Source organism: Rossellomorea sp. GCM10028870, assembly GCF_042666755.1.
Classification (GTDB): Bacteria; Bacillota; Bacilli; order Bacillales; family Bacillaceae_B; genus Rossellomorea.
Genome location: NZ_JBHTGN010000003.1, coordinates 399034 through 456704, shown reverse-complemented (window position 1 = coordinate 456704; position 57671 = coordinate 399034). Strand labels below are relative to the sequence as shown.

At 42.3% G+C, this 57671-nt stretch carries 44 protein-coding genes (1 of these 44 running past the window's edge); 27 read left to right on the top strand and 17 right to left on the bottom strand.

Translation table 11 applies throughout. The features are described 5' to 3' along the window. Positions 1–401 carry the beginning of a cell wall-binding repeat-containing protein gene (locus ACFQWC_RS16015; RefSeq protein ID WP_377108440.1) on the bottom strand. 1000 nt of this gene lie to the left of the window's left edge, so only the first 401 of its 1401 coding nucleotides appear in the window; the start codon lies at positions 399–401; the stop codon falls past the left edge of the window. Positions 402–527: 126 nt separating this feature from the next. Beyond that, positions 528–1904 carry a cell wall-binding repeat-containing protein gene (locus tag ACFQWC_RS16010; protein WP_377108438.1) on the bottom strand — a complete coding sequence of 459 codons (1377 nt, stop codon included), beginning with the start codon at positions 1902–1904 and terminating at the stop codon, positions 528–530. Positions 1905–2208: 304 nt separating this feature from the next. Here ACFQWC_RS16010 and ACFQWC_RS16005 point away from each other — a divergent pair, with 304 nt between their 5' ends. Next, entirely contained in the window at positions 2209–3156 is a 948-nt protein-coding gene (locus ACFQWC_RS16005; RefSeq protein WP_341357007.1) for an NAD-dependent epimerase/dehydratase family protein, read from the top strand. 407 nt (positions 3157–3563) lie between these two features. Here the strand turns inward: ACFQWC_RS16005 and ACFQWC_RS16000 are convergent, their stop codons facing one another. After that, positions 3564–5408, bottom strand: coding sequence for a LamG-like jellyroll fold domain-containing protein (locus tag ACFQWC_RS16000; RefSeq protein WP_341357006.1), 1845 nt, complete (start codon positions 5406–5408; stop codon positions 3564–3566). Positions 5409–5833: 425 nt separating this feature from the next. Here ACFQWC_RS16000 and ACFQWC_RS15995 point away from each other — a divergent pair, with 425 nt between their 5' ends. The 6 genes from ACFQWC_RS15995 to ACFQWC_RS15970 all read left to right on the top strand — a co-directional run bounded on the left by ACFQWC_RS15995 (position 5834) and on the right by ACFQWC_RS15970 (position 17617). Further along, positions 5834–7147, top strand: coding sequence for a cell wall-binding repeat-containing protein (locus tag ACFQWC_RS15995; protein WP_299742889.1), 1314 nt, complete (start codon positions 5834–5836; stop codon positions 7145–7147). A gap of 499 nt (positions 7148–7646) precedes the next feature. Beyond that, positions 7647–11870, top strand: a complete 4224-nt coding sequence (locus tag ACFQWC_RS15990) for a cell wall-binding repeat-containing protein (RefSeq protein WP_377108434.1) — start codon at positions 7647–7649, stop codon at positions 11868–11870. A gap of 173 nt (positions 11871–12043) precedes the next feature. Next, entirely contained in the window at positions 12044–14095 is a 2052-nt protein-coding gene (locus tag ACFQWC_RS15985; RefSeq protein ID WP_377108431.1) for a S8 family serine peptidase, read from the top strand. A gap of 107 nt (positions 14096–14202) precedes the next feature. Next, complete coding sequence (locus tag ACFQWC_RS15980) at positions 14203–16038, top strand: cell wall-binding repeat-containing protein (RefSeq protein WP_299742898.1); 1836 nt, start codon at positions 14203–14205, stop codon at positions 16036–16038. 157 nt (positions 16039–16195) lie between these two features. After that, positions 16196–17305 carry an LCP family protein gene (locus ACFQWC_RS15975; protein WP_366141300.1) on the top strand — a complete coding sequence of 370 codons (1110 nt, stop codon included), beginning with the start codon at positions 16196–16198 and terminating at the stop codon, positions 17303–17305. Positions 17306–17335: 30 nt separating this feature from the next. Next, the gene (locus ACFQWC_RS15970; protein WP_299742900.1) at positions 17336–17617 is read left to right on the top strand and encodes a hypothetical protein; all 282 of its coding nucleotides are present in this window, start codon (positions 17336–17338) and stop codon (positions 17615–17617) included. Positions 17618–18291: 674 nt separating this feature from the next. On the opposite strand, the gene ACFQWC_RS15965 is transcribed toward ACFQWC_RS15970, so the two are convergent. Beyond that, positions 18292–19725, bottom strand: coding sequence for a lipopolysaccharide biosynthesis protein (locus ACFQWC_RS15965; protein WP_299742903.1), 1434 nt, complete (start codon positions 19723–19725; stop codon positions 18292–18294). A 229-nt stretch (positions 19726–19954) separates the two neighbouring features. Here ACFQWC_RS15965 and ACFQWC_RS15960 point away from each other — a divergent pair, with 229 nt between their 5' ends. From ACFQWC_RS15960 to ACFQWC_RS15925, 8 genes are all read left to right on the top strand, one after another. Continuing rightward, positions 19955–21052, top strand: a complete 1098-nt coding sequence (locus tag ACFQWC_RS15960) for a glycosyltransferase (RefSeq protein WP_299742906.1) — start codon at positions 19955–19957, stop codon at positions 21050–21052. Between the two features lie 202 nt (positions 21053–21254). Then, on the top strand, positions 21255–23315 hold the full coding sequence (locus ACFQWC_RS15955; protein ID WP_377108428.1) for a cell wall-binding repeat-containing protein: 2061 nt from the start codon (positions 21255–21257) through the stop codon (positions 23313–23315). Between the two features lie 12 nt (positions 23316–23327). After that, a complete protein-coding gene (locus ACFQWC_RS15950; protein ID WP_299742911.1) occupies positions 23328–24137 on the top strand; it encodes a hypothetical protein in 810 nt (269 codons plus the stop codon). Positions 24138–24199: 62 nt separating this feature from the next. Further along, entirely contained in the window at positions 24200–26323 is a 2124-nt protein-coding gene (locus tag ACFQWC_RS15945; protein ID WP_377108425.1) for a SpoIID/LytB domain-containing protein, read from the top strand. Beyond that, a complete protein-coding gene (locus ACFQWC_RS15940) occupies positions 26295–26456 on the top strand; it encodes a hypothetical protein (RefSeq protein WP_377108423.1) in 162 nt (53 codons plus the stop codon). Before ACFQWC_RS15945 ends, ACFQWC_RS15940 begins: the two co-directional genes overlap by 29 nt. Positions 26457–27059: 603 nt before the next feature. Then, positions 27060–27413 carry a hypothetical protein gene (locus ACFQWC_RS15935; RefSeq protein ID WP_299742917.1) on the top strand — a complete coding sequence of 118 codons (354 nt, stop codon included), beginning with the start codon at positions 27060–27062 and terminating at the stop codon, positions 27411–27413. Between the two features lie 57 nt (positions 27414–27470). Further along, positions 27471–28844, top strand: a complete 1374-nt coding sequence (locus ACFQWC_RS15930; RefSeq protein WP_299742920.1) for an O-antigen ligase family protein — start codon at positions 27471–27473, stop codon at positions 28842–28844. 5 nt (positions 28845–28849) lie between these two features. After that, entirely contained in the window at positions 28850–29818 is a 969-nt protein-coding gene (locus ACFQWC_RS15925) for a hypothetical protein (RefSeq protein ID WP_299742923.1), read from the top strand. A 486-nt stretch (positions 29819–30304) separates the two neighbouring features. Here ACFQWC_RS15925 and ACFQWC_RS15920 read toward each other — a convergent pair whose 3' ends face one another. Further along, entirely contained in the window at positions 30305–31105 is an 801-nt protein-coding gene (locus ACFQWC_RS15920; RefSeq protein ID WP_299742926.1) for a glycosyltransferase family 2 protein, read from the bottom strand. Positions 31106–31422: 317 nt separating this feature from the next. Between ACFQWC_RS15920 and galU the strand changes: the two genes are divergently transcribed. From galU to ACFQWC_RS15900, 4 genes are all read left to right on the top strand, one after another. After that, positions 31423–32295: a UTP--glucose-1-phosphate uridylyltransferase GalU gene (galU, locus tag ACFQWC_RS15915; RefSeq protein ID WP_299742929.1), complete on the top strand. Its 873-nt coding sequence runs from the start codon at positions 31423–31425 to the stop codon at positions 32293–32295. A 16-nt stretch (positions 32296–32311) separates the two neighbouring features. Then, positions 32312–33616, top strand: a complete 1305-nt coding sequence (locus ACFQWC_RS15910) for a UDP-glucose dehydrogenase family protein (protein ID WP_299742931.1) — start codon at positions 32312–32314, stop codon at positions 33614–33616. Positions 33617–33687: 71 nt separating this feature from the next. Further along, the gene (locus ACFQWC_RS15905) at positions 33688–34824 is read left to right on the top strand and encodes a glycosyltransferase family 2 protein (protein ID WP_299742934.1); all 1137 of its coding nucleotides are present in this window, start codon (positions 33688–33690) and stop codon (positions 34822–34824) included. 172 nt (positions 34825–34996) lie between these two features. After that, entirely contained in the window at positions 34997–36808 is a 1812-nt protein-coding gene (locus ACFQWC_RS15900) for an LTA synthase family protein (RefSeq protein WP_299742936.1), read from the top strand. 16 nt (positions 36809–36824) lie between these two features. On the opposite strand, the gene ACFQWC_RS15895 is transcribed toward ACFQWC_RS15900, so the two are convergent. The 3 genes from ACFQWC_RS15895 to ACFQWC_RS15885 all read right to left on the bottom strand — a co-directional run bounded on the left by ACFQWC_RS15895 (position 36825) and on the right by ACFQWC_RS15885 (position 39790). Beyond that, positions 36825–37292, bottom strand: a complete 468-nt coding sequence (locus ACFQWC_RS15895) for an SRPBCC family protein (RefSeq protein WP_299742939.1) — start codon at positions 37290–37292, stop codon at positions 36825–36827. 421 nt (positions 37293–37713) lie between these two features. Next, positions 37714–38775, bottom strand: coding sequence for a glycosyltransferase family 4 protein (locus tag ACFQWC_RS15890; RefSeq protein WP_044338402.1), 1062 nt, complete (start codon positions 38773–38775; stop codon positions 37714–37716). A 370-nt stretch (positions 38776–39145) separates the two neighbouring features. Continuing rightward, positions 39146–39790 carry a YigZ family protein gene (locus ACFQWC_RS15885; protein WP_377108418.1) on the bottom strand — a complete coding sequence of 215 codons (645 nt, stop codon included), beginning with the start codon at positions 39788–39790 and terminating at the stop codon, positions 39146–39148. 539 nt (positions 39791–40329) lie between these two features. Here ACFQWC_RS15885 and ACFQWC_RS15880 point away from each other — a divergent pair. The 3 genes from ACFQWC_RS15880 (at position 40330) to ACFQWC_RS15870 (ending at position 42491) form a co-directional block, all read left to right on the top strand. Beyond that, positions 40330–41472 (top strand): sensor histidine kinase, encoded by a 1143-nt coding sequence (locus tag ACFQWC_RS15880; protein ID WP_377108416.1) that lies wholly within the window; start codon positions 40330–40332, stop codon positions 41470–41472. Positions 41473–41502: 30 nt separating this feature from the next. After that, entirely contained in the window at positions 41503–42180 is a 678-nt protein-coding gene (locus tag ACFQWC_RS15875; RefSeq protein WP_299742952.1) for a response regulator, read from the top strand. Between the two features lie 146 nt (positions 42181–42326). Then, the gene (locus tag ACFQWC_RS15870; RefSeq protein WP_299742954.1) at positions 42327–42491 is read left to right on the top strand and encodes a hypothetical protein; all 165 of its coding nucleotides are present in this window, start codon (positions 42327–42329) and stop codon (positions 42489–42491) included. 125 nt (positions 42492–42616) lie between these two features. Here ACFQWC_RS15870 and treR read toward each other — a convergent pair whose 3' ends face one another. After that, entirely contained in the window at positions 42617–43339 is a 723-nt protein-coding gene (gene treR / locus ACFQWC_RS15865) for a trehalose operon repressor (RefSeq protein WP_377108414.1), read from the bottom strand. A gap of 118 nt (positions 43340–43457) precedes the next feature. On the opposite strand from treR, the gene ACFQWC_RS15860 reads away from it, so the two are divergent. Next, positions 43458–44069 carry a Cif family virulence factor gene (locus tag ACFQWC_RS15860; RefSeq protein ID WP_299742960.1) on the top strand — a complete coding sequence of 204 codons (612 nt, stop codon included), beginning with the start codon at positions 43458–43460 and terminating at the stop codon, positions 44067–44069. A gap of 51 nt (positions 44070–44120) precedes the next feature. Here ACFQWC_RS15860 and ACFQWC_RS15855 read toward each other — a convergent pair whose 3' ends face one another. From ACFQWC_RS15855 to treP, 3 genes are all read right to left on the bottom strand, one after another. Continuing rightward, complete coding sequence (locus ACFQWC_RS15855; protein ID WP_299742963.1) at positions 44121–44288, bottom strand: aspartyl-phosphate phosphatase Spo0E family protein; 168 nt, start codon at positions 44286–44288, stop codon at positions 44121–44123. 123 nt (positions 44289–44411) lie between these two features. Next, the gene (gene treC, locus ACFQWC_RS15850; RefSeq protein ID WP_377108411.1) at positions 44412–46100 is read right to left on the bottom strand and encodes an alpha,alpha-phosphotrehalase; all 1689 of its coding nucleotides are present in this window, start codon (positions 46098–46100) and stop codon (positions 44412–44414) included. Positions 46101–46446: 346 nt separating this feature from the next. Beyond that, positions 46447–47862, bottom strand: coding sequence for a PTS system trehalose-specific EIIBC component (gene treP, locus ACFQWC_RS15845; RefSeq protein WP_299742969.1), 1416 nt, complete (start codon positions 47860–47862; stop codon positions 46447–46449). A gap of 362 nt (positions 47863–48224) precedes the next feature. Between treP and ACFQWC_RS15840 the strand changes: the two genes are divergently transcribed. Then, a complete protein-coding gene (locus tag ACFQWC_RS15840; protein ID WP_377108410.1) occupies positions 48225–48641 on the top strand; it encodes a putative periplasmic lipoprotein in 417 nt (138 codons plus the stop codon). A gap of 138 nt (positions 48642–48779) precedes the next feature. On the opposite strand, the gene ACFQWC_RS15835 is transcribed toward ACFQWC_RS15840, so the two are convergent. From ACFQWC_RS15835 to ACFQWC_RS15825, 3 genes are all read right to left on the bottom strand, one after another. Further along, positions 48780–49022: a hypothetical protein gene (locus ACFQWC_RS15835; RefSeq protein WP_299742975.1), complete on the bottom strand. Its 243-nt coding sequence runs from the start codon at positions 49020–49022 to the stop codon at positions 48780–48782. A gap of 60 nt (positions 49023–49082) precedes the next feature. Next, positions 49083–49334 carry a hypothetical protein gene (locus ACFQWC_RS15830; RefSeq protein ID WP_377108409.1) on the bottom strand — a complete coding sequence of 84 codons (252 nt, stop codon included), beginning with the start codon at positions 49332–49334 and terminating at the stop codon, positions 49083–49085. A 148-nt stretch (positions 49335–49482) separates the two neighbouring features. Beyond that, positions 49483–50529: an acyltransferase gene (locus ACFQWC_RS15825; protein WP_299742981.1), complete on the bottom strand. Its 1047-nt coding sequence runs from the start codon at positions 50527–50529 to the stop codon at positions 49483–49485. A 489-nt stretch (positions 50530–51018) separates the two neighbouring features. On the opposite strand from ACFQWC_RS15825, the gene ACFQWC_RS15820 reads away from it, so the two are divergent. Further along, positions 51019–51951, top strand: coding sequence for a C40 family peptidase (locus ACFQWC_RS15820; protein ID WP_299742983.1), 933 nt, complete (start codon positions 51019–51021; stop codon positions 51949–51951). 315 nt (positions 51952–52266) lie between these two features. On the opposite strand, the gene ACFQWC_RS15815 is transcribed toward ACFQWC_RS15820, so the two are convergent. Next, positions 52267–53433, bottom strand: coding sequence for a 3-phenylpropionate MFS transporter (locus ACFQWC_RS15815; RefSeq protein WP_377108406.1), 1167 nt, complete (start codon positions 53431–53433; stop codon positions 52267–52269). Positions 53434–53651: 218 nt separating this feature from the next. On the opposite strand from ACFQWC_RS15815, the gene ACFQWC_RS15810 reads away from it, so the two are divergent. Continuing rightward, positions 53652–54185 (top strand): DUF6241 domain-containing protein, encoded by a 534-nt coding sequence (locus tag ACFQWC_RS15810; protein ID WP_377108404.1) that lies wholly within the window; start codon positions 53652–53654, stop codon positions 54183–54185. Between the two features lie 49 nt (positions 54186–54234). Here ACFQWC_RS15810 and trhO read toward each other — a convergent pair whose 3' ends face one another. Continuing rightward, a complete protein-coding gene (gene trhO / locus ACFQWC_RS15805) occupies positions 54235–55200 on the bottom strand; it encodes an oxygen-dependent tRNA uridine(34) hydroxylase TrhO (RefSeq protein WP_299742992.1) in 966 nt (321 codons plus the stop codon). Positions 55201–55667: 467 nt separating this feature from the next. On the opposite strand from trhO, the gene ACFQWC_RS15800 reads away from it, so the two are divergent. Continuing rightward, positions 55668–57668 carry a penicillin-binding transpeptidase domain-containing protein gene (locus ACFQWC_RS15800; RefSeq protein ID WP_377108402.1) on the top strand — a complete coding sequence of 667 codons (2001 nt, stop codon included), beginning with the start codon at positions 55668–55670 and terminating at the stop codon, positions 57666–57668. Positions 57669–57671: the final 3 nt, after the last annotated feature.

The window sequence follows — 57671 nt, the reverse complement described above, 5'->3', positions numbered from 1 at the left end:
CCATTTTCTTCATGAACAAAGAATTCGTTTGGTTCAACGGCATTTTTGTTCTCATCATATAAGGTGATTTCCAATGGGATACTGGTTGTTTCCTGCCAAAACCAGCCGTATAAATACAACGGGATGTCGGAATCTAACTCTACTTTATACAGGTCGACATCCTCTGCTGGAAGCGTTCCTTTTACATATGTCGGCTTGACAAGGTCACCTGCTGCGATATCATTTGCAGCTTCAAACGTATTATTTGGTTCTTTTTCTGTTAATAATTCTTCTTCTTCATCACCTAAAAGCTCCACTTTTTGTTGTAGTGTAGCTGCCGGATTTTCTGCGAATGCAGACGCACTAAATAAGCTGGATGCCAATAAGGCGGATCCAACCGAAGTAATAAACCACTTTTTCATCTTTTTCCCCCATTTTGATATTCTCTCTATTTTTGTGAAATCTTGTATAATACCATTTTATCACAATGATTTTCACTATGTGGGGTAACATGAAAAAACGCGCTCCTTTAAAGAGCGCGTTCAGTATTATTCGTTTCCTTCAATAATCGACCAGATGTCTTCCTCTACCTTCGGTTGGATCGCTTTCTCTCCACCAAGGATCGTCACACCGAATGTGTAATCCATCATCAGGTCTCTGATCTCAGGATGTAACTCATTTGGAGTGGTAAGCAACAAAGGCTCTCCCCAGTTGGCTGCAAGAACGGAACCTGTTAACGCATCGGCGAAATGAGTGCCGGTCGCAACGAAGACGAAGGTAGTAGGAACGTTAAAGTCACGGATGATATTTGCATTCGTTTCATAGCGATTTGCACCTGCAATCCTCATCGGATCGTTAAGCTTCTTGGTAACTGTATTACTGATGACGCCGGTCCCGCCGATAACATAGTTCATCTCGTATGTTTTCGCCTGTGTCAGCGTTGTTGCCGGGATGCTTTCTTTGTCAGATAGTAGAATAGGATATCCGTATTGTGCAGCGATGGATGCAATGGATAGGGCATCTGGATAATTCTTTCCGCTGACGACTACGGCTGCGTCATTGTTTGGCAGCTTTTTAGAGATGGCCACTGCAGTCTCATAACGATCTTTACCGCTTATGCGTGTAACAGATACATCCAGTGCCCTTAATTCCTGAACAACTTTATCAGAAATGACACCTGGCCCTCCAAGGATCGTCACCTTATTGACACCCAATTCATAAATGGCTTCCTCGACTGATGGGTGAAGGGAACCCTTCGTAGTTAATAGAATAGGAGCGTCTTTATGGTACGCAAGCGGTGCGCCGGCCAATGCGTCCGGGAAATTGCTTCCTGTAGCAAGGATGATTTCGTCTGTTCCGTATCCCCAGCCTTGTAAAGCGATTTCAAGAGCGGTTTCATAGCGGTCTGCACCGAATATTCTGTCTACATAAGGCTCAATTGTGAATTGAGACGGGAACACTACATACTCTTCACCAGTTGCGAGATTCTTTTTATCCTTTACAGACATATAATAGGTGCCTGGGGTAACAGTGTAATCGGCCATAAATCCATCTGTCACATCTGAGCTGATTTCATTTGCTTCTATAACATTCTTGTTTTCATCGTATAGAGTAATATCTAATAGAATCCCAGGGTTTTCCTCCCATGATCCTCCGTATATAACCAATGGATCTTCATTGTCCACTTGAATCTTATACATATCGACATCATCTTTCGTGAATGTCCCTTTTACGGCATCCTCAAGAAGAACTTCATTGGAATTCGTAAACGTATTATTCGGCTCTTCTTCAACGAAGAAGCCCTCGCGATCGTAGCCTAAAAGCTCCATCTTTTCTTGAGAAGGACTTTCCGCTAATACAGATGTGCTGAATACACTTGATGCAAGTAGTGCTGAACCAACTGAAGCAAGGAACCACTTTTTCATCTTTCTTTCCCCCGATAGTAATAATCTTGTTTTTTGCTGATGTCCTTGGCAATCCCGTACCAATCTTTCATAACATCTAGAATAGTATAATCGCGTTTTAAACGTTTGCATAGATAGTTTCAATTAAATATTTTTCGCCTTTTTTTGACAGGAATAGAAACGTTTTTAGAAAGAGTGAATAGGGTAAAATTAAGGGTGTTTTACATTTTAATGACCGAATAGAATCCGATTGTGATTTTTGCTATACTTACATCAGTGAAAAATTAAAAGTATAACTCTCCAAACTGAAAGGGGAACAACATAAATGAGCAAGATCCTTGTCACAGGCGGTGCCGGATTTATCGGCTCCCATATTGTAGAAGAATTATTAAATAAAAACGAACAAGTGGTAGTGATAGATAATTTCTCGATGGGTTCAATGGATAACCTGCCGAAGGACGATAAGTTAACCGTTGTAGAAGGGGATATCTCTTCTAAAGAAACCATTGAAAAGTTATTTCAGCAACATCGATTCAAGAAAATCTTTCATTTAGGTGCGATTGCCAGTGTAGCGGCTTCAGTAGAAGATCCCCTCCATACCCATCAAACCAATTTGGAAGCGACTTTATACTTATTGGAGGAAACACGTAAACAAGGCGGATTGGAGCGCTTTGTCTTTGCTTCTTCTGCAGCGGTGTACGGGGATGAGCCAACGCTTCCGAAGAAAGAAACGTCAACGATCAGACCATTGACGCCATATGCCATCGATAAATTTGCCTCTGAGCAATATGTGCTGGCATTCAGCCGGTTGTATGATATCCCGACGACGGCCGTTCGCTTCTTCAACGTCTTTGGGAACAGGCAAAATCCATCATCACCATACTCAGGTGTGGTATCGATCCTGACGGATAAATTCAAACAGCTGGTAAACAATGAAGATACATCCTTTACTCTTTATGGTGATGGAGAACAAACGAGAGATTTCATCTACGTGAAAGATGTCGTTCAAGCGAATCTTCTCGTGTCGGAAGACCCGGCAGCCATCGGTAAAGTATTTAATGTCGGTACAGGCGACTCGACAAGCTTGAACGAACTGATCGGAATGTATGAAGAGATAACAAATACGAAACTTCCTATCGAACAGCTGGAAGAACGGTCGGGAGATATTAAAGAATCCTACTCTGATATATCTGAGCTTAAATCCTTAGGGTTCGATCCAAAGTTCTCTATGAGAGAAGGACTTTTGGAGTATTGGAATAAAGAAAACGAATAGTGGAAAGTGCCTGTTTATTTAACAGTGAATCGTTCCGTTTTCGGGTACTATTTGCACAAATGACAAAGAAACTGACCAATGAAATGGCATTGGTCAGTTTCTTTTGGTATTAAAGTATATCAACTAACCAATATGTAAGTTCATTACAGGTAAATTAAAAGATAGATTGGAATACGATAAGGGGGAAATAATAGATATGGAGTTTTTCCATTAACGATATTTCTTGTTAATAAACGGGGAAATAGAAGGAGATTTATTATGGGTCTTCAACTTTTCCTTTATCAATTAAAAGGCAGCTTCAACAGAAGAAAGGCATAATAAAAAATGCCCAGAGGTCCTCTGAGCATTATTGGCGCGTCTATTCGCTTGCAATATAATAAATACTATTAATGTAAGCGTAAAAATGGTTAATTAGAAAAATCGAATCGTTTTTCAAAATGAAATGGGATTTCAAATTGATCAGCAGTTCCAGTTAAATGCGTTACATCGAAATATGTCATCTGTGACTTCGAGAGCTTTTCTACCCAAGGGGAGAAGGTTTTAAAAGATATTTTATCATCTGACTCGCTAAATTCTGCAAATCTCATCCAACCATTGCCTCCGTGATAGCTTGATTGATAATCAACCAGCATTTGAATAACTTCGTTGCCATGCGCATTTTCTTTGATTCTATGACCAGCCCCATGATGATGACCGTTAACTGTCATAAATACCTGATTATGATCGTTAACTAATTCATCCCAAATTAGAGAACCTCTCCAAGTATCAATCATAGTTTCACCATCTCCACCAATGTTGATAATTTGGTGAGAAAGAAGAATGGTAGGTGTACTGGGATGGTTTTTCAATACCTGTTTTGCCCAGGGGATATCTTCCACTATATGTTGCATATCGAGAGATAAGAATAAGTATTCGTAATTCCCGGCTTTAATAACAGAATAAGAACTATATCCCGTTGGTGAGGCACCTTTGTAATAAGGTTTGTCTGCAAAACGTTCCGGCCCGTAATAATCTAAATAAGGATCTCCTTCACCATAGTCATGGTTCCCTGCAATTGTAACATAAGGGGTCTTATGCTTATCTAGAATGTCTACGCTTGATGACGAGTTATTCCATTCTTCCAATGAATGACTCTGATCAACCATATCACCTAAGAAAGCTGTCATGGAAATGTTTAAGTTCTGCTCTTTTTTTGAAATCCATTTTACCTGTTCATAAAATAATTCAGGCATATAACGAACGGTTTTTTGAGGATCTGGAACAAATAAGAAGTTATAGTTCTCCTTGTTTGTTAATAATGCTTGTTTTTCATTTGAGCCGTTTTCCACGTGTCCTTCAACTTCAACAGCGTTTGAAATCAACCAATTTTCTTGAGGTAGAGGTTGATCGGCGATCCGTATTTCTTGAATATTCCCAGCAAATAAGGTATCGAGTTCATTCGCCCATTCTGATGCTCCAATATTCCAACCTTTACCTTCTACTAAATCAATTCCGATCATTTCAGAGTCTGTATTTCGAAAATCAGTCACACCGTTAATGTACAATGTTGAATTTTTCCCGTTATTTACTACTGCAATATGATACCAGTCATCTTTACTGTCTAGAGAAAAAGACCAATTTGTTTCATTATGATCGAGATTTGTAGGATGGCTAGTCCATTGGATTTCTCTTAAACTCGAAACGGATAAAGTACTAAGGATTTCTTTTTCTCCACCCGTTTTGTTAATATCAGCCGCTTGTCCTTTTCGAGTTAATATCCCCATCCAGCTATGTTCTTCAGGCGAGAAATTCGCTGGTAGTTTCAAAACGGCTTCAATTGTGAAACCATTTTCAAACGTCTCACCGTTAATCGGGGCGTCATCAACTGTATGAAAATATTGCCCTTCCGAATAACTTTTTTTATTCTTAAACTCTAAACTTTCTACCGCATCTTCATTGTAGTAATCTTCTTCTGACCATTGAATAAAGGGGTTGCCACTGATAGTGCCATCTTTTGTGGCGGAGGTGAGTTGAAGGTTGTTTTCATTACCGCTTGCATCTTCAATAATAAGATTTGCTTCATTAATAGAACCAGATTTTACATACTCTTTTTGAAACTTCCAATCTGCAACAATTGATTCTGTGATATCATGAGAATTTTCTGGTTTGTTATTTGCGTGAAAAACTGAAGGTGAAAATGCAAATAACGATAACGTAATGGAGCCAACAATCCCTATCTTTACAGCTTTTAGGATTACTTTCATTTTGATCATTCATCTCCTTGATTATATTGGTATTGAATCCTTATTAAGGTTAATTCAAGAATATTGAGGGAGTGTTATTCTCTAATGAACGGGTAATTAAATAGTTGTAAGTTTGTATTAAAATTTCGTAAATAGACCAGTGATAACATAGAGCGATAATAAAAAAAGACTCATCAACTCGATGAGTCTTTTTTCTATTATCGTGTTAGTTAGAGTGCCGAAAAGTGTGTAACTATGTCTCTAGGGTGTAGTTCAAGTAACTCAAAACACATCCTTTATTACTACAGTAAGAGGCCTTTTATGTCGTTTAGAGGGAGGAATATTACAAAAAAAGGGGTAAATATGACGAATTTTGTTACATAACTGTAAAATTATTTTGAAAATTTTAATGATAAGATAGTTTTTGTAGATTTATAGAGAAGGGGAATTGAGAAATGTTAAATGATCGCAAACCTGTATCTATTACTTTCGTCACGGTATTAAGCTTCATGTTCCTATTATTTTTCCAAAACCCTGCATCAGCTGCAGGTACACAGATAGATCGAGTAAGTGGTGTTGACCGGTATGAAACGGCAGTGAAAGTTTCCAGAGAAGGATGGACCAGTGCCAATACCGTTGTCATTGCAGTGGGAAATAACTTTCCGGATGCTCTGGCAGGTGCACCGTTAGCGGATAAGTATAACGCTCCAATCCTATTGGTAACCAAAGATAGTGTTCCTTATAGTGTGAAACAAGAGTTAAAACGATTAAAGCCAAGTAAAGCATACATATTAGGTGGAAGTTCCGTTATTTCATCTTCAGTAGAAACCCAACTTAAGAGTTTAGGGATTACCAGTACAAGAGTGGCAGGGGAAAACAGATACGAAACAGCGGCTAAGATCGCTGCATTGGTAGGAGGGTCTCAAGCCATCGTTACATATGGAAGGGATTTCCCGGATAGTCTGGCGATTGCACCTGTTGCTGCCAGTAAATCAATGCCGATCCTATTAACAGAAAAAAACCATGTCCCTGAAGAGACAAAAAAAGCGTTAAGTAAATATAGCTCTTCCATTCTTGTAGGAGGTACAGGCGTGGTAAGTGACGGCGTCAAGAATCAATTGCCAAGAGCCACCCGTATTTCCGGGAAAGATCGATATGATACGGCAACAAAAGTCGCCGAGAAATATTATTCCGCTTCAAATAGTACAGTCATCGCTACGGGAGAAAGTTATGCAGATGCATTGACCGGGTCCGTTCTGGCAGCCAAAAAAGGCTCACCTGTTATGTTGATTCAATCAAATAATGTCCCTACTTCCGTTAAGTCGACGGTGGATAAATTGGGTATCAATCAGTTTACGATCATTGGTGGAACGTCCGTTATTTCCGAGAAAGCCCAAAGTCTATTTGGCTTTGATACAGCTGGTCTGATCCAGACGGCGAAACAGTATATAGGAACACCTTATAAGTGGGGTGGAACGACGCCAAGCGGTTTTGACTGCAGTGGATATTTAAACTATGTATACGATAAATATGGGATTGATCTCCCTAGAACGACATCAGATATCTGGAACTTCGGTAGCCGCTCAAGCTCACCGGCAGTCGGCGATATCGTTATGTTTGAAACATACAAACCAGGCCCGTCACATGGAGGGATCTATATTGGAAACAACCAGTTCATCCATGCCGGAAATGATGGAGTAGAAATTACAAGTATGAGTAACGTATACTGGAAGCCTCGTTATCTAGGCGCAGTGAAGGTTGTAAATTAATAGAATGATAGAAAAACTGTTTGTCACATGGCAAGCAGTTTTTTTCTATTTACCCGAATCAATAGTCCTTAAACATGTTCTTTTTTGATAGTTGGATTTTAATTGTGATTTGTAATAGGTGAAATATCTCCCATGATGTTGATTGAAGCGGAAGGTGCTCGACTCCTGCGGGAATAGCGGGAAAGTTGAGACCCTACAGGGCAAAGCCCGAGGAGGCTCAACACACGCCCCGCGGAAAGCGAGCACCTGGAGCGGAAATCAACCACCACTCGCTAAGAGACAATGTTTACAAATACAGTTTATAAAATTAAACAAATCCGAAAAACGCAATAGTAAAAATATATTATTTTTTCTGAAAATAACATCTCCTTTTGTTGACTAAAGAACTAACTGAGATTAAAATGGAAAATAGAGTTCGAATTTTTCCATAATTATATTATTTTGGAAGATGCGGAGTATTTCGGACCATTACTATTAATCTATCAAGGGGGAAAAGGGATTGACGTTTAAGAAAAAGGTATTTTCGGTCATGGCAAGTGCAGCTTTAGTAGCTTCCTCGTTCGCTGGAGTAACAGCTTTCAATCCTGATAAAGCGGAAGCCGCTTTACAGGAAACGAAAAAGTTCAAGGTTTCGAATTTCTCAGAAGTTGTGGCATTGTCTATGAGTGATCAAGCTGTACAAGAGCTTGTTATCGTAGGTAACGGTAAAGTGGATGCGACTGGTCAATTAGAGAAGCTTGGCGTTAAAGTAAAACAAAATTATAAGAACTATGTTTACTTAGCGGATGTACCAACACGCAAGGTGATGGAAGTTCTTGATCTTAAGAGTGTCCGTACGATAGGTAAGAATGCTGAAATCCAATTAGGGGAAGTGAATGACCCTGAGCTTGAAGTGAAAGATCAAAATAAAGTCGATGAAGATGCGGTAGTAAAACCTAATCAGGCTGAAACCCATGCTCCAACCGGAGTGGATGACTTCCACGATAAGTTTGATGGCACTGGTACACGTATCGGGATCATTGACTCAGGTCCAGATCCGGGTCACGAATCCTTTACAGAAGGCCTTGAAGAAGGAACGCGTAAATACGGGGATTCAAAAATTGTTGCAGTAAGAGACTACACGATTTCAAACCGTCAACTTGCTTACGGTATCGAAGAGCGTTATAAAAAATATCTCGGTGATGGAATCAACTACCTTTCAGAGGGCGATGTATTTTTTGATGGTGGACATGCTGAGGGTGACTCTATTACAGTAGGGGAAACTACATATAATACAGCAGGACTTGACGCTTCCGATGACAAGTTTTTCTTCGGGAAAACAGCATTTGAATCTAACCCATATCCGAAAACGAATTCTAACTGGACGAATCAGGATTTAAATGCGGATGGAGTGAATGGTAATTCTGATAATTTCGCTGTTCTATTGGTAGGGGATAAAGTCTATATCGATACAGATATGGATAATGACTTCACGGATGAAACAGCTTATGCAAACAATGAAACAGGCACATTCGATGTAAATGTGGATGATGACATGCTTGGAGCGAACTTCCGTGTCAATGATATGGAATTGAACTGGTTTGGTGCAGGTCTGAAGAAAATCAACTTATTCACTGATTTCAACGGCCATGGTTCTCACGTCTCAGGTATCTCTGCGGCTAACGGACCGGCAAAAGCGAATGCATTCGGAGCCGTTGCGGGTGAAGGGGTTGCCCCTGGAGCAGAGCTTGTCGGTATGCGTGTGTTCAAAGCGGCAGGAGGAGCTCCTACATTCAGTATCCAGAAGGCCATGGTTGATGCTGCGCTTCCTGAATCCGAAGGTGGATTCGGCGTCGATGTTGCAAACTTGAGCTTAGGTTCTTCCCCGGATCTGAACGATGGTTTAGGATCCTATGGAGAATTAATGACGGTATTAAGTGAAGATACAGACATCGTATTCGTTACATCTGCCGGTAATGCCGGTCCTGGTGCAGACACAGTCGGTTCACCTGGTGACGTAGCACCTATCATTTCTGTTGGGGCACATATTACGGCTGACATGTGGGCAAAAGAGTACAATTCTTATCCATACGGTAAAAACGCAGACGGTACTCCGAAAGAAGGACAAGGTTTATGGTACTTCTCTTCTGTAGGGCCGAACGAAGTAGGGAATCAAAAGCCTGATATCGTTGGACCAGGATCTGCTTATGCTGCTCATCCGGTACAAAACGGACCTTATGTAGTCATGCAGGGTACAAGTATGTCTTCACCATACGTAGCTGGAGCGGTGGCGTTACTTAAATCGGCAGCGGAGAAAGATCGTATTCCATTTAACTACGAAATTGCCCGTGAAGCGTTGATTGCAACGGCCAATCACTTAGATGGATACAACCGTGCTCAAGAAGGTGGCGGACTGATCGATGTTCCGGCAGCTTATGAGTATCTGCGCAAAAACTTCATCACAGACATTAAAGACGTGGACGTTACGGTCTACCATGGAGAGAAAATCTCCGGCGGTCCGGGTCTATATGTAAGAAATAAAGAAATTCCTGAAACGGTTGAAGTATTAGTAGAGAACAAGACAGATGAAGCCAAGAGCCTGGATGTATCTCCGACTGGCGATTGGATTAGCCCATCTGTATCAAAGTTAGATCTTAAGGCTGGAGAAAGTAAAACGATTACAGTGAAGTATGACGAGTCGAAATTAGAGACAGGCGTAAATGCTGAGACTCTAGTATTTGATGATGCATCGACTCCTTATGTAGAAGCTAGATCAGCTCAAACAATTATTACGGGTCATGAGTTTAACCAGGAAAATCGTTTCCGCTTCCGCGAAGAAGGTGAAGTTCAATCTTCTCAAACAAAAGGTTATACATTTGACGTAAAACCTGGCGTGAGTGAAGTTCGTTTCTCACTGAATGCAATCAGTGAAAATGACGATTATAAAGGCCGCGTACGCGCGATCGTCTTCAATCCTGACGGAGTGGAAGTAAGTGAATTCCAAGGATATGCTGGATACGGTGCCGGTGGATTAGGCGTTGAAGATCATGTCTTCAAGTCTCCTAAACCAGGGGTATGGGAAGTACATGTATATGGAACTTCCGGACCACAAGCAGGTAAGGAAGTAAATAAATATCAATTAGAGGCTGTTGTTCAGGATGTAGTTGCTCAACCAGGTGAAATTGATTTAGGTCATGTTGCACCTGAAACTGAAACGACCAAATCTGTTACATTCTCAAACTACTTATCTGAAGCAAGAGAAGTGAAGGTTGTCGGTGCACCTTTCAGCATGCCTAAGCTGTCTTCTGAGAAGGTAGAGGTACCTGGTAACAATGAATTCTACTATCAAGATATCAAAGTGAAGAACAATGTATCTTTAGAAGTTCAAACGTCAAATCCATCACATGCTACTGATGATGTCGATTTATATATCTATGATTCCAAAGGGAACATGGTAGCATATTCTGCAGGTGCTACATCTGACGAAAAAGTTTCCCTGACTTCATTACCGGATGATACGTACACAATTGCAATTGAAGGATACGCAACAATGGATCCAACGACGACTCTTGATCTATCAATCAATGAGTTCGGTGTACTGTCTCCTGGTGAAAAAGGTGAAGGTAAAGTAGATGTTAAAGCTTCACAAAACCTTAAAGTAGGAAAATCATTAACGACGGATGTAAACATTACAACTCCATCTGAGTCAATGAGCTCAATCGGGGCGGTATATTTACTTGATGCGAAAACAGATGAAGTGTTATCTCTCCTTCCAATCAAGGTAGACGGGGACATCATTACTGAAGTTTCCGGTCAAGATCGTGTCGGAACAGCGATCGAAGTATCCAAGAAGCTCCATAAAGATGGCTTTGCCGATGATCATGAGTACAAAACGGTTATCCTTTCAACTGGATATAACTTCCCGGATTCATTATCTGCAGGTCCATTAGCATCTGCTATTGATGCTCCAATCCTGCCTGTAGGCAGCAATGGGAAGCTTTCTAAGGAAGTTCTTGCTGAAATTGAGCGTCTTGGTGCTGAAAATGTGTACATCCTTGGTGGAGAAGGTGTCGTTTCTGCCGATGTATTTACTCAATTAAACAGTATCTCGATCGATTCTTCTGATATCGAACGTTTAGAAACAGATGGAATGCCAAACCGTTACGGTACAAACCTTGCCATCGTTTCGAAGCTTCAAGAGCTTGGATTCAAAGGAAATGGTGTATTCGTTGCAACTGGTAAGAACTTTGCCGATGCACTAAGTGCTGCAGCAATCGCCGGTGCCAACGACATGCCGATCGTTTTAACAGACGGTAAAGATTTATCCGATGAAGCGAAAGCCATCCTTGAAGACGAGAAAGTCTATGTGCTTGGTGGTAAATCAGCTGTTCCTGAAAATGTGGTAGCTGAAGCTAAGAAAGTAGCTGTCGATGTGAAAGTCCTTTCTGGTGTGAACCGTTATGGTACACTGGCAGCAATCCTTGGAGAGTTCGCTTCTAGCACAGACAAGTTATATGTTGCCAGCGGTAAGAACTTCCCGGATGCATTATCTGCTGCTCCACTTGTAACAGATAACGCAGGATTATTATTACTGACTGATCCAAATGGATTACCGAAAGAAGTAGATGCGTTCTTAACGAAATATCTGTACCAGAACAAAATCTCTTCTGTCACTGTACTTGGTGGTAAAGGTGCAGTAGGTGAAGGTGCTAGAGAAGACCTTCAAGAAAAGGTTTCAAACTAATAGAATATGTGTGAATTGGCTGCCTGCTATTACAGCGGGCAGTCTTTTTTCCTTTTAAAGACTTTCGGACTATCATTCTGAAAATTTCTTGAATTCATGGACAGGCCTTCCACCATCTTATATACTTTTTACAGATGATGTAAATGACATTCAACTGAGAGAGGAGTGGCTTGATGAAAATGAGAATAATCGCTTCTATTGTGTTCTTATTGGGTTGTACCCTGCTTCCGAACGGAGTAGTGCAAGCGGATGATGGGAAGAAGGTTCAATTATTAGTGGTTCACAAGGATCAAGAAGGTGAAGTGTCGACACAGTCTTCAGATGAGGATGAAGGAAAATTTGAAGTGTTGTCGGTACCTCGAAAAGACGTTTCCAGCACTCTATCCAAATTAAATAATAACGAAAACATAGAATATGCTGAGGTCGATCAGCTCGTATACACACAAGCTGCCGCGCCCAATGATACATATTTTCATAATCAATCCCAAGACTTTCAGGTAATGAAGGTACTGGAAGCCTGGGAAAACTATAATCCCATTGAAGAAGTGACCGTGGCGATTGTCGATTCAGGTATTGATCTGAAACATCCCGAGCTGCGCAGTAGATTAGTAGAAGGAAAGAACTTCATGAATGAAGAAGAGCCACCAGTCGACAGGTCTGGGCATGGCACCCATGTAGCGGGTCTGGTAGGAGCTGTGACCAATAACAAGATGGGTATTGCTTCTGCTGCCGAAAAGGTGAAACTCATGCCCGTCAAAGTGTTTGAAGGGAAGACCACCTATATGTCCACGGTTATTCAAGGCATCCGTTATGCAGCAGACAACGGAGCGGATATCATCAATTTGAGTCTGGGCAGCTATAGCAATATGAAAGCGCTGGAAGATGCGATTGATTACGCTGTGGATAAAGGCGCCCTGGTGGTAGGAGCGGCAGGTAACGATGATGAGCACGCCGTCCTTTACCCGGCAACCTACCCGGAAGTCCTGGCTGTAGGCAGTGTGGATTCTACTACATTGACAAAATCAACGTTCTCGAACTTTGGGGAGACAGTGGACATATCTGCCCCGGGAACGAACATTTTCAGCACATGGATGGACGGCTATCAAGCACTGGATGGTACCAGTATGTCAACGGCCATTGTAAGCTCGGTTTCATCCATGGTCAAACAGCAGTACCCCTTTTTAAAAGGACTGCAGGTAAAGGATGTGCTTGAAAACTCAACCACTCCATTACCAGAAGTCGATAGGCTTGGAACAGGGTTAATCAATGCGGAAGAAGCTCTGAACTTTGTCCAAACCAAAAATCGTCTCTACGGCCTGAATTCTGTAGGAACAGCCGTAGAAATATCTGAAAATGGATGGTCCTCATTAGAGGAAAAAGAGTTGACGATCGGTGGCAGCATATTGAATGGATCATTTGTTGTTTTAGCAAGCGGTGATTCATTCCCGGATAGCTTAGCTGCTTCTCCATTGGCCACTCATTTGGATAGTCCGATTCTTTTAGTGAAGAACAATCGATTGAGTGAGTCCGTCAAGGAAGAATTGAAGAGATTGAATCCCTCTCATGTTCTAATGATCGGAGGGGGGAATGCGATCTCTCAAAAAGTAGAAAATGAGATTAACAATCTATCAATCGAGACCAAGCGACTATTTGGCGTGGACCGTTATGAAACGGCCGTAGCGATCAATAACGTGATTCCCTATACAACCAACAAGGCCTTTGTCGTCTCAGGTCAAAATTATCCTGATGCTCTCTCGGTTGCTTCCTATAGTGGTAGCATGCAATATCCTGTCCTCTTTGTACAGAAAGACAAGGTTCCACAGTCGGTGAGTACCTATATGAAAGAGAATGAAATTTCCAAGACGTATGTCATCGGTGGTCAAGGTATCCTTTCTAAGAATGTAGTGGATAGTCTACCGGGACATTTCCGTATATTCGGCTTGGATCGTTATGAAACCAATTATAAGGTTCATCAGACGTTTGCTTCTGCAGATTCGAATACACTTTATTTTGCCACAGGCGCTAAATTCCCCGATGCCCTTAGCATAAGCCCGCTGGCTGCAAGAACAGACAGCCCGGTTGTATTGGTGGATAGAAACGATAACGTGAACCTGAAGAAATCAATCCATTTGATAACCAATCGCAACAACTATCACATTCTTGGTGGACCAGGAGCTTTATCCGTTGAAAAAGCATGGGAAATCGATCAGTATATGATGAAATAAGTAAGATAGGGAGATTGCCTCTCTATCTTTTTTTTGATAAAGAAGGGTTATAGTTTACTAGATACTATGTTAAGATGGAATAAAATAACATTTAAAAGGGGGATACAATGAATCCTAAAATGAAGAAACTTGTATCAGGAATAGCCGCGGTGGCACTTAGCGCGACACTGGCGAGTCCAATCACTTCGAAGGCAGCGGGGTATGAAAACCCGTCTAAATATGAAATCAATAAACTGTTGACGGAAGCAGCAATGAAGTATGATGTTCCCGCCGAAATCGTGAAGGCTTTAGCAGCTGAAGAGAGCGGTTGGAAGCAATTCACGGCAGATGGAGAACCGAATATTTCGGGTGATGGCGGGATCGGGATCATGCAGGTGACCGATACAGCAGGCTATGATGAGGAACGTTTGAAAAGTGACATCGCCTTCAATATTGAAGCAGGTATCAAGATTCTGAACGAAAAGTGGAAGCTTGGAGAGAAGGGTCTAACCGATTGGAATCGCTCCACCAGCCTCCCAACCGTTGGAGACAATGAGCGTGATATCATCGAGAACTGGTATTTTGCCCTTTTAGCTTACAATGGACAGGTGCAGGAAAATAGTCCGATCAAAATGGCAACGGGTGAAAGAAACTTCGGAAGCTACCAGGATCGGGTATATGCTGAGCTCTCAAGTGGAAACCCGGGCATCTTCAAGAATGATAGAGTCGAGCTTTCTTTTGCCAAAGAGGATTTTACCTATACAGGAGAGCCAAACTATTATTTATTATTCGATAAGAAGAAGTATGAGGTGAATGGTCTTGCTCATACAACAAAACATTCGTATCAACCGGGGGATTTAGTGATTTCTGCGGATGGATCACGTTTTAGAGAACGGCCAACTTCTGAGTCCAAGGAAGTGTCTGCGAAACTTCCAAGCGGTGAAACCGAAGTCCTTGAGATCCTTAAAGGATTTGAATATGATCAATCCAAGAATCCGAATCACTTCGTCTGGTACAACGCCGAACGTGAAGACAATAAACAAGAGGCATACGTCGCTTCAAGCGAACTGAACAAGATCGGTGAGCGACTATCCGGAACCGACCGGATCAAGACGGCTGTTGACATTTCCCAGGCCGGTTGGAATCAGGCGGATACGGTCGTTTTGGCCCAAGGGTATAACTTCCCAGATGCGCTGACGGGTGGCCCTCTTGCTTATAAAAACAATGCTCCGCTTCTATTGACGGAAAAAAACAAACTGACTGAAGCAACGAAAGCTGAAATCAAACGCTTGAAAGCTTCCAAGGTCATCATTTTAGGTGGAGAAGGGGCAGTCAGCAAGGGAGTCAAGGATGCTCTTGAAGGAATGGGATTGGATGCCGAACGGATCGGTGGAATCGATCGCTACGAAACAGCCCAGCTTATTTCAGAGCAAGTGAATCCGAATCCTGATAAAGCCATCATCGCGTCAGGAAAGAACTTCCCAGATGCTCTTTCCGTGGCCCCATATGCATCTGTAAAAGGATATCCGATCCTTCTAACAGCGGCTGACGCCGTTTCTTCCTATACGAGTCAAGCCCTTACCGGAGTGGACAGCACGATCGTTGTCGGTGGAGCGGGCGTCATCAGCGATGGTGTCATGAAAAAGGTAAAAGGCGAGCAGAGAGTAAGCGGAGTGGATCGTTATGAAACCTCCCTTGAAATTGCGAAGAAGCTGCCGCTTGCCAACCCGGATGAGAAAGCACTTCTTGCGAGCGGGAAGAACTACCCGGATGCATTATCGGGATCTGTACTCGCAGCAAAGCAAAAGGCACCACTTCTTCTATCCAACCCGGAAGAGCTGCCTACAAGTGTCAACAATTTCATCGCTGCTAAAGAATTTAAAGAGTTCTTCCTGCTCGGAGGACCAAGTGCCATGAATGTGGAAGACGAGCTTGGAGATCTTTATAAAAAGTTGTATTATTAATATAGAAAACTAAGACTCTATCGATCAAAGGTAGAGTCTTTTTTTGATAGGATTATTAAACAGAGATTACATTTATGTAAGATTCTATTTTTTTAATCTATTTCATGATAAAATTATTCTTCGTATTGATCTTCGATTTGAAAGGTGAAAAACATACATGAATACTCGAAATGACTATAGACAGCGGATGAGAAGAAGGAAGAGATTCTTCCGGATTTTTCTTGCACTTTCTTTCTTGGGATTAAGCATTGGAACGGCGTACTTTCTCTACCAGTATCAAACTGGAAAAATGAATGCCGGTAAAACCCAGGCGGCATCTGAAGAAATTCCTGAATTCAATGGTAAAAAAGATGAGCACGGAAAAGTGAATATTCTACTTCTCGGATCCGATACAAGGGGAGAGGAAAAATCCCGTACGGATACGATCATGATTGCCCAATACGATCCCGAAAAAGGTGAGGCCAGATTGGTTTCATTAATGAGAGATATGTATGTGGATGTTCCGGAATACGGAAAGTATAAATTGAATACTTCCTATTTTCTCGGTGGACCTGAACTCCTTCGTCAAACGTTAAAAGAGAACTTTGATATAGATGTCCAATATTATGCGTTAATGGACTTTAAAGGATTCCAGAAGGTTGTGGACGCACTGGCACCAGATGGAATTGAAATGAATGTAGAAAAAGAAATGTCCACAAACATTAATGTGACACTGGAACCCGGCTTGCAAAAATTGAACGGTAAGGAATTATTGGGCTATGCCCGTTTCCGCCATGACGCAGAGGGAGACTTCGGCCGCGTCAAGCGCCAGCAGGAAGTCATCAATGCCCTGAAAGACGAAATGCTGTCATTAAACGGAGTATCCAAGATCCCTAAACTGATGGGGACAGTCTCACCCTACATCGAAACGAATATCGGGTCCATGGACCGCATCAGTCTTGCAAAAGAATTTGTCCTGAATCCGGTCGATAAGATCGAAACCATGAGATTACCCATCGACAATTCGTTCGAAAATGCCCGATATGAAGGCGCGGGTGCCGTGTTAGACGTAGACCTCGATGCGAATACCGAAGCGTTAAAAGACTTTTTGAATGGTGAAGAACCTAAGTCATATGCGGAATATGTAGAGGAAGAAACGTTGAGTGACGATGCCGTGGTCGAGGATTCGACTGGTGTTGAGGATACCGGCAGTTATGATGAAACAGAGGACGCAGGTGTCTATGAGGAATCGTCTGAAATCGAGGATTCAAGTAGTTATGAGGAATAGAATGATAGATCGAACCCATGGAGTGAAGTGATGCTCTGTGGGTTTTTTGTTGTTGTGAAATGGCTGGGTTGGAGCTTGGTGCGGGTATCGGTAAAGGAAATTCGACACGGAGGATCAATTAATGGAAATGCGGATCGAATAATCATATCGAGGATTGAAAAAACCAAAACCGGTTCAATTATCATGAATCGGGATCAATCCCCTCCCTATCAGGATCGATTCCCCCGCGACGACCACTCCTCATCCTATATTCAACCCCTGGATCGGCCAGCTAGCCACTTAAATGGCACATTCTCAGCTGAAAAAGGATAATCTTAAAGAGAAACCCTTCCAAAAGTGAAGAAATATTATCAAACGTTCACCGATTGAAAGAAGAATCTGAAGTGCGGAAGTTACGCTTTTTCAGCTACTGTTTGTCTGCCTGTTGGCGGGGGAGTGAGCTTGAGCCGGATGGGTATAAAGTGTACCAATTTAAAGAAAATTCGACACGGAGGATCAATTAATGGAAATGCGGATCGAATAATCATATCGAGGATTGAAAAAACCAAAACCGGTTCAATTATCATGAATCGGGATCAATCCCCTCCCTATCAGGATCGATTCCCCCGCGACGACCACTCCTCATCCTATATTCAACCCCTGGATCGGCCAGCATGCCAATCAAATGGCACATTCCCAGCTAAAAAAGGACAATCTTAAGCCAAAAACATTCCAGGAGTGAATGAAAACTGCAAAAACGGTCGCTATTCTATAGATGGTCTGCCTGTTGGCGGGGTCTCTAGCTTTAAATTGCTTTGATATCCGTGTACCAGGTACAACAGCCCCGAAGTGTACCAAGTACAACAACCCCGAAATGTACCAGGTACAATAACCCCGAAATGTACCAGGTACAAACAACCCCCAATTGGACCAGGTACAAAAACAAACCACCCAATCCACCTCCCCAATACCAAACACCAAACCCAAAAATAAAAAAATCCCCCCAATCACTGAGGAGATTTCTTCAATCGTCGCATCACAAGCTGACGTATTCCATTAATATTCAGAGCCAATACTACAGACCCATAAGCAATAATTCCGACTGCAATTTGTACACTAAATCCGAAGATGCCGTCAATGGCAAGGGCCGGCCATACAAGAAGCGCCATGACACCGGTCGCGATAAAGATCTTTCCGACTTCTTTGAACGGGAAGGTGAGCGGGAAAATCTTCTTGCCGATTAAGGCACTCATCAGAACCGATACGACATAGGAAATGATGGTTGCGTAAGCCGATCCGAATATTCCGTACTCCGGGATTAGGAGTAAGTTCAGGATCACATTCAGTATAGCAGCGACCAGCACAGGCCAGATCTGAAGCTTCGTATTTTTCCCGAGCTGGAAGGCCAGATCGAAATAATACATTTTAAAGCCTTGGATAAAGATCGCGAGGGCAATCAGTGAAAAGATCGTCGCTGCCTTCCCTTGATAGGATTCCCCCAGGAAGATCCCAGTAAAGGAGTCGCTTAACAAGATCATTCCCGTTGTCGCCGGTACCGATACAAGTAATAGCAGGGACGTGTTTTCATTCAATTGTTTCTGGCATTCTTTGATCCCGCCTGTTTCAAGTGCTTTGACCACTAATGGATAAGCGGCCAGATTGATGATCATCATCAGGAGAAACAGGATTTGTTTGGCCAGGTCGTATGAAACGGCATAGATCCCGACAGATGCCTTGTCCATTAACCAGCCAATCAAGTAACGGTCCGTATTCAGGATGATGGCTTCCATTGAAAGGGCCGCAATGAACGGAATGGAATACTTCACGACTTCTTTTATCATGTCACGATCGATCAACTTCATATTGATCAAATGCAGATACTTCGGAATAAAGAAGACGATGGATAAGAAGATTCCGATGATCAACCCAAGGATGATTCCTTCTGCACCGAATCCGAAGAATTTAATCAGGACAACAGCTACGATAAGGGACAATACCACTTTTAAGGCTGTCACTACACCAAAAAGTTTAGACGAAAGCTCAGAACGTAAGTATTCAGTGAACAGGTCGAACATACTTTGCATGGTGAGTAATCCAATACCCAGGAACCATAAGAGAGCCATCGAATGGAAAGGAGTATAGACAATGAAAGCTCCGGTACCCAGGAAGACCGTCAAGATCGTCATGGATATAAAGGTTGCCGTGATGGAGCTGATGAACATGGCTTTCTGGTTGCCTTCGTATTTAGGATTGTAGCGAAGCAGTCCCAGTCGGAGCCAGTGGAATAAGGTTGTATTCACAAAGGTGACCGCCGCAATGACCAGGGCGTATTCACCGTATTCACTTGGCGATAAAAGGCGTGTATATAAGGCGATCGCAACAAAATTGATGATCCCCGGGACACCTTTTGATAGAAAATAAATGAACGTATGTTTAAACATGAAAATACCTCTCTGTTGATCCATTTTATTAACAAAATTTATATAGTTTTTACAAATAAATTCAATTTAACCGCTTTTTATATTATGATAAGAAGTATCAAATCAATTAGTATATTATATCACAAACGATATTGTTGAATATATTTCTTTTGTCAGGCTGTTCATAACAAGTATGTTAACCGGCATAGCAGCAAGTCAGTAGTAAAAAAGAGAGTGTGGTACCCGAGTTATGAAAGTTTTATTATTAGCACCAGCGAATAATGTACATACGAAGAAATGGCTTGATTACTATAATTCGATTGGTATCGAGGTCATGAATATTAGCTTAGAGAACCACAAAGACTCTACTGAACACATCCCTTGGGAGAATGTAAGCAGAGTCTATTTAAATCTGAAATTGAATCACAAGATTTCTTATTTATTTACGGTTTCCAGATTGAAGAAAATCATTCGAAACTATAAACCTGATCTGATCCATTCCCATTATGCTTCGAGCTACGGGCTGATCGGGGCGCTGACAGGATTCAGTCCTTACATTCTATCGGTATGGGGATCGGATATCTACGACTTCCCTAAGCGGAATGTGATGAATCGGATCATCCTCCAATACGCATTAAAGAGGGCAGATTATATTTGTTCGACCAGTCCTGCACTGGAACAGGAAACAAAAAAATATATAGATGAAAATAAGCCATTGGCCATCACCCCATTCGGTGTGGATACGACACAATTCAAACCGAACCTGACGGAAAAGGTCGAAGGTCAATTCAGAATCGGGATTGCTAAAGGGATGGAGCCGAAGTATGGGATAGAGTATCTCCTGAAGGGATTTAAACTATTTCTGGATACCCTGGGACCTGAGCGCCAGTACGTTCGCCTGCAACTGGCAGGGGACGGACCTTATATGACGAAATATATGAAACTGACAGAAGACCTGGGCATTAATGAGAATGTAGATTTTTTAGGAAGAATCGCTCATGAGGATGTTCCTGATTTTATCTCGTCTCTTCATATATTTGTCATTTCTTCCTTGATTGAAAGCTTCGGGGTTTCAGCTGTAGAGGCCCAGGCTTGTGGTGTACCGGTTGTGGCAACCAATGTCGGCGGTCTGCCGGAAGTCGTGCTGGACGGGGAAACAGGCTATCTGATCCCATCTAAAGATCCGGCAGCACTGGCCGACAAACTACTATATCTCTATAAGGATTCCTTAGAACGAGAGAAGTTGGGGAGAAACGGCAGGGACCACGTCATCAATCATTACGATTGGGAAGAGAATTCTAAGAGAATGATTGATCTTTATAATAAAATAGTAAAAGGTGAGAGATAAACGTCGCTATTTTCAAGAAGCTGCGTTTTTCCAAACCTATAAATATCAAAGACACTCAAAGATCCTGTTAAAGGAGAATGGAGTGTCTTTTTTTATAATTATGTAAAAGTTTACGAAAACATGTCAAAAGTATGTCAACTGTTGTCGATATTAATGGTAGAATAAAGGAAAATTTTAATATAATGGAGGAGAATGCAGAATAATGAAGAAAAAGATTGCGATGCTTGTTGTGACAATGGCTATGTTTCTAGTCATACCGATTCTGGCATCGGCTGAGAAGAATGTAGTCATTGACCCAGGTCACGGAGGTTGGGATTCAGGTACAACAGGATATTCTGGGAGTTCAACTGGTTTTTATGAAAAGCATGCCAATCTGGCAATCTCTGAAAAATTACGGGATAAGCTAAAAGCAGCGGGATTCAACGTGTATATGACTCATAATGATGGTACAAAGTATTTGAGTCTTCAAGAACGTACAGATCTAGCGAATGCATTTGCCAAAGGAAAGAATGATCAAACAGTATTTGTCTCGGTCCATCACAATGCGGCACCTACAAACCTGTATGTACGAGGATTCGAATCGTATCACTATGATAATAAATATGCCTGGGAAGCGGAATATCCGCCGGATCCCATTCAGGTAGCGTATGGAAGTGAATCCAAGAGATTAGCAGAAACGATTCACCCGAGTACGGTGAATGCCATCGGCCTGACAGACAAAGGTATGAGAAATGATCAGGCGTTTTATGTGATCCGTAACACGCAAATGCCATCACTCTTATTGGAGATGGGGTATATGTCGAATCCGACAGAAGAAGCCCTGATCAAAACATGGACATTCCAAAATAATGCCGCAGAGGGTATCAAGAACGGAATCGTTTCCTATTTCAAAGTGTTTGAAGTGTATAACGCAGAGAATAAGAGACTTAAAGTCTATAAGACGAAAGAGGAAGCCATTCAATATTCCAAGTCTCAATCCAATACATATGTATTCGATAAATACCAGCAGAAAAAAGTGTACGAGAATCTGAATGAATACAGTGTCTATCAAAAAGGGAATGACAAGCTTAAAACATACCCGATCAAGGAAGACGCGATCCAATATGCAGGAACTCTGACGAATACCAGAGTAGTGGATGAACACACTGAAAAAATCCTTTGGTCTAATTATTTACCCAAAAAATACAGTGTTCAAACAGAAGCAGGAAAAAGTTTATGGTCGTATTACGATGTCAAGAGTGCAATCGATTACGCTAAATGGAAGGCAACACCATTAAAAGTGGTTGATATTGATTCCAAAGGAGTCATTTGGTCGAGTATCGATGGAGTTAAGATCAATCGTTACATTAACGATACAAACCTGATCGGCCTCGATCGAATGGAAACGGCGATCAAGGTTTCTAAAGACCTTTATCCTAGCGGTTTCTCAAGCTCCAAAGCGAAAAAAGCCGTCGTACTCGCAACGGCATATGACTTCGCAGACGCACTTTCAGTCGGGCCTCTGGCAGCTCAACTGGATAACGCTCCTATTCTATTAACCAGTAAGGACCAGCTTCCTTCAGAAGTAGAAAATGAGCTTGCGAGATTGAACGCGAAAGAAGTATACGTGATCGGTGGTAAAGGAGCCGTTTCAACTGCGGTTCAAGATCGATTGGCGAAGCTTGGACTGACCGTTACTAGAGTCGGTGGAGCTGACCGCTATGCTACGAATCTTCTTATTAATAAAAAGCTGACGAATGTAAAAGGCGTGTTCGTGGCATCAGGCAAAAATTACGCCGACGCCCTTGGAGCAGCACCGATTGCTTCAGCCAATCAATGGGCGATTGTGCTGACAGGTAAAGATAGCATCAATTCTAGCGCTCTATCGTATGTAAAAGGAAAGCAAGTGAAGGTCCTCGGTGGGGGAAGTGCCATTTCATCAACGGTTGAACAATCGATCAAACGCTATTCAACCAATGTGGAAAGACTCTCCGGAGCGGACCGTTATAAAACACTTGCAAAAGTACTGACAGAATTTAAATCAGTGATGGGCTCGGACAAATTCATCGTTTCCACGGGAACGAATTACCCGGATGCTTTAACCGCATCAGCCCTATCTGTTAAAACAAAGGCGCCAATCGTATTGGTAGGCGGCACATTAGATGGTCACTTAGAAGATTTCATTCTCGAGTATCAGCCTGCCGGTGGCGTAAAAGAAGTCATTAAAGTTGGCGGGAAAGTTGATGACGCCATCATTGCAAAAATGAAGAATGTCTTGTATTAAGGAGGACAACCCGTGTTGAACAGTCGTAAAAATATCTTTCTAGTCTCTCTGCTCATCTTGTCTATGACTGTCTTTACTGCATGTAATGCTTCCTCTCCAAGTGAGAAAACAACGAAGGAAGAACCGGATACAGCCGAAAGCGAAACGTCCAATGAAGATACTTCTGTAAATGAAGAGTCGGATAACCAGGAAGAAGTAGAGGAAGTGGAAGCAGAGGAGCCGTCCGAAGGCTCTGAAGAAGTAACATCCGAAGAAGACACATCTGAAGAAAATAATGAAACGACGGAAAAAGAAAAAGAAGAAGTGAACCTGTTACTCCAACAGCTGAAGCCTGAAAAAAACATGGTTAAAACGTTTGAAAACAAGGATTTCAGCTTGACGGAAACGGTAGTCGATCACAATGAAACGCATGTTCAGCGTGTATTCAAAGTGGGAGAGATGGTCACTCTTCAAATCCTTAAATGGGATCAGGATGCCATTCAAGTCGTGTATGAAGAAAGTAATCCGAAGAACGTGAAAGAAAGCATTTTGGACAGCTTTTCTCCGGATAAAGAAGCAAAACCACTGGCCGACATCAAGCATAAAGGAAAAGGTGACACAACCCGATGGGAAATCATCAGTGAAGATGAAACGGTCGAAGTTCCTTACGACACGTACGAAAATGTCGTCGCGGTTCGAAGCACGGTGAAGAATGGAAAGGTGAATACCATCAATACCATGTACTATGCTCCCGGGATCGGCATGATCAAAGAAGTATATGAAGAAACCGGGGATAACGGATATAAAATCGAATCCGTTTTGACAAAAGTAGAAGAGCTATAAAATCCTGAAGGTGTTCCGTTTTGGAACGCCTTCATCAATACATACTGCAAGGAGGAAAAACATTGAAGAAGAAGTTACTATCTATGCTGGTTCTTTCCACAATGGTTACGGGAATGATGGCAGCACCGATTGATACAAGTGCAGCGGGTGAGCCTATTTCTGTAAAACTTCAAAATTATATCGGAAGTAAGAGTTCACTTCCTTTTACGACAAACGGTGATTACCAAGTGAAGGGAACGTCGATCTTCATCCAGCCGGGTGCATCCTACACCATGAAGGTGGAATCAGGGAAACTATCTCTATATAAAGGTTCCACACTCGTGAAGAAGTTCGATGGGAACGCTACGATCATCCCGACGATTACAGAAGCGATGGATCGTTCCATGACAATCAAAGGAAATGTTGACAAGCAATATTTAGGAGAAGTCGAGTTTACCGTTGAATCCAGTAAATATGTGAGACCTGTGAACAATATCAATCTCGAAGACTACTTAAAAGGCGTGGTCCCTGCTGAAATGCCTGCTTCCTGGGGCGATAACGGCGGACTGGATGCTTTGAAGGCTCAAGCTGTCGCAGCCAGAACCTTTGTATTGAAAAAAGGGAACTGGACGATTTATGATGGCCAAAGTGATCAAGTCTATAAAGGGTACGATTGGAACCCTCATACTACGCAAGCGGTCAATGAAACTCAAGGTGAAGTTCTGAAAAAAGGCGACAGCTATGCGGAAGCATTTTATTCTTCATCAAATGGGGGAAGAGTATTCTCGAATCAAAATGTTTGGGGATCCCCATTAGTTCCTTACTTGGAGACGAAGCCGGACATCTATGATGCGAAAATCTCACCACACGGAAATTGGGCAGTCCCACTCTCCAAATCTCAATTCGATGATAGCAAGCTGGATCTAAAGAAACCGGAATTCTGGTGGTCGGACGTGAAGGAACAAGATCAAACGGTCATTTCGAACATGAAATCATGGTTGAAAAATAAAAACCATATTGATGATAAAAGTGAAATTAAAATCGTCGATATAAAGGATGTCTCTTTTGATATCCCGGATTCATCTTTCACTTCAACAGATGTGTTGAAAGGAACCGTATCGTTCACTTATTTTGAGAAAAAAGATAGTGGATTTGTGAAAAATGAAGACGAAACCATCAAACTGCAAACCAAAACGATTAACGATCGCTCTTATAACATTCGCTTTATGCTGGGGACATCAATCATGAAGAGTCCTTATGTGAAGAGTCTTGGCGAGACGGATGAGCGATTTACAATCAACGGCGGCGGTTTCGGCCACGGAATCGGGATGAGCCAATACGGTGCTTACCAGATGTCGAAAGACGGAAACAACTTCAGAACGATCCTTGGCTACTACTATCCAACAACAAGCGTGAATAGAGAATTGGACTTAAACGACTATTCTCATGAGCTTGAAGGGATCGACCGCTATGAAACAAGCGTCAGTGTATCAGAGTATGGCTGGGAAAATAAATCGAAGGCAGTAGTCATCGGCCGCGGCGATTTATCGATCGATGCGTTAACAGGAAGTGTACTGGCGAAGAAAATGGATTCGCCGTTATTATTAACCACATCCAATTCACTCCCAGAAACAGTACTGGCTGAAATCAAGCGACTTCAGCCTGAAAAAGTCTACTTACTTGGTGGTACGAATGCCATCAGCGGCAATGTAGAGAGTCAGCTGAAAGGCTTATCTGATGTTACCCGCATCAGCGGAAAAGAGCGTTACGAGACGGCAGTGAAGGTGGCAGACGAAATCAACAACAATGATGAAATCTTTGTTGTGACAAAAGACGAGAAATCCCCAGATGCCCTGTCGATTGCTTCATATGCGAGCATGATGCAAATCCCGATTCTGTATACGACAAAGGATTCCCTTCATGAGAGCGTTGAAGCATACATGAAAGAGAATAGTATTAATAAAGTAACGATCATTGGTGGTCAGTCTGCTGTTTCTTCAGGAGTAGAACGCCAATTAATGAATCTTGCTTCAGACGTGTCAAGGGTATACGGGGATGACCGTTACCAAACAAGTCTGACGATTGCAGAGAAATACAGCAGTGAGTTTGAAGAAAAGACATTATTCTTCGCACGGGGAGACATTTTCATCGCTGCCTGCGTCTTCATTGGCAGCAGCGATGAAATCCCCATTAATCCTGACGCGTAAGGATGCCTTACCGGATAATGTGGCAACATGGCTGGATGAGCGTACGGTCCTGGCCGATACGTACTTCTTAGGCGGTAAAGGGGCCATTTCAGCATCTGTTCGTCAAGATATCCAACAGGCTTTAGCAAATTAATATGAATCATGAAGCTGCCATTCTTAGGGATGGCAGTTTTTTTATGGACAAACTTCCGATCTTCGGGTTGTGACGATGGATTGATCTTATTTTTTCACTTCTGGAAGGTTTTTGGCATCAGATAGTCTCTTTATAGCTGGGAGGGTGGTTTTAGACTGGATTGAAAGCCGATTCGAGTGGTGAATCGATGACTTGAAGCGGTCTTCGCGGGATAATTAATCCTCGGGTCGAATTTTCTTTAAATGCACACTCAATTTGCCCATCCAATACAAGCTCCCACCCCCGCCAACAGGCAGTTAACGAGTAGCTGAAAAAGCGTAACTTTCCCTCATATAGATCAATCTTCCAAAATTATGACTATAAAACATGTTTGTAACACATATTTAACATAACGGAATCATAGAGAATCTGCGTCATTTTTCAGTATTGACAGGGGTGACAAAGCGTATAGGGGCAGGGAACAAAGCATTTTCAAATGGTTGGTTTTCATGTATAATTTTTTATTGTTGTTTGATTATCAAGACTTAACAGGGTGCGTCCCTTTTTACATAGGAAACAAGGAATTCGAAAGAGACGATGGTCCTCATAGGAAAGGAGTTTGTAATGAAAAGACAGTTTGCCGTTCTACTAATTTTGATCACTTTATTCTTAAGCGGCTGCGGTGATCAGCCATTGAAATTCAGAAACCTTCTGGAAGCTGATCAATACATTCGCAATAATATTGAAAACACGGATTGGGATACCTTTAAATATATGCTGAGTCCTGACAACACAGTGACAGAAACGGACTTCAACTATCTTAAAGAGAAACTGACATCTCAGCGTAAAAGTTATTTTCATACCGAAGCTGTCAATAAATTCTATCGTTTTAATAAAGAAAATGAATTGGTTTATATGACGGAATGGGAGAAGAAGGACGGAATTCTTCTACTGAAAGATATAGACTATATTCAATAAGGCTCTTATGAAACAAATAAGCCTTCCATAAACTATAAAGACAATGAGGAGTTTAGTATGAATTTTTCCACACTCATGAACAAGTATGAGCCGAGGGTGAAACAGATCATCTTGATATTAGTGGCCGGATATTTGTTCTTCGCCCAGTTCTCTACTCAAGCTAAATACATCAAGCTTCTCCCCGTACCCGTTCCTGCGGTGCTGACATTGGGAGTTGGCTCATTATTATTCCTGTATTACGTACTCAATCGAAAACGTTTAACGCAAACCTCAGAGTTTGATAAATACTTGAAACGCTTCCTGATTCTTTTCCTTATCTCATTGGCACTGGCTATTCTTTCTGCTTTTTATACGGCTACGGTATTGAATAGCGTAGAGTATATGAGCTACTTGAAAAGCTCGATGATCACGCGACTTGCCTATTATCTCAGCTTTTTCATGTTTGTGTACTTCGGCTACCGTTTGCTTGTGAATGAGCCAAAGGATAATGCAAGCATCATCAAAGTCTACCCGTTGTCGATATTGTTATTAGTGGCTGTAGCCTTTTGGCAGCTTGCCTATTTCATGTTCAACATTCCATTCCTTAATCTAAACACCCGTTCCTTTGTTCATAGTGTGGAAGGAGTGACACTGTTCGATTTTCGGATCACTTCATTCACCAATGAACCAAGCTATATGGGACCGTTCTTGATTGATTTGATTATCCTGGCATTCCTGTTTGTAAAACGGAAATGGGTGTATGCGGTCGCCGTACTTATTCCGACGCTATTCATCCTGGCCTTTACATTTTCCGTGAGCGCCTATTTCAATCTGGTACTGGTGATCGGCTTCTTAATGGTTTACTTAATGTTCCATCCAAAATTCCCGAAGAAAATCCTGTGGATGATTCCGTTGGTTGGGATCATCGGGATTGCAGGTCTTTATTTGGTGAATCCGGATCTACTGGCCAAATTCTTCTCTCCGATTTGGGGAAGAAGAGATAACCTTTTCGATCCGACACAATCAAGCCGGATTTATATGTACGTCATGCCATTCCAGTGGCTGTTCGATCATTCCATCATATCGGGACTATTTGGATATGGACCGGGAGCTTATGAGTTCCTGGCGGGGACCAAGATTGTACCTCATACCCAGATGAGCCTGGCCATCTCGGCAAACAATATGTTTATCGATGTGCTATTTGAGCAAGGTGTCATCGGACTCCTTCTTTTACTGACAGGATTAATTTCCATCGCCGTATTCCTATTGAAGAACGGCATGAAGAACATGTACTACTTCATTGCATTAGTCGAGTACTTTCACCTGATGGTCACATCCTTATACAGAGCGGATTATGTCACACCACGATTCTGGGCAGTTCTATTAGTTATCGCCGTGCTAGTGAAAATCGGTGAAATGAAACACAAAGATAAGCTAAATGTAACGGAGTGATACAGTTGAGTTCATACAAAATCTTTCTTTCATATCTGATCTTTGTGGTTCTTTTGTTTGGCATTATTGTTGGCGTGAAAACAAAAGAGGTGCAAAAAAGTGAATATAAATCGGTCGGAAACGAATATTCACTCCTGAATTTCGGCTTAGGAGAAAGGTATCAGGAAGTATTTAAGGTCATGAAAGATCCCGAATCCAAGGATAAAGTACTGGATGATTCAGAACAGAAGCTTCGCGTTCACTTCACTGGCGGAGAAGCAGACTACCTGATCACATCCAATAAAAAGTTCAAGATTTCTGACACGATCAATGTAGGAGATAACCTCCAAAAGGTCATTGACAACAACTTAGAGCTGGACATGTTTGAATACAAAGCAGATGAAAATGCGACCACATCGTATGTGTATATGATCATCAAGAAACAGAGCGTTGTGTTCGAAGTAGAAGAGGGCAAGATTACAAAAATATTACTGGCTCAAGAAGAAATTCCGATTGTCGAATTAATAAGTGCATTAAATGAAGAGCTGGCAACGGAAGAGTTCCTGGAGCTAACGGACGAAGAGCTTCTCGAAAAGTCCGGTACGCTGAGCTTCCGGATCGATTACGAGAAGAACAACAGAAAAGTCCTATCCGATGAATTCCTGCAATACGTGGACGCAGGCCTCTTACCAGAAACGCCTCTTCCAATCGGATATTCGGAAAAGAATCTGTTCCGTAAATATGGAGATCCTGTTTACATCTTTGAAGGGCAAGGCGAAGTTGAATTCTACTACTACTACAAAGAGTTCAACTCCTTTGTTGGATTAAACGAAGATAAGCGACTTGTGGAAATCAAGTTCCCGGTAAACATTCCCGCAGCGGAATTCGAAAAGATCCATGGCGATCTCGAAAATGAGCTCGATCTCGAACAAAATGAGCTGAAATTAACAAAAGAAAATGACATGATTACAGAAGTCATTTTAAAAGAGAAGTGATTACTTGAGGTGCACCCATTGGAGATGGGTGCACCTTTTTTATTCTGCATTGGGCACATGATGTGCAAACGATATCTGTAGATGGAGACGGTACGGTTGGTACCTGCGGGATAAAGAAAATTCGACACGGAGGATCAATTCATTGAAATGAGGATCAATAAATCAATTTCAGGATTGAAAAAGCCAATCGAGGATTAATGATCGATGATCAGGATCAATTTCCTCCAAAACAGGACCGAATTATCCTGCGAAGGTAACCCAACTCCACAGATTACATCCTCAAATCGGCCTGCAACCTACCCAAACAGCACATTCCCACCCAAATATGGACAATCTAAAAGAAATCCCCATCCAAAACAAACAGAAATCGATTCCCTATAAACCAAAACCGCCATCAGTTCACAATTTAAATCTACGACATACCAAAAAAACGGCAGGCGCCCACAACCGGGCACCTGCCGCAACTCGAACCATAACGATCAAACACTACTTCTTCTCATACCTGAAAATCTCTCTAAACGCTTTACCGTAATAGCTGAATGGCTCATCTAAATGACGATACTTTTTCAACGTAAAAAGGGTCAATAGAACCACCGCTGTAGGGGTATTGTACATCCTCTTAAACAAAGGACCTTTTCCGATAAACGATTTTTCATATAAACGGGTCTGCATCTCAGGCTTCTCATGATTCACGACAACCTTCGGATAATAGCTGATGGACTTATGGTTTCTGGCTAAATCGAATAAGAAGACATTCTCTTCACCAGATGGATAAATCGCACCCAAGCCGAACTTCTCGTCGAATCGAATCAGGGAGGGCTCGATATTCGCCGTTTGAATAAAGATTTCAATAGAAGACTTCTTCAACAGCTTACCGGTTGTAACCTGTTTCTGCTCTTCTTCGTCATATTCTTTATAGTAAACGCCCTTGATCGGATCATAGATTTGGAAGCATGCGACATCGGTCTCGAGATTCTCGTTGAAATAATCCACAACAAGCTGGAACGAGTCGTCATTATACCAGCAGTCGTCATCCGAAAACGTCAGAATGCTGCCACTCGCATGCTCAATACCAACGTTCCGGGCAAGTGACAACCCTTTGCGGTCAATTTCAATATGATTGTATTTAAAGTTAACATCTTTTAAAACGGATGTAATATAATTGTGATTGTCTTGTGATACAATAATGACTTCGAAGTCTTTGTATGATTGATTATTAAGACTTTCAAACAATCGTTTCAATTCCTCTGGCTTCGTTCCAAGAGTTGGTACGATTACACTAATCATTTTCTTCATCCTCACATCTGAAATTACTCGCTATATTATAGCACAATAAACCTGTGAGATTAAGAAATCAACAACATATGGTATAATACTCGTGAAAATTAATGATTTTGGCTCATCGATTGAAACGAACGTTTCAATCGCTTTCAGCGCAGCTGAAAGTACGCCCTGTGGAAACAAAACGAAAGAGCAAAGAAATTTGCTCAGGCGTTTTGTCTCCACAGGGCGTAAATGAGCCAAAATCTGCAGACACTATTAAAAAGACTTCGAATCAGTAGAATAAGAACAAATGATTTACACAAAACTAAGAGGTGAGTTCTTTGAGAGTAAAAAAAGCGATTATCCCGGCTGCGGGTTTAGGTACGAGATTCTTACCAGCAACAAAGGCACAGCCGAAAGAAATGTTACCAATTGTAGATAAACCTACAATCCAATATATTATCGAAGAAGCGGTGAATTCCGGGATAGAGGATATCCTGATCGTCACAGGCCGTGGAAAACGTGCCATCGAAGACCATTTTGACAAGTCTTTAGAGCTTGAAGAAATGCTTGCAATGAAAGAAAAATATGATGAGCTCGAGCAAATCAAACAAATCTCTCATCTGGCGGACATTCACTACATTCGTCAAAAAGAGCCTAAAGGACTCGGACATGCCATCTGGTGTGCAAGAAAATTCATCGGGAACGATCCTTTCGCAGTCCTTCTTGGAGACGACATCGTCATCTCTGAGAAACCTTGTCTTAAACAACTGATCGATGAATTCGAAGAGAAAGAATCAAGCATCATCGGCGTACAGGAAGTTCCTGACGAGGACGTATCCAAATATGGTGTCATCGACGTGGAAGACCCTGCGAACGATGGTCCACTTTTCAAAGTCAAAGGACTGGTAGAAAAGCCGAAATTAGAGGATGCTCCTTCCAACATGGCTATCATGGGGCGCTATGTTCTAACTCCGGATGTCCTTGATATTCTAGGAAACCTTGAGCCTGGTCAAGGAAATGAAATTCAATTGACAGACGCTCTTCAAGAATTAAATACGAAGCAAAATGTTTACGGATATTCTTTTAATGGTAAAAGATATGATATTGGAAACAAATACGGCTTTGTTCAAGCAACAGTAGAGTTTGCTTTAATGAGAGATGACCTTAAAGGTCCATTGAAAAGCTGGTTAAAAGACATCATTTCAGAATGAACAAGGAGAAATTAAGATGAACATTTGTGTAATTGGTACAGGTTATGTAGGACTTGTTTCAGGCGTATGCTTCAGTGACGCCGGAAACAAAGTGACATGCCTGGATATAGACGCTCAAAAAGTAGAGAACCTGAAAAATGGGATCATCCCTATTTACGAGCCGGGCTTAACCGAATTAGTAGAAAAGAACATCAGCGAAGGCCGCTTATCCTTCACAACGGATTATGCTGAAGGGATGAAGGATGCAGATCTTGTCATCATTGCGGTTGGAACTCCTCCAAAAGAGAATGGTGAGGCGAACCTGCAATATATTGAAGCGGCTGCCCGCTCGATTGCAGAGCACCTTCATGACTATAAAGTGATCGTGACGAAGAGTACGGTTCCAGTGGGAACAGGTGCCATGATCAAAGGTGTCATCAAAGAAGTAGTCGGCCATGAAGAATTCGATGTGGCATCAAACCCTGAATTCCTTCGTGAAGGGTCGGCCATTTATGATACAGTGAATATGGAAAGAGCAGTCATCGGTGTGGAATCAGAGAAAGCAGAGGCGATCCTGAAGGAATTACATGCTCCTTTTACCAAAAATATCGTCGTGACAAACATCGAAACATCTGAAATGATCAAATATGCGTCCAATGCGTTCCTTGCAACGAAAATCAGCTTCATCAATGAAGTGGCGAACGTGTGTGAACTTGTTGGGGCGGACGTGACGAAGGTAGCAGAAGGAATGGGATATGACCCGCGTATCGGCCCTCAATTCCTGAACGCTGGAATCGGCTACGGAGGTTCTTGTTTCCCTAAAGATACAAGTGCCCTTGTCAAGATTGCCGATCAAGTGGGCTACGACTTCAAAATCGTCAAAGACGTTGAAGCGGTGAATGGTCTTCAGCGCTTTAAGGTTGTAAACAAGCTGGTAGAAGCCTTTGATGGCGACCTGACAAACAAGAAAATTGCTGTCCTTGGTCTTGCATTTAAGCCGAATACAGATGATATGAGGGACGCACCTTCTGTTGATGTCATTCCTAAACTGCAAGAACTGGGAGCGGACATCACCGCCTATGATCGCATTGCAGAGAAAAACGCTAAAGCGCTCATTCCAAATCTTCGTACTGGACAAGACCTGTATGAAGTCATCCAGAACTCGGATGCCATCCTGATTCTGACAGAGTGGGATGAAGTAAGAGAGCTGGATTTAGAAAAAGTAGCTACACTAGTAAACAGCAAAGTCATCGTTGATGGACGTAATATCTTTGATCCTGCTCATATGGAAGAGAACGGATTCTATTATGCGTCAATCGGAAGAAAAACGGTCAAAGCATAACATGATAGGTGGATCCTTCATCAGGGTCCACCTTCAATTGGTAATAAGGATAGATGAGAGGAAGTCATGATATGATACTGGAAATAATCTTTTGGCTGCTGATCCTCCTTTCGGTTTATATCTATGCCGGTTATCCGATCCTGCTGAAGCTCATATCAGGAGTTGTCAAAAAGGATCAAATCACGGATACAGGCTATGAACCAAAGGTAACGCTCTTTATCGCAGCATACAACGAAGAGAAAGTCATCGCTGAAAAAGTACAAAATTCTGTGGATCTTGATTATCCACAGGACAAGCTTGAAATCATCGTTGTGTCAGATGATTCATCCGACAGAACGAACGACATCGTCAATGAGTTCGTGGCGAAATATCCGAACGTGAAGCTGAATGTCGTAAAAGGAAGAAAAGGGAAGACAGCGGCACTGAACAAGTCCGTTCCGTTGGCAACTGGTGAAGTCCTTGTATTCTCGGATGCGAACTCGCTTTACAATAAGGATGCTGTTCATCATTTAGTGAAGCACTTTAAAGATGAAGAAATCGGTGGGGTTTGTGGTGAGCTTAGATTAACCAATCCAACAAACTCATCTATCGGAGAATCAGAGGGTGCTTACTGGAAGTATGAGAAGCTCCTGAAAATGCTCGAAACGGCAACAGGTACGACGATCGTGGCAAATGGTTCGATCTATGCGCTCCGTAAAGAATTATTCAAAGAGATGAATCCGAACGTCGGCGATGATATGCAGAACCCGCTGATCATCATCAACCAGCAAAAGCGATTCGTCTATGAACCGAATGCGATCACGATGGAAGAGACATCACCAAAATCATCAGAAGAATTTGGCCGGAAAGTCCGTATCGTAACGCGAAGCTTCACAGGGATCATGAGCTACAAGCATGTGTTGAATCCGTTCAGGAATTTCGATTTCTTCTATAAATACATGTCTCATAAATTCTTGAGATGGCTTGTTCCTTACTATATGATTGCCATTTTTATCATTAATCTTTTCTTACTGGATCAGCCATTCTATCAAGTCATGTTCGGCTTACAATTGGCATTCTACCTCCTCGCACTTTTAGGCAAAGTGACGAGCAACAAAATCACGTATATCCCTTACTACTTCTGCCTGGTAAACTATGCAGCCTTCCTTGGTACGCTGAGAGCGATCTCAGGTAAGAGACAGGCAACATGGACACCGACTAGTAGATAATGGAAACGAAACCCGGTTTGAGCCTCTCAAATCGGGTTTTTTCGCGACTTTATTTGTCGTGTCCATCCCTAATAAAGTCGATTTCTACAATAAAATGTCAAACCCTGACTTTATAAGTAAAAGGAAAAGTGTTAAAATTTTATTACAATTATGTAAACGAGGTATTAAGATTATGAATCTAGTAAACAAGCTAAAAGAGGCACTGCTTTCCATATGGCAGGACAAACTCCTGCTCATCTCTGCCGTTGGTCTTTCCATTAAAGTCGTATTATTCTATTTATTATTAGGAAAAGGCCTATTTGAAGTGAAAAGCTTATTCGTGACGCTTCCGGGCAGTATTTTGATGTTATTTTCATTTGTGTTTCTGTTTAAAACCTGGTCGAGAAAGACGGCCATCATCGGTCTAAATATTGTCGCGACCTTCCTATTGCTGTCCCAGTTATGGTATATCCGCTACTTTGGAACACCACTATCGTTCTTTGCCTTACTGCAGACGTCCAATCTTTCAGGACTCGGACCGAGCATCATGGAACTGATCAACGGGCTGGATGTCCTGTTTGTAGTGGATATCATCCTATTGCTCATCCTGACGAAAAAGAAATCCTTTTCGATTCCCAAGGTACAATGGAAAACCTTTATCATCATTTTCCTGGCAGGTTTCAGCATCCTTGCCGTGAAGCCTTTGAAGAATCACTATATCGATGGCACTCCATATGCCCAGATCTTCAAGATTTACGATCGCTATGATTACATATTGAAGTTCAATCCGCTTCAATACAGTGTGCTGGATATGTACCTGTTTTATCAAAACAATCGCTACATCGACTTGAACGAGGAAGAGGAAACCCTCGTAAAAGAATGGTTTGACAATAAAGAGGAAAATAGAGAAAAAAGGCTGTACTTAAACAATAAGTACGAAGGAGTCGGAGAAGGGAAAAACCTGCTCATCCTTCAATTTGAATCACTTGAAAACTGGGTGCTGAATAAAAAGGTGAATGGGAAAGAAGTAACCCCCAACCTGAACAAACTGTTGAAGAACAGTATCTATGCGTCCAACTTCTATCCGCAGACAAAGGGCGGACGAAGCTCTGATGCAGAGTTTGTCGTGAATACATCCCTGCTTCCGGTCATGGAGGGGAGCACATTCTTCCGCTATCCGACGAATGATTATACGACGCTTCCCGGACTGTTGAAAGAGGAAGGGTATTCAACCTATGCCTTCCACGGGGACGAGGGAACGTATTGGAACAGACGTGAAGCTTACCCGCATATCGGGATTGATGAATATCATGCCATTGAGGAGTTTCATGAAGGCGAAGAAATCGGGATGGGCTTGAGTGATGAAGAGTTTTTCCATCAATCGGTTGAATTCTTGAGTAAAAAGGAGCAGCCTTACTTTGGCTATTTGATTACGCTGACAAGTCACACGCCGTTCGTCATCCCGGAACAATTCAGAGGTCTTGAATTTGAAGCTCAATACAGCGATACATCCGCTGCTCATTACCTGCAGTCCATACACTACACGGATATGGCGGTCGGTAAGCTGATGGAAGATCTTGAAGCGAACGATATGCTCGATGACACCATGATTGCGATCTTCGGTGATCACGCCGCTTTCGAAAACAGCTACAAAGATCAAATGATGAAAGAAAATCCAAAGGTTGAAGGGATCGACGAAGAGGGCAGAGTGCCGTTCATCCTCTACAATCCTGGCATGGAACCGATGGAACTGGACAAGGCCTACGGTCAAGTCGATATCTTCCCTACGCTGGCCTATGTCATGGGCATTGAGGAAAAGAAGTATGGAGATGTGGTAATGGGAAGAAACATGCTTACATCGGATGACAGTTTTGCCGTCATCCCACTCGAGAATACGATTCGATCAGATCGTGAACTGTCCGACGATAAGAAGGAATTCGAATTGAAAGCTCAGCAAGTATCGGATCTGATCATCAGAAGCAATTATTTTGAGGAAAAAGAATAACGCTCGCACTCCTATCTCATGAGGTAGGAGTGTTTGTTTGTTCAGCGATCTTCTTCAATTCGTTTGCTCTCATCTTGATGAACGTGTGCATGTACCTTTTTAAAAAGAGTTTGTCTGCAAGCGTCCCGATTATGCCCAGTGGAGCTTCATATGAGAAAGTATCCTTCATTAGTGTGCCATTATCCTGTTGGCTAAATTCATGGATATGAGTAAAGGATGTAAAAGCACCCTTCACCATAACGTCCGTGAACGAATGGGGGGCGTCCATTTCGACAATTTGAGCCGTCAGTCGCTGTTTAACGCCAAAATGAACGGCTTCCCATGTCACGGTATCTCCAATCTCCAATAAACCGCTTGTGACGCCTCCTATGGCCCTCTCTTTCGTTTTAGAGGTCGTTTGAGTATGAATATCCACATTGCGGGCTAAGTCGAAACAAACAGAAACAGGAGCGTTTATATGCGTGATTTGACGAATGGTGGGCAAAATAGAGTCAACTCCTTGTCTTTGGTCAATCAATAAGGGGGACGGTCCTCGATGTATCGTACGCTTATCAAGAAAATTCGACACGATGGATCAATAAAATGAAGTGAGGATCAATTAATCAGATTCAGGATTAATACAGCCCAATAAGGATCAATTATCGGATATCAGGATCAATTATATCCCAAACCGGATCAATTCTCCCGCGAAGCCCATCTCAACCTACAGATCCGTCACCAGAATTGGCCTTTAGGCTGGCTTTAAACTACATTCCCAGCTAAAAAAGGACAATCTAAAGAAAATCCTTGTAATCAGCCAATTTGGAGCCATAATCGATCTCAATCAGACAAAAAGAAAACCTTGGATAATCATCCAAGGTTTTCTACTAATCTAGTATTTTCCACGCATAAACGTGAGCGTGTGCTTATCTTTCGCGTAATTTCTTCATCGTATTGATCAAAGGCTTATGCTGACCGATCAATCCAACCACTTCTGCCGTCAACTGAATGATAATCACCAGAACAGCGGAGAAGAGAATAGCTCCCCAAAGGGTTGATCGAGTGAATAGGATCGCGCATAGTCCGAAAAATGCTCCAATCGCATAAATAATCAGGACCGTCTCTTTATGAGAGAAGCCCATTGCCAGTAAGCGATGGTGTAAATGGGACTTATCAGGTGCTGAAATCTTTTGCTTATTCAGGATACGTCTGATAATCGCAAAGAACGTATCAAAAATCGGTATAGCCAGGATGATAATTGGAACAACTAAACTGAAGATCGTGACACTCTTAAACAATCCAAGGAGCGAGATGATGGAAATACAATAGCCAAGGAACAATGCTCCCGTATCACCCATAAAGATCTTCGCAGGATTAAAGTTGAAGAACAGGAATCCGATTGTCCCTCCGATTAGGATAACGGTAAGGGCAACCACCATATACTGACCATTCATAGCTGCAAGAGCCATAATGGAAGTCATGGCAATGACGGATACTCCGCCTGCAAGTCCATCCAGTCCATCGATCAGGTTAATGGCATTGGTGATTCCTACGATCCACAGAATACCGAACACATAACTGAAATTCCCTAAATATATACGCTCTGCCACGAACGGCAAAGTAATAAAGTCAATTTTAAAGTCGGCAAACACGACGATACAAGCTGCCAGGATTTGTCCAACAAGCTTAGCTTTTGGTGACAGGGTAAAGCGATCATCAAGGATCCCTACGATCAGGATGATTCCACCCCCGAGTATGACCGGCCAAAGTGGAGCAATCAGATCATTCAAATACAACAAGCCAGCTGATGCACCTATGACGATCGACAAGCCGCCCACACGAGGCATGAGTCCTTTATGGACCTTTCGATGGTCTGGTTTATCGACAAAGCCAAATCGCTTGGCGAATTTGATTACGAATGGAGTCACTGCTACAGAAACAACTAAAGAAATAGCAAAAGCAATTACAAAATCGATTAGAGAGTACATTCGTTCACCTCTTTTTCTTCAATGGGCACTCCAATTGTAAGAATACCACATATTTAATGATGTGCAACATTTTTTTTAAGGGAACAATTACTAAAATGCGTAGTGGCTATTTTGTCAAAAAAAGCAGAGGCTTTCTTCATTAGACGTCGAATTTTAGTGAAAAGTTTCAAAAGTAACAAGTTAATTTATTACTACCCATTAACCAGATGAATCTAAACGTTAGGATGTCCAATTAATTTCACCATTGTAGGCGAAAAAAGGTTATTTCTCTATCCGTCTAAAGAGTCATTTTTCCGTGTTACTTCTATACAATTAGTATGAGTTTAATGATGGCTTTGTAAGAAAAAAGATTTTTCCAATGTAAAGATTTTTACGAGTTGGTTTCAACAGGTGTTTCAAGGTATTCCACATCGCCTTCTCTTATGTCAGCCTGTCCATTTGTGAGCTCCGTCATCCACTCGTTGAACGAAGGCTTTTTAGCTTCCTCGACATACACCTCGACCTCGACGGCTTCCAGGTAATGAATGTCTTTCAGTTGATAATGGGAGGACCTCACTTCGTTCTCCACTTTTCCTAACCACGTATAATCAATCGTAGACTTCATGATGCGCATCAGTCTTCTTTCCACAATACCGGCAGCATTCAAGCCCTCTGACGTCGCACGTCCATATGCACGGATCAGTCCGCCGACGCCAAGCTTGATCCCACCGAAATAACGGGTGACCACGACAACGGTGTCTTTAAGATCCCTCTTTTTTAATACCTCAAGCATAGGTACTCCCGCAGTACCACTGGGTTCACCATCGTCATTTGCTTTCTGGATCAGATTATTTTCACCGATCATATAGGCGGAACAGTTATGATTTGCATCCGAGTGCTTTTTCTTAATGGCTGCGATGAATTCCTGTGCTTCTTCTTCTGATTCCACCCGATTGACGTAGGTGATGAACCTGGAACGTTCTATATTAATTTCATGCTCTCCGTAACCCTTGACGGTATTATAGTGATGTAGCAATACGGTTTCTCCTTTCCAATTCCATATGTATGAATAATGGCGAAATACGCGTTTAATCTCTATTTGCATCCTATATCTACTATATATAAAAGTAGAACGGATTGCACATAAATAAATATCAATTTCCAATTACCTACGGAAAAAACTGGTTCTACATGAAATAATGGTAATACAATGTAATCAAACTTTAATCTCCGACAATATATGACATGGTATAATGGACGCTGATAGTAATACTTCAGTTGTTCCAAAGCTCTTTAAAGGGAAGTCGAATGGTCTAGATAATTCCCATTCATTCTCTTCGAACCTTGAGCGAATGATCCCTTGGTAGAGGTATTACATAGGAATATGCCTAGATGAATAAAGGAGTTTTGTGATTTTGCATTGAAATGATAAGAGGTACGATTTTAAAGCGGAGTGGTAGGTCTATGGACATAACGAACGCAAGCTGAAAAATCAATTATTATTATGCAAGAATAGTTTTTCATAAAGCTTTATGCTAGGTTGACTACTATTGTGGAACAAAAGAGGGGTGTACCGTGTCACTTAAAAAAATAAACACCAAGATGTTAGATAGCATCCTGAAAAAGATGGTCGATACGGTTGACGAAAGTAAGGATGAAATCTTCCAGATTGGCGAGCAATGTCGAACTGATTATGAAGATTTGATGAAAGAATTACTGGATGTAAAAGAAATGGTCTTGAAGGTGATTGATGAAGGAGATGACCTCCAACAGAAATCCAAGTTTGCACGGCTTAGACTTTCCGAAGTAAGCAAACATTTTCAAACCTATTCAGAAGACCAGGTTAGAGAAGCGTACGAGAAAGCTCATGACCTGCAAATGAAACTATCAATGAATAGACAGCATGAAAAGCAGCTGAGAGATCGCCGCGATGAACTCGAAAGGCGATTACACACACTCGGGGACACGATCGAACGGGCAGAAAATCTTTGCTCGCAAATATCCGTCGTTCTCAATTATTTGAATAGTGACTTAAGGCAAGTGAATGAGGCACTGGAGGACGCGAAGCAGCGTCAGGATTTCGGCCTTCAAATCATCGAGGCACAAGAGGACGAGCGGAAACGCTTATCCCGTGAAATTCACGACGGACCTGCACAAATGATGGCCAACGTCTTGATGCGTTCCGATTTGATCGAACGTGTCTACCGTGAAAAAGGGACAGACGATGCCATCAAGGAAATCCGCGACCTCAAACGGATGGTCCGCTCAGCCCTATACGAGGTCCGACGCATCATTTACGACCTCAGACCAATGGCACTTGATGACCTGGGGTTGATTCCGACCCTCAAAAAATACTTGAGTACTATCGAAGAGTATAACCAGAAGACCTCCATTCAGTTTGTGAATATGGGGCTTGATATCAGACTTCCTTCAAAATTCGAAGTCGCTCTGTTCCGATTAGTACAAGAAAGTGTTCAAAACGCACTTAAGCACGCTGAAGCGTCACATGTCCAAGTTAAAGTAGAAGTAAAGAAAGACCAAATAACAGTTGTTGTCAAAGACAACGGCAAAGGATTCGATAAAGACAAACAGAAAACTGGATCCTTTGGCATCATGGGGATGAAAGAACGTGTCGACCTTCTCGAAGGAGACATCACGATTGACTCAAAAGTAGGGACAGGAACGGTGATCCTGATCCAAGTCCCGCTTAATATGTAAATTTTTCCAAGGTTTAGGGAGGCGAAAGACATGGCAACAAATATTGTTATCATTGATGATCATCAGCTTTTCAGAGAGGGAGTAAAACGAATCCTTGAATTCGAACCTTCTTTCAACGTAGTAGCAGAAGGCGATGACGGTTCAGAAGCCATGAACCTAGTAGAAGCACACGAACCAGATGTTGTCCTGATGGATATCAATATGCCTGAAACAAACGGCGTAGAAGCAACTCGTGAACTAATGGACAGATACCCGGATACTAAAGTCATCATTCTATCCATTCACGATGACGAAAACTATGTAAACCATGCGCTAAAAACAGGAGCACTCGGTTATCTATTAAAAGAGATGGACTCAGAAGCACTGGTTGATGCAGTGAAGATCGTCGCAGATGGCGGCTCCTACGTTCATCCGAAGGTAACCCATAACCTGGTAGCAGAATACAAGCGCCTGGCAAACGCCCAAAACTCAGGTGGATTCCAACAATCCGAAGTTCGCCGCCCGCTTCACCTATTAACGCGCCGCGAGTGTGAAGTACTGCAAATGCTGGCTGACGGTAAGAGCAACCGCGGTATTGGTGAAGGACTGTACATCAGTGAAAAAACTGTTAAAAATCATGTAAGTAATATATTACAAAAAATGAACGTGAATGACCGTACCCAGGCAGTAGTAACTGCGATTAAGAACGGTTGGGTAGAGGTACGATAATGTTTAGAGAGACATGCGTATTGTTAATTTGTTGTTGAGAAAACGGCCCTTCTTTGAGAAGGGCCGTTTTTTTGGTTTGTTTGGAGGGGTTTTGGATGGGTTTAGGGCTTTAGATTGTCTTTTTTTAGCCGGGAGTGGGATTTTCGATGGGATTGAAGGCCGAAATAAGAGTGAAATACCTGATCAAGGATACCCTCGCGAAGGAATTGATCCCTGTTGAAGGGGTTTCAATCCTGAATGGGGATAATCAATCCTTGACGGGGTTTATTGATCCTGAATCAAATTTATTAATCCTCTTTGCTAATAATTGATCCTCCGTGTCGAATATTCTTTACTAGTAGGCATGCGTTAGGACCGTCCATTACCACTCTCGATCTGCAACAACGACAAAGGTTCAACAAAAAAATCCACTCCCCAACCAGGAAGTGGACCCACCTTAATGCTTTCTCCGCGCAAAATCAACAAACCGGAACATATCCAACCGGTGGCGTGATTCCGTATACTCAAACAGAGTCGCATCCTTCAAGTGAACATAGTTCTTCACGACGACCACGTGATCGTAACCATGTAAGTCAAGGTACTTCCGGTCCTCGTCCGTACACTCTTCGACGACAATCTCTTTTTTGGCAAAATCGATGGGGAGCTCAAGCTCGCCTTCTAAATATTCATATATGGAGTTCTCGCATATTTCTTTTGTCAGAAGCGGCACCTGCTCCTTCAGGAAGTAGGATTTGTCGAGGATGATTCGCTCACCGCCGATTCGACGCGAGCGGACGACTTTCCATACTTCAGCATTGGCAGTGGCTTCGAGTTGTGATGCAACCTGATCATCAGCACCGATCAAGCCGAAGTCATGAACATATGTCTCAATCTGATCCCGGCCCATCGATGTCTGCAGCTCTTTAAAGCTGACAAGCCCCGATATCGGAAAGCTCATCCGCGATACATCGAGTACAAGGGAACCTTTTCCACGCAGTTTCTGGATGAGTCCTTTTTGAGCCAATAATGTAAGCGCTTTACGAATCGTCTCACGTGAAGTGGCATAGATCACCGAGAGCTCGTTTTCCGATGGCAGGATCGAATTCGCTGTATAGGTGCCATCCTGTATTTTTTCAGAGAGATCCTCGAAGATTTGTTTGTATTTATTGCTTTTCGTCATAATATCACCTGCTATTATTTTACCATAATTAATTGGAAGAAATGAGATTGAACTTGAGTGTTGTGAATATTTTCAATAGAATGGAGATAGTGCAAATTTTAGAAAAGGGTGAAGAGCATTGTCGAAACAGCATTGGAAGAAAATCATGTTGGGAATTGGCATGAGTACGTTACTATTGGGTGCTTGTGGTGCAGATGAAGAGAAGAAGGAAGAGAACACGAACAGTACGGAAGAGGTAAAGCCAAGTGAAGACCCGGCAACAGACGAAGCGGCATCTCTGAATCAGATGACACAAATCGTTGAGGATGCGAGCGAGCTGAAAGAAGCAGAGGGTATCCCGGAAGAAGAGAAAACGGCGATCAACGCAGCCTTTGATCAATATATCAATGCATTTAACGAAGAAGACTTCGAATCATATATGAGTGTCATCTCGAAGACACCGGTGAATTTCGAATACGCGGACGAAGAACGCTATGTCAAACAGATCTTTGACTCCGTAGATTCGAAACGTACGGTGGAAAACGTGAAGATCATCAATTACGCAGCTGGTAAAAAAGCAGACGTTTATGCTGAAATTCAAGCGACGACGAAGGACCCGAACAGCGATAAAGAAGTGACTCGTTCCGGTAAGCAAGTGACCGTCTTCCATAAGAAAGAAGATGGATGGAAGGTTGCGGCGATTTTCTTCTTAGCTAGTGAAGGGGAAGAGGAAGCGGAAGCGGCAGAATAATCATAAAGGAGAAGCCTGTGCGAATCATTCCAGACTCACACAGGCTTTTTGTTATGTAGCTTTTTGTTGAGTAAACTCATTAATCAGTTTATCAAGTTCTTGACTCATCTGAATGGTAGTAGGATTTGAGACCCCATTTAATAGAGCATATTCCTGAAGCTCGATTCTTTTTTGTTCCATTACTTGAAGAGTAGGCTGAATTTCTATAATTTGGGGCATCGCTGAATCCTCCTTAAATAAATTACCATTATTATGACACATCTCATCACTCTCGTATATATTTTTTGAATTATCAGTAAAAAAGAACCTGACATCTAAAGTAGATGCCAGGTTCTCCAACCATTATTTAGTAAAATGGAATACAATTGATTCATACGGGCGTAACCTAATGTTCCTATAAACATTCGCCGTATCACTGTAGTTCGACAACAATACCTCACTCGACCAGCCTTCTACATCGACTTCATCAGGAAGAGTGAATTCCGTTTCATGTCCATAGAAGTTATTCACCACCAGCAATTTTTCACCATCGCCGCCGTTACGGACATAAGCGAATATATCACGGTGATCTTCTAAAATCAATTGATAGTCACCATCCACGATAATGGCATATTCTTTACGAAGGCGATTCAGCTTCTGATAGTGATAGAAGACAGAGTTCTCGTCGTTCAATGCTTGTTCAGCATTGATTTCTTTATAATTCTTAGCCACCGGTATCCAAGGAGTGCCGTTCGTGAATCCGGCATTTTCTTCACCGTTCCACTGAACCGGTGTTCTTGAGTTATCACGGGACTTGTGCCTTAGGATTTCTAAAATTTCTTCCTCTGATTTCCCTTGTTCTTTTAAAATATTGAAGATGTTGATGGACTCAACGTCACGGTATTCATCAATGCTTGTGAACTTAGGGTTCGTCATCCCGAACTCTTCTCCTTGATAAATATAAGGAGTACCTTGCATCATATGAATCGTCGTCGCGAGCATTTTCGCCGATTCGTTATGGTACTCACCGTCATTCCCGTAGCGGGAAACGATACGAGGCTGGTCATGGTTGCACCAGAACAGGGCGTTCCAGCCGCCGCCTTCATTCATTTCACGCTGCCAAGTAGAAAGGATGTCCTTCAGCTTAAGAAAGTCAAAGTCAGCGACAGACCATTTCTCCCCATTAGGGTAATCCACTTTCAGATGGTGGAAGTTGAACGTCATGCTGAGCTCGTTCCGGTCAGGTCGTGAGTATTTGATACAGTGATCGATCGTTGTAGAAGACATCTCACCAACCGTCATAATATCGTATTGAGAGAAGACTTCCTTGTTCATCTCCTGCATATAGTCATGGACCTTGGGACCGTCTGTGTAGAACTTTCGGCCGTCTCCAGGTGCCACTGAACCGTCATCATCAGGGAAATCCTGATCCTTCGATATCAGGTTAATAACGTCCAGGCGGAAGCCGTCGACACCTTTCTTCAGCCAAAAGTGCATCATGTCATAAAGCTTCTTGCGGACCTCATCGTTCTCCCAGTTCAAGTCGGCCTGCGTCACGTCAAAGAGGTGAAGGTAGTACTGACCCGTTTTCTCATCATACTGCCACGCGTTGCCACCGAACTTGGACTGCCAGTTTGTCGGCTCGGAACCGTCCGGCTTGGCATCCTTCCAAATATAGAAATCACGGTACTCGTTATCCTTCGACTTACGGGACTCGACGAACCACTGATTCTCCGTGGACGTATGGTTGATCACGATATCCATGATGATCTTGATCCCACGCTCGTGAGCCTGTTCCAATAACTCATCGAAATCCTCCATCGTCCCGTATTCATCATGAATATTGAAATAATCGCTAATGTCATATCCGTTGTCGCGCTGAGGACTCTTGTAAATTGGCGTCAACCACACCACATCAACCCCAAGCTCCTTCAAATAATCCAACTTCGCCGTAATCCCCTTAATATCCCCAACGCCATTCCCCGACGTATCATAAAAACTCTTCGGATAAATCTGATACACAACCGACTTCTTCCACCAAGGCTGCTTCATATCTAAAACACCATCCTAGATTAAATTTTGAGGGACGGACCTCAATCGATTTCACTTATACACCATCATGGCCGTCAAACATGACTCTTCTGCGATTTAGTTATCATCAGGTCCGTCCCCGCATCACGGAAGAGGGACGGACCTCCAAAACATATTCCTTTGATTTCTGACCAACGTGACCGACCACCCCGCACCACTAGAGGGTTTTAGGAGGTCCGTCCCTAAACAAAAGGGAGACAAGCATCCATCACACACAACCTGAACAGGCGAGTGGTTAGAATTGATTTGTCCCCCTTAGTTTAACTTGTATATACAAGTTGTTACAACTGTTTTTTCTATCTATTTATTAGGCTGCTTCGTTTTTGCTGAATTTTGACCATACGATTGTCAGGACGAATGGTACGACGATACAGATGGCCATTCCAATGAAGAAGGATAGCCAGTATTCAGGAATGATCGATAGGAATCCAGGTAAACCGCCGACACCGATGGAGAATGCTTTTGTTCCTGTCATCGCTAACAGTACACCACCGATGGCAGATCCGATCAAGGCACTGATGAATGGGTAGCGGTAGCGCAGGTTAACCCCGAACATCGCAGGTTCCGTAATTCCTAAATATGCCGAGATGGCAGACGTACCTGCCAGGCCGCGAAGCTTTTCGTTTTCTTTCTTCGCTACAAACATCATGGCAAGGGCTGCTGAACCCTGTGCGATATTCGATAGTGCCAGAATTGGCCATAAGAATGTTCCACCTTGGCTTCCGACCAGCTGTAAGTCTACTGCAAGGAAGGTATGGTGCATACCTGTGATAACCATCACCGCATACAGACCACCATACAGCAATCCACCTAACCAGGAAGCAGAATCAAATACCCAAACGACACCGTCTGTTAATAGGTTACCGATGAAGAATGTAACCGGTCCAATCAGGATAAATGAAGCAAATCCAGTAATTAAGAGTGCAACTGGCGCTACTACCAAGAGCTTGATGGAATCATGAACTCTCTTATCCAGGAACATTTCAATTTTCGCTAATAGATAGGAAGCGAATAAAATCGGCAGGACTTGTCCTTGATATCCAATCTTGTCGACTTCAAATCCGAATAAGTTCCACGTAGGAATCTTTTCTGCACTTGCATAAGACCATGCGTTAAGTAAGTCCGGATGAACTAGCATAAGACCTAATACAATACCGAGTAATGGACTTCCGCCAAAACGCTTGACCGCTGACCAACCGATCAACCCTGGCAAGAATACAAAGGCCGTGTTGGCAATCAAGTTGATGATCGATGCAAAATCAGCCCACTGTTTATGAACATCGATGACCGATTTCTCATCATAAAAAATCCCGGGACCCGTCAAAATATTATTCAGACCCATCAACAAACCGGCTGTTACGATCGCCGGAAGGATCGGAATGAAGATATCCGCCAACACCTTGATCGCACGCTGCAATGGATTCAGGTTTTGAGTAGCGGCATCCTTCACATCCTGCTTGGATGCATGCTCAATCCCCGTTTCCTCCGCTAAAATTTGATACGCTTTATTTACAAGACCTTGTCCGATGACAACTTGGAATTGACCGTTGGAAGAGAATGAACCCTTCACAAGATCAATCGCCTCTAATCTTTCTTTATCCACTTTCTTCTCATCATTCAGTACCAGCCGAAGACGAGTCACACAATGAGTAGCCGTGCGGATATTATCCTTGCCGCCAATTGCTTCAATGATTTCCAGAACGTCTTCACGTTTCACGCTCATGAAATTCCCTCCCTTAGTGATGGTCCATGGCAACTCTCATAAAATGTCGAAAGTTGTCTTGAACCCGCTTTCATTTCTATTAATGGAATTCCCCTAAATAGTATGTGGAAAACACTTCTCCCTATGCTTTCGTAAAAAACGTCCGATAAAACGAAACGCTTTCAACCAATGGGGGTCTTGTTGTATATACAAGATCTCCTTTTATTGTATTCATGTATATACAAGTTGTCAATGGAAAAGTGTAGCCGTTTTCATTTATGTGATTTTGAGGGAGGGGGAATTGAAATAACTCTATTGGTTTGCGATACTTAAAATTGAATAGATATATGTAAGAACTAATAGAAGAAGAGGAGTATGGAGCATTGAAGAAATGGTTGAGTGGCGTTTTATTTTGCATCTTTCTATCCGGGTGCACATCGAGTGAAACAACCAATTACGAATATACTTTTACTGGTGAGAGTGAGTATTGGGAAGCAGAGTACAAAGAGCGGGGGACCGGTGAAACTGCTGCTTTCAACAAAGTTGAGGATGAACTCATCGTAACGTATAAAGGACCGATAGAAGAGTTGGCAACAACCGAATTATTGTCCTACTCTTTTCAATCAACCGTCGATCAGGCTAGTGTTACGTCAACATTTGATCAGCCACTAAACACAAAACGTTTTTCTATTCAGGGTGGATCGAAAAATAGAGACAGAACCAATAAGGAGGAGGTCTTAATTGTAAAGGTGCGTTGGAACGGGAAATTTGAAAATATCGAATTACATAGAGTGAAGTGAAGACAAAAAAAAGAGCCAATAATGACTCTTTCCCAGCACTCCATCATATATCCTTTAACCTAAACTCCCTCATTGTATTATATTTAAATTCCACAAGGCAGGAGTTTTCAGTAAGAATTAAGTATCTATTTCATTAGACTATTTCTCATACTTATTCCACATATAATAGTTATAAGCGATTTGTGCAACATGACCAAGCAAGAAGGCCGCCATAAAAATCCACGTATAAAAAAGGTCCAGGCCCAAAAATCTTAGTAGAACATACAAAACAGGGAAAAGCAGGGTCATCCAAAGGGTTCGGATCATTTTCCTTCTATAACTGAGCCTGAAATAAATCAGTTCAAAACCTTTGTCGACCTTCTCCGTATATCCTTCCCACATATCGAACCTCCTTTCAAGATGAAGAAACGCAAATGCACGACCCATGACTCTCCATGGCTTTTAATTGAAAGCTTTAAACAAACCAACCGCAACCACACCGATTACCCCTAATATCATCCAAATGAGAGCAGCGATGGTGAGCACCCAGCCTAAAACCTTCTTTCCCGTCAGGATCCAGTAAATCCCAAGCGTGACGAAACTGAAAATCAGTCCCAAAATGGCCCATAACCATTTATTTTTGTTATGCTTTTTCGCGTCGATAAACAAATAAACGGCAATAAGAATATTAAACAAATAAAAGAAAGCTTCCAAAGTACCCCTCCTAAGTATTTTACACTTATATGTAAATTTACCTGTTTTTTCTAAGTGTAAACCACTTTGGGACAATTCGTCAGTAATTCCAATAAAAAAACGCCAGCTGTTTGCAAGCTGGCGTGCTTTCATATATTAAAGGATGCCATCAACCGGCCATCTTCACTTTTTCAACTGGCTTCTTCTTCTTAAGTAGTGCCTTATAATTAATCATCGAATAAACTCCGTACGAAATTCCCAGGCAAATTCCGAATACTACAACTGCAAATAGAAGATATTGAACAATCAATAAAGATTCATTCCCCGTGCTCATCCATTCCATCACGTTATTCCACAATCGCTGCCTGATCAACGGATGCTCGTGGATCAAGTAAACCCCCAACACATATCCCGATATGAAGTTGATCGGTCTTGATACAAACGTAAGCTTCGAGAAGAAGAGGAATAGCGCAAGTGACATCGCCACGATGACAGGTGAGTTATACGACAACAGCTTAAATGGTAATTCCCACGCTTGCAATATCACCAAAGCCGTAACGGCCCCAAGTAATATGTAAACGCTTAAATAATAGTGCTTGTTAAAGGAAGACAGGAACTGTCCATGCTGCCGTAAATACCCTGCCACAAAATATAGGAATATGAAATGCACGATGCTATAGCCGCCGTTCACCCCGAAGCTTCCCAACGGATGGAAGAACTGCCATACACAATTGATCATAAATAATAAGAAGAGAAATTTTCCGTAATCTTTCCTCGAGAGCTGATAGATCAAGATATTTAAATAAGGTGAAAGCAAGAACAATACGATGTACACGGTGATGAACCAGTAGGTGGACAGATACACCGGGAATACCGACCTGATGAAGCTGGTATAGGACCCATCCGTTAATTGTAAAACGGTCAGTCCTGCAAAAATAAGAACCGAGAAAATGAATGTTTCCCTTACGACTCTGAACGCTTTACTCATCTTAAATTGTGACTTACATAAAAAATACCCGCTAATCAAGACATACACATTGACCCCAACGATACAAAGCACCTTTATGAAATGGAATAGATATTGATTCACCATGCTTAACTCTGATATCGAAATATATTTTGAAAATCCGTAGGTACCGAAATGCAACAAGACGATCATGACCATCGACAGTACCCTGAGAGATTCAAAGTTTGACAGCCTAATTTTCTCCGCCAATCCAACCCGCCCCTTGTTTACATAAAATAAATTCTATTCATTTTAATCTATAAAAATCGTCTTGTCATTCAGAATTTTCTTGATGAAATCGGGGAGTGGGTAATAGGGAGGGATTGCCTGGGATCGACTGGTCCATAGGAAAGGTGAGAGGGTGAATGAGATGGGAAAGAATCGCGAGTAAAGACCTACAAAGCGGTCATTACAAGGATGGAAGCGCAACCATAAATTTCTAAAGTGCGTGAGGGAGGGGATGAACCGGATATTTGGGGAAATAAGGACATTCACCTATAAAAACATATGTAATAGCCACGGATCGGCATCTAGTTACCGATTATGGTAATAGAACCATAAATTACTAAACCTTATTATACTGGGGTTTCTTCCTTATTTTTCTTCATATAAGAATTTTAGCCTATTAAAATATCAGTCTTCTTCCTCCATAATGGACAAGCAACAAAATTCGACATTATCGATAAAGGAGACATTTTTTTGAAGAAAACCATTATTGCCTTCACTACTGCTGCATTACTTTCGTCCGTTGCTGTCAATTCATCGGAAGCGGCTTCTTACCGCGTACAATCAGGGGATTCCCTTTCGGTGATTGCTTATAAATATGATACATCTGTTTCAAACCTGAAGAGCTGGAATAACCTGAGCTCCGACATGATCTATGTAAACCAAGTCCTTGAAGTATCAGCACCAACCAGTACTTCTGCCAAAACTTATACCGTTCAATCAGGTGATTACCTGTCAAAAATCGGTGTCAAATTCGATGTGTATCTGGCTGAACTTAGAGCATGGAACAACTTGAAGAGTGATGTCATCTATCCTGGTCAAAAGCTGATCGTTTCTTCAGGGGGAACAAGCACGACTCCGACAGCCCCAACGGGATCAAGTACATACACGGTCCAATCCGGTGACACGTTATCACACATCGCAGTCCGCTATAATGTAAGTGTTTCGTCCATCAAGTCATGGAACGGATTAACTTCCGATAACATCTACGTCGGTCAAAAACTTTCTATTAAAGGAACGTCTGACGGCGGAACGCAAACTCCTGCTCCTACTTCAAACGTAGTCGACATTGCGAAAAAATACGTAGGAACTCCATACGCATGGGGCGGAACATCACCATCCGGCTTCGACTGCAGCGGGTTCATCTACTATGTATTCAACCAAGCGGGACAATCGATTTCACGCACCAACACAGATGGCTATTACAGCAAATCATCCTTCGTCTCAAGCCCGAAAGCAGGCGACCTGGTATTCTTCGAGAATACATACAAAGCCGGCATCAGCCACATGGGAATCTACCTTGGAAACGGAGAATTCATCCACGCTTCAGACAGCGGTGTGACGATTTCCAAGTTGAGCAACACGTATTGGAATCCGAAGTTTGTCGGATATAAGCGATTTAACTAATTTTATGGAGCGTCCTGCCTTGGCGGGGCGTTTTTTATTTGTGTTATTTCCGAGGAAATTCGACACGGAGGATCAATTAATTCAAAATAGGATTGATAAATCAGATTCTGGATTTCTTCCTCCTCACCAAACCCACCATCACCAATCAGGAACTGCGAAACTTCCTGAACCTGTCATCGCCTAGATCAGCCACACTAATCCTGCAATCCCTCAACCTCAAAACGGAGGGCTCCACCAAATCCACCGTGTACACCAACATCTTCACATAAAAAAAAACGCCCAGAATCCACATCCTGAACGGCCTCCCAACAAACTCTATTTATAACTAAACACACCATCCGCCACTCGATCATACTTCCAATACATCCATCCACCAAGAACCACGCATGGAACTACTACCACAGCCATTCCAAGAAACGCAGAACCAGGCGAGATATCATACAGGAATCCACCGATAAACGTCAGAATCGCGGTACTCAATCCCATACCCAACGACGTATACACTCCCTGGGCAGCCGGGATGTCTTTGCTCTCCAATTCTTCATAAATCAATCGCATAAATGCATAATGTGTCAATCCGAAGGTTAGAGAGTGAAAGATTTGGGTAAAGATGAACACAGGGGTGCTGGGGAACAGGAACAACAAAGTCCAACGCGTCACAGCAGCCCCTGCTGCAATCATAAACATAATGGAAATGCTCTTGCCTTTTAATAACCGATCTGAAAACGTAAAGAACAGAATTTCAGATAGAACGGCAACATTTAAAATAACACCTATATATAAAGAACTTACATCTAATTCCTTTAAATAAAGGACACCATAATTATAGTAAGAAGCATGAGCACCCTGAATCAACACGACAATCACCATTGCCCAGACAAACTTACGGGATTTCAGCAATCCGCGATACGAAAGCTTCTCCTGACCACGGGTCCCGCTCATGGACTGAGGCAGCTTCGCAAGAGAAGACAGTAATATCACCACAATCCCACCGAATAACAGATAAATCACGGCACCCTCGGTAAAAAGTGACGTCAAAAATCCAACCGCAAGCAGCGCAACCGTATATCCAATTGATCCCCACGAACGGCTCCGTCCATAATCGATGCCATCTTCCTTCATCATCACAGCCGCCATGCTCTCGACCATCGGAAGCAGCATCGGATAAACCAGACTGAATAACACCATACAAACCAATATCATCCCAAACGAATTCATTGGAAGGAACAACAGCAACGAAGCACCCGATATCAACACCAGCCATCGAGATAGCCGTCCCAACGAAACCGTCTGACTCAATCTAGGAAACAGGAAAAAGCTCGAAAACGACCGCGCAATCATCCCGACCGCAATCACCGTACTTGCCTCCGAAATGGAAAAGTCCTTACTTTCAACCAGCCACGCTGTCCAATAAGGTATGAAAATTCCCCAAGTGAAAAAAATCGCAAAGAACTGAACCGACAACCACGTCTGATTCTTCAAATCTATCAAAACTCCCTTTATGTAGACTGGAAATCCATTTACAAACATTGAGTCATTATATAGCAGTCCCATCACGAATACAACCAACTTAGCGACTATCTCTTTAGAACCAAAGAAAAATATGGTATTGTTACAATTCACTTACAAGTACTTGCAGGACATTTAGCCTAACACCTAGAAGAAAGTATCACAGTATAGCACATAGGGGGAGTATCATCATGCTGCGAAAAAAATCATTCACCATCATTGTGGGAAGCGTTCTGCTCCTAACGGCCATCGGAGTTTATATCGCCGTAGGTAGTTTAAACAATACCGGCACAACCGAAGATACAACCCAAACGGACGTTGTCTCGACCGCCGGTGTAGAAACCACTCCACCACAAACCAAAACAGGCAAAGAAAACCCATTCGGGGAAAAAGTAAAGACGCCGCTAAGTGAAGATCTGATCCAACAATACATACACGCGATGAGTCATCAAAAGGTTGAGGCAGATGAAAAATGGTCGTACTTTAAAATCACCGATGAACGAATCGATTACTTGCTTTCACAATTAGAGATTAACAAATATAAGCATGAACATACCTACAACGAAATCTTAGTAAGCTGGAAAGAAGGAGACTTTTCAGATGCAGTCAGCGATCATAATGCCGTTTGGAGAATGAGAAACGGGAATATCGGAAGAGCAACAGGATTGCTGTCGACTAAGGAAGAAAAGAAGTATATGGAGAGTCAGAAGAGAGAGAAGCGATAAATACTAAAAAAGAACCGGCTCATTGCAGACGGTTCTTTTTTAGTATTAATTAGATTGTTGCTGTTTCCTTTTCATTCTCAATCACTGCCAAACGCTCTGCCACTTCTTCCTCCGTCAAACCATGCTCTTTAATATAGCGGTTTTCAGGGCTCTTGCGGCACTCATCTGAGCAGCTTCTCATATATTTATGCTCGTTTTCTTCAGAGCAAAGGATTTTTCGGTTACAAGGCGGGTGCGCACAGTTTACGTAGCGTTCACAAGGTTCACCTGTGTAGAAGTCTTTCCCGACAACGACATGCTCTGTCTGGTTTACAGGAACACCGATACGCTCATCGAATACGTAAAGCTGACCGTCCCATAGCTGACCTTTAACTTCAGGGTCCTGGCCATAGGTGACGATTCCACCGTGAAGCTGAGCCACATCCTCAAAGCCTTCTTTCACTAACCAGCCTGAGAATTTTTCACAACGGATACCACCTGTACAATACGTGATGATTTTCTTGCCTTCCAGTTTATCTTTATTATCACGGACCCAATTCGGAAGATCACGGAAGTTTTTGATATCCGGCTTCACGGCTCCTCTGAAGTGTCCCAATTCATATTCATAGTCATTACGTGCATCAAGAAGAATCGTATCTTCCTGCTGGATTTGTTCAAAGAAATCTTTTGGTTCAAGGTATTTACCTGTGAGTTCATTCGGATTCACATCATCTTCAAGACGAAGTGTCACTAACTCTGGACGGTGCTTAACTTTCAATTTCTTGAAGGCATGACCGTCTGCTTCGTCGATCTTAAACACTGTGTCGGAGAAGTGAGGATCCTTTCTCATCGCTTCCATATATGCATCTGTCTGTTCAATCGTACCGGAACATGTTCCGTTGATTCCTTCAGATGAAATCAGGATGCGTCCCATAAGGCCAAGCTCCTCGCACAATTGCTTATGCTGGGCCGTAACCTCCTCGGGATTCTCAATGGCTACATAGTTGTAATACAGTAGTACTCGATAATTTTTCATGTTTATTTCCACCTATCGATATATATTTGCAAGATATAATCTTAGGATTCTGTTCCTTATTACTCTTACGATGTACTATTATAACAAATTTTTAAAGAAATGCATTATGTATGGTGGAGAAAAGCTGGGGATTGTGAGGAAAAAATGGTGGATTTTGGTTTTTCGGAGGGGGAGAGGTGCGCATAATCGGCTTTTCCGGAGTGTTATGGGCCGTATTTGAGATTTATCTGCCGTATTTCGGATTTACGTGCCATATTTGAAAATATATCTTCCATATTTTCATTTTATCTGCCAAAAATCTGATATATCTGCCACTTATCAATATACGACAAATTTCGCTCCCCTTTCAGGTCATCATCATAACCGAGAGATACAAGCATATAGATACATTAAATTTGAAAAAATTTGTTATTTTTGAAAGAATTAGAAGTGAGATGAAAAGTCTAATATAGGGGTTGTCAGTACATATGTATAGAAAAGTCATGCTGTTTTGTCTCTTAGTTGCTAGCCTGTTGGTCGCCGGATGTCAAGAAAAGCCTAAGCCTGATGATCGCTTGCAGGAATACGTCGATCTTTGGAATAAAGAAAAGTTCGATCATATGTTTGACGGGTATCTAAACACTTCCACTCAAGATTCGTTCAAAAAAGAAGATTTCGTCACGAGATACAAGGACATCTATGAAGATTTAGAAGTGAAGGATGTAAAAGTATCTTTTGAAAAGCCTGAAAAAGAAGTGGACTGGGACAAAGAAACAAAAGCGGAATTTCCTTTGACTATTTCGTTCAATACTTTGGCTGGTCAGGTTTCCTATGATAAAGAAATCACTTTAACAAAAGAAAAACAGGGTGAAGATGAAAATTGGTTTGTAGAATGGGAGCCTTCTTTTATCCTGCCGGAATTGGAAAAGGGAGATAAAGTAGGCGTAGAAAGTATTACCGCCAAGCGTGGAGATATACTTGACAGGAATCAACAGCCCCTTGCGATGAATGGAGAAGCATTTGAACTGGGGATCGTACCGAAAGAGTTTAACGAGAGTGACTTAAAGAAGCTTTCATCCCTGCTCGATATGCCAGCGGAATCCATTCAGGGTAAGCTTGATCAGAGCTGGGTGAAACCGGAATTTTTTGTGCCGATTAAAAAGATTGCCCTTACCGAGCGACCTTTAGCTCTGGAAGTTATTGAATTGGGCGGTCTGTACTCTAAGCGGGTGCCTGCAAGGGAATACCCATACGGAGAAGCGGCCTCCCATCTGACCGGATATATTGGAAAGCTGACTGCAGAAAAGCTGGAGAAACTAAAAGGTCAAGGCTATACAGCTCAGTCCTTAATGGGTCTCAGCGGTGCTGAAGAAGTATATGAAGATCAGTTACGAGGAAAAGATGGACAGCGGATTTATTTGAAAAAAGAAGAATCTGAAGAAGTAGTCACCGTTGCAGAACAACCGGTGGAAGATGGCAAAAACATCACCTTGACCATCGATGCCGAAATGCAAAAGAAGCTTTATGAACAGATGAAGAGTGAAACAGGAACAGCTGCCGCTCTTAATCCGCAAACAGGTGAAGCACTGGCCCTTGTCAGCACACCTGCTTATAATCCAAATGAGCTTGTACTGGGAATATCTTCTGAGAGGTATAAGAAACTTGCGGATGACCCGAAAAAGCCATTCCGTAATCGTTTCCCTATTGCTTATTCTCCCGGTTCAACCATGAAGGGGATCACCGCTTCCGTTGGATTGAAATCCGGAAAGTTAGATCCAAATAAAATCTATGATATTAAGGGGAAGAAGTGGCAAAAGGATGATTCTTGGGGAAATTACAAGGTCGTCCGTGTATTTGACAATGACAGTAAGGTTGACTTAGAAAGTGCGTTGAAATTCTCGGATAATATTTATTTCGCAAGAGTCGGGTTGGAGATGGGGGCAGAAACCTTTATCGCCGGTTTGAAAGACTTTGGTTTTGGTGAGGAGATCCCATCTTCCTATCCGATTTACAAATCACAGATTTCAAATGTCGGAACAATCTCCAAAGAGGTCCAACTGGCCAATTCAGCCTTTGGTCAAGGTGAAGTTCTCATGAGTATCGTACATCTTGCCAGCGCCTATGGCGGCATCATCAATGATGGAAACATGATGAAGCCGAGGCTTCTAATGGATGAAGAACATGAGGTTTGGAAGGAAAACTTACTGACGAAAGAACAAGCTGACATGCTGAAAACAGATTTGCGAAAAGTTGTCACGGAAGGAATTGCCGGAAAAGCGAGTGTAAAAGGGAAAGCAATCGCCGGTAAAACCGGTACGGCAGAAATCAAATCTGAACAGGGGACAACCGGGACTGAAAATGGATTATTTGTATCCTATGATCAAAATGACCCGACGATGCTCCTTGCCATGCTTCTTGAAGATGTAGAAGATGCGGGAGGTAGTACGCATACGGTAGAAGTGACGAAGAGATTTTATGATAGCTGGTGAAGT

Bases quoted from the DNA above. Each gene is read 5' to 3' on its own strand.
- ACFQWC_RS16010 (WP_377108438.1), bottom strand. From the start codon at position 1,904: ATGAAAAAGTGGTTCCTTGCTTCAGTTGGTTCAGCACTACTTGCATCA.
- ACFQWC_RS16005 (WP_341357007.1), top strand. From the start codon at position 2,209: ATGAGCAAGATCCTTGTCACAGGCGGTGCCGGATTTATCGGCTCCCAT.
- ACFQWC_RS15875 (WP_299742952.1), top strand. From the start codon at position 41,503: ATGGCAACAAATATTGTTATCATTGATGATCATCAGCTTTTCAGAGAG.
- ACFQWC_RS15920 (WP_299742926.1), bottom strand. From the start codon at position 31,105: ATGATTAGTGTAATCGTACCAACTCTTGGAACGAAGCCAGAGGAATTG.
- trhO (WP_299742992.1), bottom strand. From the start codon at position 55,200: ATGAAAAATTATCGAGTACTACTGTATTACAACTATGTAGCCATTGAG.
- treR (WP_377108414.1), bottom strand. From the start codon at position 43,339: ATGACGAAAAGCAATAAATACAAACAAATCTTCGAGGATCTCTCTGAA.
- ACFQWC_RS15975 (WP_366141300.1), top strand. From the start codon at position 16,196: ATGAATACTCGAAATGACTATAGACAGCGGATGAGAAGAAGGAAGAGA.
- ACFQWC_RS15890 (WP_044338402.1), bottom strand. From the start codon at position 38,775: ATGTACTCTCTAATCGATTTTGTAATTGCTTTTGCTATTTCTTTAGTT.
- ACFQWC_RS15905 (WP_299742934.1), top strand. From the start codon at position 33,688: ATGATACTGGAAATAATCTTTTGGCTGCTGATCCTCCTTTCGGTTTAT.
- treP (WP_299742969.1), bottom strand. From the start codon at position 47,862: ATGAGCGTGAAACGTGAAGACGTTCTGGAAATCATTGAAGCAATTGGC.
- ACFQWC_RS15985 (WP_377108431.1), top strand. From the start codon at position 12,044: ATGAAAATGAGAATAATCGCTTCTATTGTGTTCTTATTGGGTTGTACC.
- treC (WP_377108411.1), bottom strand. From the start codon at position 46,100: ATGAAGCAGCCTTGGTGGAAGAAGTCGGTTGTGTATCAGATTTATCCG.
- ACFQWC_RS15940 (WP_377108423.1), top strand. From the start codon at position 26,295: ATGAAATCCCCATTAATCCTGACGCGTAAGGATGCCTTACCGGATAAT.
- ACFQWC_RS15910 (WP_299742931.1), top strand. From the start codon at position 32,312: ATGAACATTTGTGTAATTGGTACAGGTTATGTAGGACTTGTTTCAGGC.
- ACFQWC_RS16000 (WP_341357006.1), bottom strand. From the start codon at position 5,408: ATGATCAAAATGAAAGTAATCCTAAAAGCTGTAAAGATAGGGATTGTT.
- ACFQWC_RS15800 (WP_377108402.1), top strand. From the start codon at position 55,668: ATGTATAGAAAAGTCATGCTGTTTTGTCTCTTAGTTGCTAGCCTGTTG.
- ACFQWC_RS15970 (WP_299742900.1), top strand. From the start codon at position 17,336: ATGCTCTGTGGGTTTTTTGTTGTTGTGAAATGGCTGGGTTGGAGCTTG.
- ACFQWC_RS15870 (WP_299742954.1), top strand. From the start codon at position 42,327: ATGGGATTGAAGGCCGAAATAAGAGTGAAATACCTGATCAAGGATACC.
- ACFQWC_RS15965 (WP_299742903.1), bottom strand. From the start codon at position 19,725: ATGTTTAAACATACGTTCATTTATTTTCTATCAAAAGGTGTCCCGGGG.
- ACFQWC_RS15980 (WP_299742898.1), top strand. From the start codon at position 14,203: ATGAATCCTAAAATGAAGAAACTTGTATCAGGAATAGCCGCGGTGGCA.
- ACFQWC_RS15955 (WP_377108428.1), top strand. From the start codon at position 21,255: ATGAAGAAAAAGATTGCGATGCTTGTTGTGACAATGGCTATGTTTCTA.
- ACFQWC_RS15930 (WP_299742920.1), top strand. From the start codon at position 27,471: ATGAATTTTTCCACACTCATGAACAAGTATGAGCCGAGGGTGAAACAG.
- ACFQWC_RS15960 (WP_299742906.1), top strand. From the start codon at position 19,955: ATGAAAGTTTTATTATTAGCACCAGCGAATAATGTACATACGAAGAAA.
- ACFQWC_RS15855 (WP_299742963.1), bottom strand. From the start codon at position 44,288: ATGCCCCAAATTATAGAAATTCAGCCTACTCTTCAAGTAATGGAACAA.
- ACFQWC_RS15900 (WP_299742936.1), top strand. From the start codon at position 34,997: ATGAATCTAGTAAACAAGCTAAAAGAGGCACTGCTTTCCATATGGCAG.
- ACFQWC_RS15835 (WP_299742975.1), bottom strand. From the start codon at position 49,022: ATGTGGGAAGGATATACGGAGAAGGTCGACAAAGGTTTTGAACTGATT.
- ACFQWC_RS15995 (WP_299742889.1), top strand. From the start codon at position 5,834: ATGTTAAATGATCGCAAACCTGTATCTATTACTTTCGTCACGGTATTA.
- ACFQWC_RS15810 (WP_377108404.1), top strand. From the start codon at position 53,652: ATGCTGCGAAAAAAATCATTCACCATCATTGTGGGAAGCGTTCTGCTC.
- ACFQWC_RS15935 (WP_299742917.1), top strand. From the start codon at position 27,060: ATGAAAAGACAGTTTGCCGTTCTACTAATTTTGATCACTTTATTCTTA.